The sequence below is a fragment of the Neomesorhizobium albiziae genome, from assembly GCF_900114255.1.
GTDB classification, from domain to species: domain Bacteria; phylum Pseudomonadota; class Alphaproteobacteria; order Rhizobiales; family Rhizobiaceae; genus Neomesorhizobium; species Neomesorhizobium albiziae.
In genome coordinates, this window is record NZ_FOSL01000009.1 from 112582 (window position 1) to 170058 (window position 57477).

Annotated in this window: 51 protein-coding genes, 1 pseudogene and 1 riboswitch (2 of these 53 cut by a window edge); of the genes and pseudogenes, 26 read left to right on the top strand and 26 right to left on the bottom strand. The window is 62.9% G+C overall.

The features are described from left to right. On the top strand, positions 1-221 hold the 3' portion of the coding sequence (locus tag F3H98_RS16015) for an MATE family efflux transporter (RefSeq protein ID WP_149761149.1). Its footprint begins 1207 nt before the window's first position; 221 of the gene's 1428 nt are visible here — the last part of the coding sequence; the start codon falls outside the window, past its left edge; its stop codon occupies positions 219-221. Positions 222-229: 8 nt separating this feature from the next. Here the strand turns inward: F3H98_RS16015 and F3H98_RS16020 are convergent, their stop codons facing one another. The 5 genes from F3H98_RS16020 to F3H98_RS16040 form a co-directional block, all read right to left on the bottom strand. After that, complete coding sequence (locus F3H98_RS16020; protein ID WP_244621742.1) at positions 230-1123, bottom strand: patatin-like phospholipase family protein; 894 nt, start codon at positions 1121-1123, stop codon at positions 230-232. Then, positions 1120-2487 carry a M16 family metallopeptidase gene (locus F3H98_RS16025; protein ID WP_244621743.1) on the bottom strand — a complete coding sequence of 456 codons (1368 nt, stop codon included), beginning with the start codon at positions 2485-2487 and terminating at the stop codon, positions 1120-1122. Before F3H98_RS16025 ends, F3H98_RS16020 begins: the two co-directional genes overlap by 4 nt. Before the next feature lie 11 nt (positions 2488-2498). Further along, positions 2499-3875 (bottom strand): M16 family metallopeptidase, encoded by a 1377-nt coding sequence (locus tag F3H98_RS16030; protein ID WP_149761150.1) that lies wholly within the window; start codon positions 3873-3875, stop codon positions 2499-2501. Positions 3876-3981: 106 nt separating this feature from the next. Beyond that, entirely contained in the window at positions 3982-4536 is a 555-nt protein-coding gene (gene rsmD / locus F3H98_RS16035) for a 16S rRNA (guanine(966)-N(2))-methyltransferase RsmD (RefSeq protein WP_149761151.1), read from the bottom strand. Continuing rightward, positions 4517-6406 carry a pseudouridine synthase gene (locus F3H98_RS16040; RefSeq protein ID WP_149761152.1) on the bottom strand — a complete coding sequence of 630 codons (1890 nt, stop codon included), beginning with the start codon at positions 6404-6406 and terminating at the stop codon, positions 4517-4519. Before F3H98_RS16040 ends, rsmD begins: the two co-directional genes overlap by 20 nt. 81 nt (positions 6407-6487) lie before the next feature. Between F3H98_RS16040 and F3H98_RS16045 the strand changes: the two genes are divergently transcribed. After that, entirely contained in the window at positions 6488-6940 is a 453-nt protein-coding gene (locus F3H98_RS16045; RefSeq protein WP_149761153.1) for a nucleoside deaminase, read from the top strand. Positions 6941-6949: 9 nt separating this feature from the next. Here the strand turns inward: F3H98_RS16045 and F3H98_RS16050 are convergent, their stop codons facing one another. The 3 genes and pseudogenes from F3H98_RS16050 to F3H98_RS31775 form a co-directional block, all read right to left on the bottom strand. After that, positions 6950-7645: a hypothetical protein gene (locus F3H98_RS16050; protein ID WP_149761154.1), complete on the bottom strand. Its 696-nt coding sequence runs from the start codon at positions 7643-7645 to the stop codon at positions 6950-6952. A 197-nt stretch (positions 7646-7842) separates the two neighbouring features. Beyond that, the gene (gene ileS, locus F3H98_RS16055) at positions 7843-10788 is read right to left on the bottom strand and encodes an isoleucine--tRNA ligase (protein ID WP_149761155.1); all 2946 of its coding nucleotides are present in this window, start codon (positions 10786-10788) and stop codon (positions 7843-7845) included. 238 nt (positions 10789-11026) lie between these two features. Continuing rightward, positions 11027-11197, bottom strand: a pseudogene (locus tag F3H98_RS31775) (MipA/OmpV family protein); the annotation flags it as partial. A gap of 144 nt (positions 11198-11341) precedes the next feature. On the opposite strand from F3H98_RS31775, the gene F3H98_RS16065 reads away from it, so the two are divergent. Beyond that, positions 11342-11905, top strand: a complete 564-nt coding sequence (locus F3H98_RS16065) for an HdeD family acid-resistance protein (RefSeq protein WP_149761157.1) — start codon at positions 11342-11344, stop codon at positions 11903-11905. Between the two features lie 7 nt (positions 11906-11912). Here F3H98_RS16065 and F3H98_RS16070 read toward each other — a convergent pair whose 3' ends face one another. Together F3H98_RS16070 and F3H98_RS16075 are read right to left on the bottom strand one after the other, a co-directional pair. Beyond that, entirely contained in the window at positions 11913-12905 is a 993-nt protein-coding gene (locus F3H98_RS16070) for a bifunctional riboflavin kinase/FAD synthetase (protein ID WP_188130440.1), read from the bottom strand. Between the two features lie 9 nt (positions 12906-12914). Continuing rightward, complete coding sequence (locus F3H98_RS16075) at positions 12915-13775, bottom strand: TIGR01459 family HAD-type hydrolase (RefSeq protein ID WP_149761158.1); 861 nt, start codon at positions 13773-13775, stop codon at positions 12915-12917. 347 nt (positions 13776-14122) lie between these two features. Here F3H98_RS16075 and F3H98_RS16080 point away from each other — a divergent pair, with 347 nt between their 5' ends. The 3 genes from F3H98_RS16080 to F3H98_RS16090 all read left to right on the top strand — a co-directional run bounded on the left by F3H98_RS16080 (position 14123) and on the right by F3H98_RS16090 (position 18868). Then, complete coding sequence (locus tag F3H98_RS16080; protein ID WP_342211616.1) at positions 14123-15904, top strand: VWA domain-containing protein; 1782 nt, start codon at positions 14123-14125, stop codon at positions 15902-15904. 187 nt (positions 15905-16091) lie between these two features. Then, entirely contained in the window at positions 16092-18035 is a 1944-nt protein-coding gene (locus F3H98_RS16085) for a pilus assembly protein (protein ID WP_188130441.1), read from the top strand. Between the two features lie 71 nt (positions 18036-18106). Beyond that, a riboswitch (ZMP/ZTP riboswitch) is annotated at positions 18107-18214 on the top strand. Between the two features lie 21 nt (positions 18215-18235). Beyond that, positions 18236-18868, top strand: coding sequence for a LysE family translocator (locus tag F3H98_RS16090; RefSeq protein ID WP_149761160.1), 633 nt, complete (start codon positions 18236-18238; stop codon positions 18866-18868). Between the two features lie 51 nt (positions 18869-18919). Here the strand turns inward: F3H98_RS16090 and F3H98_RS16095 are convergent, their stop codons facing one another. The 4 genes from F3H98_RS16095 to F3H98_RS16110 all read right to left on the bottom strand — a co-directional run bounded on the left by F3H98_RS16095 (position 18920) and on the right by F3H98_RS16110 (position 23883). Then, complete coding sequence (locus F3H98_RS16095; protein ID WP_149761161.1) at positions 18920-20509, bottom strand: ABC transporter substrate-binding protein; 1590 nt, start codon at positions 20507-20509, stop codon at positions 18920-18922. A 170-nt stretch (positions 20510-20679) separates the two neighbouring features. Next, positions 20680-22221 (bottom strand): DHA2 family efflux MFS transporter permease subunit, encoded by a 1542-nt coding sequence (locus tag F3H98_RS16100; RefSeq protein WP_149761162.1) that lies wholly within the window; start codon positions 22219-22221, stop codon positions 20680-20682. A gap of 22 nt (positions 22222-22243) precedes the next feature. Further along, positions 22244-23407: an HlyD family secretion protein gene (locus F3H98_RS16105; protein ID WP_149761163.1), complete on the bottom strand. Its 1164-nt coding sequence runs from the start codon at positions 23405-23407 to the stop codon at positions 22244-22246. Continuing rightward, on the bottom strand, positions 23404-23883 hold the full coding sequence (locus F3H98_RS16110; protein WP_188130447.1) for a MarR family winged helix-turn-helix transcriptional regulator: 480 nt from the start codon (positions 23881-23883) through the stop codon (positions 23404-23406). The genes F3H98_RS16105 and F3H98_RS16110 overlap by 4 nt, the downstream gene beginning before the upstream one ends. Positions 23884-24055: 172 nt before the next feature. Here F3H98_RS16110 and F3H98_RS16115 point away from each other — a divergent pair, with 172 nt between their 5' ends. Then, the gene (locus tag F3H98_RS16115; protein WP_149761165.1) at positions 24056-24766 is read left to right on the top strand and encodes a DUF6065 family protein; all 711 of its coding nucleotides are present in this window, start codon (positions 24056-24058) and stop codon (positions 24764-24766) included. A 118-nt stretch (positions 24767-24884) separates the two neighbouring features. Beyond that, entirely contained in the window at positions 24885-25307 is a 423-nt protein-coding gene (locus F3H98_RS31100; protein ID WP_188130442.1) for a hypothetical protein, read from the top strand. Here F3H98_RS31100 and F3H98_RS16125 read toward each other — a convergent pair. Together F3H98_RS16125 and F3H98_RS16130 are read right to left on the bottom strand one after the other, a co-directional pair. Then, entirely contained in the window at positions 25291-26070 is a 780-nt protein-coding gene (locus tag F3H98_RS16125; protein WP_149761166.1) for an anti-sigma factor family protein, read from the bottom strand. The two genes, F3H98_RS31100 and F3H98_RS16125, sit on opposite strands and share 17 nt — an antisense overlap. Beyond that, a complete protein-coding gene (locus F3H98_RS16130) occupies positions 26070-26612 on the bottom strand; it encodes an RNA polymerase sigma factor (protein WP_149761167.1) in 543 nt (180 codons plus the stop codon). Before F3H98_RS16130 ends, F3H98_RS16125 begins: the two co-directional genes overlap by 1 nt. 127 nt (positions 26613-26739) lie before the next feature. Here F3H98_RS16130 and F3H98_RS16135 point away from each other — a divergent pair, with 127 nt between their 5' ends. The 5 genes from F3H98_RS16135 (at position 26740) to F3H98_RS16155 (ending at position 31106) form a co-directional block, all read left to right on the top strand. Then, positions 26740-28143 carry a S8 family serine peptidase gene (locus tag F3H98_RS16135; protein ID WP_149761168.1) on the top strand — a complete coding sequence of 468 codons (1404 nt, stop codon included), beginning with the start codon at positions 26740-26742 and terminating at the stop codon, positions 28141-28143. A 172-nt stretch (positions 28144-28315) separates the two neighbouring features. Further along, entirely contained in the window at positions 28316-28612 is a 297-nt protein-coding gene (gene groES, locus F3H98_RS16140) for a co-chaperone GroES (protein WP_149761169.1), read from the top strand. 59 nt (positions 28613-28671) lie between these two features. Beyond that, the gene (groL, locus tag F3H98_RS16145; RefSeq protein ID WP_149761170.1) at positions 28672-30324 is read left to right on the top strand and encodes a chaperonin GroEL; all 1653 of its coding nucleotides are present in this window, start codon (positions 28672-28674) and stop codon (positions 30322-30324) included. A 230-nt stretch (positions 30325-30554) separates the two neighbouring features. Continuing rightward, positions 30555-30701 carry a type II toxin-antitoxin system HicA family toxin gene (locus F3H98_RS16150; RefSeq protein ID WP_342211617.1) on the top strand — a complete coding sequence of 49 codons (147 nt, stop codon included), beginning with the start codon at positions 30555-30557 and terminating at the stop codon, positions 30699-30701. Positions 30702-30704: 3 nt separating this feature from the next. Then, a complete protein-coding gene (locus F3H98_RS16155) occupies positions 30705-31106 on the top strand; it encodes a type II toxin-antitoxin system HicB family antitoxin (protein ID WP_149761172.1) in 402 nt (133 codons plus the stop codon). A 17-nt stretch (positions 31107-31123) separates the two neighbouring features. Here the strand turns inward: F3H98_RS16155 and F3H98_RS16160 are convergent, their stop codons facing one another. The 3 genes from F3H98_RS16160 to F3H98_RS16165 form a co-directional block, all read right to left on the bottom strand. After that, positions 31124-31408, bottom strand: coding sequence for a hypothetical protein (locus F3H98_RS16160; protein ID WP_342211620.1), 285 nt, complete (start codon positions 31406-31408; stop codon positions 31124-31126). Further along, positions 31366-31491, bottom strand: coding sequence for a hypothetical protein (locus F3H98_RS32415; protein ID WP_342211618.1), 126 nt, complete (start codon positions 31489-31491; stop codon positions 31366-31368). The genes F3H98_RS16160 and F3H98_RS32415 overlap by 43 nt, the downstream gene beginning before the upstream one ends. Before the next feature lie 210 nt (positions 31492-31701). Further along, positions 31702-32457: a DeoR/GlpR family DNA-binding transcription regulator gene (locus F3H98_RS16165; RefSeq protein WP_149761173.1), complete on the bottom strand. Its 756-nt coding sequence runs from the start codon at positions 32455-32457 to the stop codon at positions 31702-31704. Between the two features lie 112 nt (positions 32458-32569). Between F3H98_RS16165 and F3H98_RS16170 the strand changes: the two genes are divergently transcribed. Continuing rightward, a complete protein-coding gene (locus tag F3H98_RS16170; protein ID WP_149761259.1) occupies positions 32570-32926 on the top strand; it encodes a DUF4406 domain-containing protein in 357 nt (118 codons plus the stop codon). Positions 32927-32961: 35 nt separating this feature from the next. Here F3H98_RS16170 and F3H98_RS16175 read toward each other — a convergent pair whose 3' ends face one another. After that, positions 32962-34047 (bottom strand): citrate synthase/methylcitrate synthase, encoded by a 1086-nt coding sequence (locus F3H98_RS16175; RefSeq protein ID WP_149761174.1) that lies wholly within the window; start codon positions 34045-34047, stop codon positions 32962-32964. Between the two features lie 79 nt (positions 34048-34126). Here F3H98_RS16175 and F3H98_RS16180 point away from each other — a divergent pair, with 79 nt between their 5' ends. Both F3H98_RS16180 and F3H98_RS16185 read left to right on the top strand, forming a co-directional pair. After that, complete coding sequence (locus F3H98_RS16180; RefSeq protein WP_149761260.1) at positions 34127-35284, top strand: citrate synthase; 1158 nt, start codon at positions 34127-34129, stop codon at positions 35282-35284. 357 nt (positions 35285-35641) lie between these two features. Further along, a complete protein-coding gene (locus F3H98_RS16185) occupies positions 35642-35950 on the top strand; it encodes a DUF1236 domain-containing protein (protein WP_149761175.1) in 309 nt (102 codons plus the stop codon). Between the two features lie 97 nt (positions 35951-36047). On the opposite strand, the gene F3H98_RS16190 is transcribed toward F3H98_RS16185, so the two are convergent. After that, positions 36048-36671 carry a TetR/AcrR family transcriptional regulator gene (locus F3H98_RS16190; RefSeq protein WP_149761176.1) on the bottom strand — a complete coding sequence of 208 codons (624 nt, stop codon included), beginning with the start codon at positions 36669-36671 and terminating at the stop codon, positions 36048-36050. 116 nt (positions 36672-36787) lie between these two features. Here F3H98_RS16190 and F3H98_RS16195 point away from each other — a divergent pair, with 116 nt between their 5' ends. The 9 genes from F3H98_RS16195 (at position 36788) to F3H98_RS16235 (ending at position 50950) form a co-directional block, all read left to right on the top strand. Beyond that, a complete protein-coding gene (locus tag F3H98_RS16195; protein ID WP_149761177.1) occupies positions 36788-37561 on the top strand; it encodes an NIPSNAP family protein in 774 nt (257 codons plus the stop codon). A 151-nt stretch (positions 37562-37712) separates the two neighbouring features. Then, a complete protein-coding gene (gene fumC, locus F3H98_RS16200; protein ID WP_149761178.1) occupies positions 37713-39110 on the top strand; it encodes a class II fumarate hydratase in 1398 nt (465 codons plus the stop codon). A gap of 118 nt (positions 39111-39228) precedes the next feature. Then, the gene (locus F3H98_RS16205; protein WP_149761179.1) at positions 39229-39651 is read left to right on the top strand and encodes a DoxX family protein; all 423 of its coding nucleotides are present in this window, start codon (positions 39229-39231) and stop codon (positions 39649-39651) included. Between the two features lie 129 nt (positions 39652-39780). Beyond that, positions 39781-40170 carry a DoxX family protein gene (locus tag F3H98_RS16210; RefSeq protein WP_149761180.1) on the top strand — a complete coding sequence of 130 codons (390 nt, stop codon included), beginning with the start codon at positions 39781-39783 and terminating at the stop codon, positions 40168-40170. Between the two features lie 258 nt (positions 40171-40428). Then, the gene (locus F3H98_RS16215; RefSeq protein ID WP_149761181.1) at positions 40429-45759 is read left to right on the top strand and encodes a DUF4082 domain-containing protein; all 5331 of its coding nucleotides are present in this window, start codon (positions 40429-40431) and stop codon (positions 45757-45759) included. A 10-nt stretch (positions 45760-45769) separates the two neighbouring features. Continuing rightward, positions 45770-46999 carry a GTP-binding protein gene (locus tag F3H98_RS16220; RefSeq protein ID WP_425294850.1) on the top strand — a complete coding sequence of 410 codons (1230 nt, stop codon included), beginning with the start codon at positions 45770-45772 and terminating at the stop codon, positions 46997-46999. A 24-nt stretch (positions 47000-47023) separates the two neighbouring features. Further along, complete coding sequence (locus F3H98_RS16225) at positions 47024-47353, top strand: hypothetical protein (protein ID WP_149761182.1); 330 nt, start codon at positions 47024-47026, stop codon at positions 47351-47353. Positions 47354-47393: 40 nt separating this feature from the next. After that, the gene (locus tag F3H98_RS16230; protein ID WP_149761183.1) at positions 47394-49544 is read left to right on the top strand and encodes a peptidase domain-containing ABC transporter; all 2151 of its coding nucleotides are present in this window, start codon (positions 47394-47396) and stop codon (positions 49542-49544) included. Further along, positions 49541-50950, top strand: coding sequence for an HlyD family type I secretion periplasmic adaptor subunit (locus tag F3H98_RS16235; protein ID WP_149761184.1), 1410 nt, complete (start codon positions 49541-49543; stop codon positions 50948-50950). The genes F3H98_RS16230 and F3H98_RS16235 overlap by 4 nt, the downstream gene beginning before the upstream one ends. 59 nt (positions 50951-51009) lie before the next feature. Here the strand turns inward: F3H98_RS16235 and F3H98_RS16240 are convergent, their stop codons facing one another. The 4 genes from F3H98_RS16240 to hisS all read right to left on the bottom strand — a co-directional run bounded on the left by F3H98_RS16240 (position 51010) and on the right by hisS (position 56528). After that, positions 51010-52755 carry an AMP-binding protein gene (locus tag F3H98_RS16240; protein ID WP_149761185.1) on the bottom strand — a complete coding sequence of 582 codons (1746 nt, stop codon included), beginning with the start codon at positions 52753-52755 and terminating at the stop codon, positions 51010-51012. 109 nt (positions 52756-52864) lie between these two features. After that, positions 52865-53572: an ATP phosphoribosyltransferase gene (hisG, locus tag F3H98_RS16245; RefSeq protein ID WP_149761186.1), complete on the bottom strand. Its 708-nt coding sequence runs from the start codon at positions 53570-53572 to the stop codon at positions 52865-52867. A gap of 151 nt (positions 53573-53723) precedes the next feature. Beyond that, positions 53724-54845, bottom strand: coding sequence for an ATP phosphoribosyltransferase regulatory subunit (locus tag F3H98_RS16250; protein WP_149761187.1), 1122 nt, complete (start codon positions 54843-54845; stop codon positions 53724-53726). Between the two features lie 213 nt (positions 54846-55058). Then, complete coding sequence (hisS, locus tag F3H98_RS16260; RefSeq protein WP_149761188.1) at positions 55059-56528, bottom strand: histidine--tRNA ligase; 1470 nt, start codon at positions 56526-56528, stop codon at positions 55059-55061. A gap of 354 nt (positions 56529-56882) precedes the next feature. Between hisS and F3H98_RS16265 the strand changes: the two genes are divergently transcribed. Continuing rightward, complete coding sequence (locus F3H98_RS16265; protein ID WP_149761189.1) at positions 56883-57122, top strand: hypothetical protein; 240 nt, start codon at positions 56883-56885, stop codon at positions 57120-57122. Between the two features lie 9 nt (positions 57123-57131). On the opposite strand, the gene F3H98_RS16270 is transcribed toward F3H98_RS16265, so the two are convergent. Then, positions 57132-57477, bottom strand: the 3' portion of a protein-coding gene (locus F3H98_RS16270; protein ID WP_149761190.1) for a DNA-3-methyladenine glycosylase I. The gene runs 293 nt beyond the window's last position; 346 of the gene's 639 nt are visible here — the last part of the coding sequence; its start codon lies beyond the right edge, outside the window; it ends in the stop codon at positions 57132-57134.

A 57477-nucleotide genomic window follows, 5' to 3' on the forward strand; every position in this document is an offset into this window, starting at 1 on the left:
TCATCCCCTTCGTCTGGGCGGGCGCGCATTATTACGGCGCGCTCGGCGTCATTGCTGGCTGGGGACTGGGCGCGGTGGTATTCGGCGTCGTCTCGGTGATCGTCTGCTTCCGGGTGATCGCACGCATTGGCAAGCAGCCGCCGCCGGAAATGCCGCTTCCCCCGCCGCCGCCGTCGGCACAATCGCCGTTCTCCACTGGCAAGACGGCGACATTGCAATAGCCCTTGTCTCAGCCGGGGTTGCCGCTGCGCCTTCGCCGGGTTTCGACGGCAGCCTCGACAGCACGTTTCAGCTCGTCCTTGATTGACGCGGTCTCGGCCATCACCGCATCGATCTTCAGGAAGTCGAGCGCACGGAAACGCGACACCGGCGGCCTGAGAAAAATCTCGGGCCGCTTGCTCTTCAGCTTCATGGCGATGATCGACTGCATCATCAGTTGCGTGGCGCCAAACATCAGTTCCATGGAATTCGGCCGCCGTCTTCCGCTCTCGGATGGCGCACCGACGACATCGATGGCAATGGTTATGTCGGCGTCGCCATCGATGAGATCGAACGGCACTGGGTTGTAGATGCCGCCGTCGATCAGAAGCATGCCGTCGCGACGAACCGGCCGGAATACTGCGGGGATGGCCGCCGACGCCGCAAGCGCGGAATGGAGATCGCCCTTGTCGAAGATTGCCAGCCTGTGCCCGAAGAAATCCGTCCCCGTCACCTTCAGCGGGATTTTCAGCTCGCCGAATGTGAGTGGTATGGCGTCGGGCAGGAAGGCTTTCAGGATGCGCTCTATGTTGAACTGCGAAACGCGCAAACCACCGGTCACCATCTCACCCAGGCTGCCCGGACGGGCGCGCCACATGCGGGCGGCAACTTCAGCGCGGCGGCCAAGAATGGAACGCGAATATTCGTGAATTTCCGCTCCGCGCATCCCGGCGGCCATGCCGGCGCCCATTATGGCGCCGATCGACGAACCAGCGATCGAGATCGGACGGACGCCCAGTTCGTCGAGCGCCTCGATCACGTGGATGTGCGCCAGGCCACGCGCGCCGCCACCGCCGAAAGCTATGGAGAAGCTCGGCTCGCTGCTGCCAAGTTTCACAGCCGCGCGGGGCCGCGTGTTGCTCACCCTTTGTTCCCCTCGGTTTTTTCCGCCTCGGCCTTGGCCGGTCCGACGATCAGGATCGCCGGCTGCGCTGAAAGAAGCCGCTTCGCGGCAGTTTGCACCTGTTCCTTGGTGACTGCCTCGATCAGGCCTTTGCGGCGCTCGATATAGTCGATGCCGAGATTGTTAATCTGCAACTCGACCAGCGTTCCGGCGATGCTGCGCGACGTATCGAGATTGTTGATGGCATAAGAGCCGATCAGATATTTCTTCGCTGCGTCCAACTCTTCATCCGTTACCCCACTATCGGCCATGCGCTTCACCTCGGCGCGGATGATGTCCAGCGTTTCGGCGGAACGATCGGAGCGCGTTGCCGTCGAAATGACCAGCGCCGACGAATACTCGTTGTTCACGATCGACGAGTCGATGCCGTAGGCCAGACCGCGCTTCTCGCGCACCTGATCGAACAGCCGCGACGTGAAGGTGCCGCCGCCCAAGATGTGATTCATCAGGAACGCTGCGAAAAACTGCGGATCGGTGCGCTCGATGCCAGGATAGGCAAGTTGCAGGGAGGTTTGCGGCAGATCGTAGGGGACCCGGATCTCCTGATCGAGCTTCGGCTGGATGGCGTCGACCTTCTCCAGTGAGGGCTCAGCCGGCAGGTCGCCGAATACCTTGTCGAGGTCGCGCTTGAGCGTTTCCGCATCGATCGCGCCGACGACGCCGATGGTCAGGTTGCCACGCGAGAACAGCCGCTTGTGGAAGGCGTGGAGATCATCGGTTGTGATGCTGGCCAGTGTCTGTTGGGTGCCTTCGTCACGGCGGGAATAGGGATGCTCGCCATAGAGCGCCTTGGCCCAGGCAAGCTGTGCCGTGGTCTGCGGATCCTTGGCGTTGGCGGTGATTCCGGCCACGATCTGCGCACGGATACGGTCGATGGGCGCCTGGTCGAAGCGCGGTTTCTCGACCGCCAGCCGCAGCAATTCCAGGGCCTCATCCTTCTGGTCGGCCAGCATACGCATCGAACCGTAGAGTGAATCGCGGCCGGCGTTGAAACCCATCTCCGCGCCGGCGTCGTCGAGCCGCTCCTGAAAGGCATCGCTGTCGAGATTATCGGCGCCCTCATCGAACAGCCCGGTCATCAGATTGGCGAGGCCTTCCTTGCCCGGAGGATCCTGCGTGCTGCCACCGCCGAAGGCAAAGCGAACGGAGATGATCGGCACGGAATAGTCCTCAACGAGCCAGGCCTTGATGCCCTTTTCGGAGACGACTTCCTGAATGGTGACGGCGGCACGCGCCGCCACGATCGCCGGCAAGGTCAGGAAAACCAGCGCCAGGAACAGCGTAGCGGTAGCGGCGAGAAGTTGTGAGCGGCTTGGCATGATCATGGCCCTGTCTCTCACTTCTTCGCTTCGGCGGTCGGCAGCAGGTAACCTGCGACCGAGTGGTCGGGGTTGAGATATTTGGCTGCCACGTCCTGCACCTGCTTTGCGGTGACCGCCTTTATCCGGTCCGGCCATTTCTGGATATCTTCAACGGTGCCGCCGGTGGCGAGCGTCGAGCCATAGATGTTGGCCATCCCTGACTGGCTGTCGCGCGCAAAAATCATCGAACGGACGAAGCGATTCTTGGCCTTCTCGAGTTCCGTTTCGGTGACGCCATCCTTGATGAGACCACGGATTTCCGTATCTATGGCTTCTTCGACCGACTCAAGTCCCGCCTCGCCGCGCGGTGCGCCGTAGATCGTGAAGCTCGACGGATCGAACGAGGTGCCCTGGTAGGAGGCCCCGGCCGTCGATGCGATGCCCTGCTTGACGACCAGTTGCTGGTAAATCCGGCTGCGGGTGCCGCCGCCGAGGATTTCCGACAAAAGGTCGAGCGCTTCCGCCTCGCCGGGCTCCGAATGATTGTAGGACGGCACCACCCAGGATTTCTGGAAGCTCGGAACGCTGACGCGTGGGTCGGTTAGGGTCACCGTGCGCTTGGTGTTCTGTTCCGGTTCCTGCGGGCGCACCCGTGGTGGCAGGTCAGGTCCGCGCGGCACCTTGCCGTACGTCTTTTCGGCCAACTTCCGCACTGTTTCGACGTCGGTATCGCCGGCGACCACGAGCACCGCATTATTGGGCGCATAATAGCGGTCGTAGAAGGCCACCGCGTCGGTGCGGTTCAACTGCTCCATCTCGTGCATCCAGCCGATGACCGGAACGCGATAGGGATGGTTCTGGTAAAGTGTCGCGTCGACCTCTTCCGACAGAAGCGCGTCAGGGCTGTTTTCGATACGCGAGCGCCGCTCTTCAAGGATAACGTCGCGCTCAGGGCCGATCACTTCGTCTGTGAGGATGAGGCCGCGCATCCGGTCGGCCTCGAACGCCATCATGGTTTCCAGCGCGTCGGGCGTCACGGTCTGGAAATACGCGGTATAGTCATAAGACGTGAAGGCATTTTCGCTGCCGCCGATCTCGGCGATCCTGGCGCCGAACTCGCCGGCCTTATGCGCCTTGGTGCCCTTGAACATCAGGTGTTCGAAGAAATGCGCTATGCCGGATTTGCCGGGCGGCTCGTCGGCGCTGCCAGTCTTGTACCACACCATGTGGGTGACTATCGGCGCCCGATGGTCCGGGATGACGACGACTTCCATGCCGTTGTCGAGAAGGAAATTCTCGACCTCCGCGGAATCGCGCGGCGCTTCAGCCGCAGCGGGCGCTATCAGCACAAGGACGACGGCCAACGCAGAACCTATCCGCGCAAACCGCGCCGAGTGAAAACAAGATATCATGGGTCGCCTTTCGAAACTTGCAGCAGGTGGTTACAGGCTCCACCCCGTCAAGCAAGTGAATTGTTCGTAATCCGGCTGGCACTTCGCCCGCCAAACAAGGCCGGATTCAGGCGCTTTCGATGAAACGGATGACGGTGTCGCCGTAGCTGCGCTCGTCGGCGACCGCGAAACCCGGCCCCGCATTGAAACTTGCGGACGCAGCCTCCTCGACCACGCAGAGCGCTCCGGCGGCCAGCCACCCGCCTGCCCTGGCGCTCTGGAGCGCCCGTTCGCCGAGGCCCTTGCCGTAGGGTGGATCGGCGAAAACCAGATCGAAGGCCTGCATCGTACCGGCCTCGCCGAGGTTGGTTGCGTCACGCCGAAAGATCTTGGTGCGGCCGGTCAGGCCGAATGCTTCGACATTGCCGCGGATCAGGCCGCGTCCCTCCGCCGATTCTTCGATGAAAACGCCATAGGAAGCGCCACGCGACAGCGCCTCGAGACCGAGTGCACCAGTGCCGGCGAAAAGATCAAGCACCCGGCCACCGTCCAGCTTGTCGGCATAACGGTGCGCCAGCACGTTGAACAGCGCCTCGCGGGTGCGATCGGTGGTGGGGCGGATGGCTTCGGAGCGCGGCGCGGCCAGCGGTCTGCCGCGAAACTCACCGCCGACGATCCGCATTTCTTCCGCCCCCGCGCGGTCCCTTGGGGCCGTCGCCACGCGGGCGATCGCCGCCCTTGCCGCCGCGCGGCTTGTCGAAGTCCGGCTTTCCGCCCGGCTTGTCGAACCTCGGCTTGCGGTTCTTCCTGGCTTCGGCATCGTGCTTTTCAGCTTCCGCCCTGCCCTTGCCGATCGGCCGCGCGCCCGGCGCCATCCAGACGTTTGCCTTGCGCTGGCCGGGCGGCTCTATCGGCCGCTGTTCGCGTTCGCCCTTGCCGCCTCTTGGTTTCTTTTCACCAAAAGATGGCCTCTCGCTGCGTTCACCAAACGATCCGCGCTCCGGCTTTGGGCCGCGTTCGCCAAAACCGCCCTTTTCCGGCCGTGTCGAGAGCTTGCCCAGAGCTTCGTCACGGGTGTTTTCACGGCGCTTGCGGTTCTTGATCAGGCCGCCCTCGCCGATCCTTCCGCGTTCGCCGTCGCGCACGATTCTCGGACGTTCCGGCTGTTCTTCGCGCTCGAATTCGCGCCGGGTCGGCTTGTTGGAGAATGGCTTGACGATGTCGGCGTCGAAATTCGCACCGGACTCCTCGATTAACCGCTCGCCAAGCTGGTCGCGCAGCGTCTTGCCCTTCATTTCCCAGATATGGCCTTCCGGCAGCTCGGCGAGCTGGAACGGCCCGTAGGAGATGCGGATAAGCCGCGTCACGTCGAGGCCGAGCGCGCCGAGAATGTTCTTCACCTCCCGGTTCTTGCCTTCACGCAGTCCGATCGTCAGCCAGGCATTGGTGCCCTGGGCGCGATCCATCGTCGCTTCGATGGCGCCATAGAACACGCCTTCGACCGCAATGCCGTTCTTCAGCTCCGCCAGTGCCTTTTCGTCCGGCTTGCCGTGCACCCGCACCCGGTAGCGCCGCAACCAGCCGGTTGTCGGGAGTTCCAGCATCCGCGCCAGCCCGCCATCGTTGGTGAGAAGCAGCAAGCCTTCCGTGTTGATGTCGAGGCGTCCGATCGTCATCAGGCGCGGCAGGTCCTTCGGCAGCACATCAAAAACCGTCTTGCGGCCTTCGGGATCGCGATTGGTGGTGACGACACCGGCGGGCTTGTGGAACAGGAACAGCCGGGTGCGCTCGATCGGCGGAATGGTGGTGCCGTCCAGCTCGATCGTATCGTTGGCGGTGACGTTGACGGCAGGCGACGACAGCACCTTGCCGTTGACCCGGACACGGCCGGCCGCGATCAGTTCCTCGGCGTCGCGGCGCGAGGCGATGCCGGCGCGCGCCAGGCGCTTGGCGATCCGCTCTCCTTCGCTGGAGCCGGGAATTTCAGCCTTGCGCACGAACGGCTTGCGTTCGCCGCCAAAACCAGCGGGCTTGGCGCGGCGCTCCGGCCGGTCGCCCGCCGGGCGTTCGCTACGTTCGAAGCGGCGTTCGCCCTCGCGCGGCGGACGTTTCTCAAATGGCTTGCGCTCTGGTCGCGGACCGGCGCGGAACGGCCGGTCGGCGCGCTCCGCACGGACGCCCTCGCCAGCCGGACGGTCGTCGCGCTTGAAATTCGGACGGGGACGTTCGCCACCTGCCTGGTCGCGTTTGACAAACGGCTTGCGGTCGCCGTCCGCGCGCGGCTTTCCCGCGAATCCGGGCTTTCCCGAACGCGGGCGTTCACCATCGGTCCTCGGGCGGTCGTCGCGCCTGAATTTGGATTGGGGCCGCTCGCTGCGCGCTTCGCCAGTACTGTCGGCGGGACGCTTCCGGAATGGCTTGTTGGCTCCCTCGGCACGCGGCTTTCCCGCGAACCCGGGCTTGCCGGAACGCGCGGGACGTTCGCCGCCACGTGCTCCACCCGGGGATTTCGGACCGCCCTTGCGCGGTCCCTTCTTTCGTTCGTCGTCCATATGTGGCCTTTGCCCTTCAGCGCGGGTAGATAACAGGAACACCATCAAGGTGCGAGGGAAATGTCGGGGGATGACGGACGCGTGAAACGCCCGGACTTCATGGCGATGGCGATGGCGGAAGCCGAAGCCGCCGCGCAGCGCGGCGAAGTGCCCATCGGCGCCGTGCTAGTTCGCGGCGACCGGGTGCTGGCGCGTGCTGGCAATCGAACCCGCGAGCTCAACGATCCGACTGCTCATGCCGAGATGCTGGTGATCCGCGAGGCCGCTTCGCTCCTGTCGGCAGAGCGGCTGAACGAGACCGACCTCTACGTCACTCTGGAGCCCTGCACGATGTGCGCCGCCGCAATCGCTTTCGCCCGGTTGCGCCGCCTCTATTTCGGCGCCACCGACGAGAAGGGCGGCGCGGTCGTCAGCGGCGTGCGGTTCTTCGCTTCGCCCACCTGCCACCATGTACCGGACGTCTATGCCGGGATCGGCGAAAGCAGCGCTGCCACGCTCCTTAAGGATTTTTTTAAGGTCAGGCGCGACACCTGACCTTTTTCATCATGTGCCGGGAATGAGCTGGCGCCACGACCAGTTGCCCTTGCGGGCAGCCGCCTTGGCGCGGCGTTCCTTCTTGTACTCGTCCTCGCCGATATCACCCGACGGCGCAGTTGCCGCGGGAGCACGGTAAACCAGCGGCGGTTCGCTCAGATATTTCCGGCTGGTCTCGCTGCCCTGCTTCGTTTCGGCTAGACGTGCTTTGTAGGCCTCACGCGTGTTGGTGAACTCTGGCCGGCGAATGGATTGGTTGGAGCCCGAATCGTTGCCCTTTTCTGGCAGGCCAGCGCCGGGCGTGCTGTTTGCAGACGCGACAGCGACATCCTGAATGATCGGCGGTTCGTAATTGGGATTGTTCTGGTTGGCCGTTGCTTCAGCGCGAATACGGGCCCGGCGCGCCTCGGGCGATTCCGGCCATGCCGGGTTGGACGCGGCGGCGACACTTTGCTGTGGCGCCGGCAGGACCGCATTCGCGGCAGTGCCGGGAGCGGGCTTCACCAGTTCAGGGCGTGGCTTGTAGTCGATCGGATTGCGAGGCTTCGGGGCAATGGACAGGATTCCGGTGAGATCCGAGGCAAGCTGCGCGGTCGACGTCTTATCGGTCCCGTAGGTCGGAGACCCCATGCAGCCGCCCAGCATCAGGCTCGATGCGACGAGGGGCGCGCCAAGCCACAGCCGTGCGCGATACTTGTCTGCCATGCCCAAATTTCTCACTGCCAAGAGCCTCTCAACCAACCCGGCACATGCCGGATCCCCGTCCGAAAACCGGTTTTCACTGAAAATCCGGCGACAACAAGGCGTTCGGACCCGGCTGCGCTTTTACCTCAAGCCGGCGGCAAGGGCAACGACCACCGAATCGTCGTCCCCACCTGTGCATTGTCGACGCGCTTGTTGGATCAAAGCCTGCCGAGCGCGCGCAGTTCGTGCAGCGCCTCTGCGTCCCGCGCCGAGACATCCGGGAACTCCGGATCGGAGCCCACATCGTCGGTGTAGCGCCAGGAACGCGCGCACTTGGTGCCGGAAGCAGGCGCGAAGACCACGCCGACGCCCTTCACATCCTCGATGGCGAAAGCCCCGGAAGGCGCTGGTTTATCAGAGATCGAGATTCCGCTCGTGATGGAGATTTCGGCGAGATCCACACCGTCAAGCGCGGCGCGCAGCTCCGCATCGGCGATATGAACCGCCGGCGCTGCCTCCAATGAAGAGCCAATGGTCTTTTTGGCGCGCTCGATTTCCAGTGCGCCGGTGACCACGCGCCGAACCTGCTTGATGTTGCGCCACTTCTCGGCCAACGCATCGTTCTTCCAATCGACCGGCGTGTCCCGGAACTGTTCGAGGTGCACCGATTCCGACTGGGGATATCGCTCCAGCCAGGCTTCTTCCATTGTGAACGGCAGCATCGGCGCCAGCCAGGTCACCAAGCGGTCAAACAGGTGGCGTACCACCTGCATGGCCGCCTTGCGCCTTATGCTCGACGGCGCGTCGCAATAAAGAGCGTCCTTGCGGATGTCGAAATAGAAGGCCGACAGCTCGACCACCATGAAGTCGAGCAACGCGCGGGTGACACGCTTGAACTCGAAGGCGTCGTAACCGGTCCGGACCACCTCATCGAGCTCGGCCAGCCGGTGCAGCATCAGTTGCTCCAGTTCCGGCATCTCCTTTACCGGCACCACATCCCCTTCGTCGTGAGCAAGTGTGCCCAGCATCCAGCGGATGGTGTTGCGAAGCTTGCGGTAGGCGTCGATGTTGGTTTGCAGCACATTCTTGCCGAGGCGCTGGTCCTCCCAGTAGTCGGTCGTCACCACCCACAGGCGCAGGATGTCTGCGCCGGACTGCTTGATCACGTCCTGCGGCACCACCGTGTTGCCAAGCGACTTCGACATCTTGCGGCCTTCCTCGTCCATGGTGAAACCATGGGTGACGACCGTGTCGTAGGGCGCGCGGCCGCGGGTGCCGCAGCTTTCCAGAAGCGAGGAATGGAACCAGCCGCGATGCTGGTCGGAGCCTTCGAGATAGACGTCCGCTGGCCATTTGAGGTCGGGCCGGTCTTCCAGCGTGAAGGTGTGGGTAGAGCCCGAATCGAACCAGACGTCGAGGATGTCCATCACCTGCGTCCACGGCTCGTTGGCACGGCTGCCGAGGAAACGCTCGCGCGCACCTTCCGCGAACCAGGCATCGGCGCCCTCCTTCTCGAAGGCGTCGAGGATGCGCTGGTTGACGGCCTCGTCAAGCAGGACGGTGCCGTCAGCGTCGGCGAAGACGGCAATCGGCACCCCCCAGGCGCGCTGGCGCGACAACACCCAGTCGGGCCGCTCCTCGATCATCGAGCGCAGCCGGGTCTGGCCGGCGGCCGGCACAAAGCGGGTGTCGTCGATCGCCTTCAGCGCACGGCTGCGCAAGGTGGTGCCGTCACCCAGCTCCTTGTCCATGTAGACGAACCATTGCGGCGTATTGCGGAAGATGATCGGCTTCTTCGACCGCCACGAGTGCGGATAGGAATGCTTCAGCCGGCCGCGCGCGAACAGCGCGTTGCGCTCGATCAACTCGTCGATGACGACCTTGTTGGCATCGCCCTTCTTGCCGTTGTCATCGATGACGCGCGCCGCTCCGCCCTCGCGATCCGGCCCGAAGCCCGGCGCATCCTTGGTGTAAAATCCAGCGTCGTCGACCGGGAAGGGCAACCGCGTATCGATGCCACGCTTCTCCAGTTCGGCTACCGCGTCCATCCAGGCGTCGAAGTCCTCACGGCCATGGCTTGGCGAAGTGTGAACGAAGCCCGTGCCGGCGTCGTCGGTGACATGGTCGCCGGCGAGCATGGGAACCGGGAATTCGTAGCCCCCGCCGAGTCCTTCGAAGGGGTGGGCGAGCGTAAGGCTACCGAGCTCTTCCGCCGAAACACCGCGGAGCTTGTTCAACTTGACCTTCGCCTTCGCTTCGGACTCTTCGGCCAGTGCATCGGCAAAGATCAACTTCTCGCCCGGCTGAGGACCGAAATCGTTCTCCGCCGCCGTAACCTCATAAAGGCCGTAGCTGACACGCGGCGAGAAATTGACGGCTCGGTTACCGGGGATGGTCCAGGGCGTGGTCGTCCAGATGACAACGTGGGCGTCAAGCACGTCGCCATGAGCAACATCCTGATCCCCGGCAGATTCGACCGGAAATTTCACCCAGATCGTGTCTGACTCGTAGTCCTGGTACTCTACCTCGGCCTCGGCCAGCGCGGTGCGCTCGACCACGCTCCACATCACCGGCTTGGAGCCGCGATAGAGTTGACCGCTGGTCGCGAATTTCAGGAGCTCGCCGGCGATGCGCGACTCGGCGTGGAAGCTCATTGTCAGATAGGGATTCTTGAAGTCGCCGACGACGCCGAGCCGCTGGAATTCCTCGCCCTGAACCTTGATCCACTTTTCCGCATAGGCGCGGCACTCCTGGCGGAACGCCACCATTGCCGCCGGTTCCTTCAGATCCGGCTTGGCCTTGCCCTTGGCGCGGTAGTTCTCCTCCTCGATCTTCCATTCGATCGGCAAGCCGTGGCAATCCCAGCCCGGCACGTAATTCGAGTCGTAGCCGCGCATCTGGAAGGAGCGGGTGATGACATCCTTCAGCACCTTGTTCAGGGCGTGGCCGATATGGATGTTGCCGTTGGCGTAGGGTGGGCCGTCATGCAGCACGAACTTCTCGCGGCCGGCCGAAGTTTCGCGCAGGCGCCTGTAAAGGTCCATCTTCTGCCACCGCGCGACCGCCAGCGGCTCCTTTTCGGGCAGGCCGGCGCGCATCGGAAATTCCGTTTGCGGCAGATAGAGCGTCTTGGAATAATCGAGTTTTTCTGACGTATCGGTCATCGTCTTGCCATATCAACAGCCCGTGGGCGGGGCGCCCGGGCGTTCAACTATCATGAATTGGAAAAAGCGCGAGGTGTTGGCGCGCAAAATGTCCCGGATCTTCGGGCAGCTTCAGGCCGCCGGGAAGACCGGGCTGGTAATTCGTATCGCCAATTTGTGCGAAAAGATCGTCATGGCCGCGCCTTTTAACTGACGCAGCCCGGGGAATAAAGAGGATAATGCAAGGGTCTAAAGCTGGAAATCGAAAACGATAGGTCGCCGAGACGCCGAACAGCCACTGGTTCTTCGAGCCGCGTTCCTTCACCGGGCTGGAATCTGCCGTCGGGCCCATCAGCCGCGAATATTCGCCAAACATGCTGGTGGTGATCCGCTCGGTGGTCTTCCACGTGATGGCGCCGCCGGCGCCTACCGGCAAAAATTGATTTAATTCATAATCATGGCGTCAACGGTGGACCGATTTTGCACTTGCGGGGAAATGGACGCGTTGGTGCTTCCGCGCTATCCTGCCGGCAGGCTCGTGATCGGGTGAATGGCGAGCCCAACGGAGGCCACCATGACTGACATACCGCACTCGCCGAAAAGCCTTGGCGGATCGATCGCAGAGGTCCGTTCCAAATGGGGCTGGTTCGTCGCACTTGGCATCGCATTCCTGGTGCTTGGCGTGATCGCCTTCTACAACGTGGTCATCGCGACCGTCGCTTCAGTCTTTTTCGTCGGCTGGCTGATGCTGATCGGCGCCGTCGCGGAGATTATCCATGCTTTCGGCGTCAAGACCTGGGGAAGCTTCTTCTGGTGGCTGCTCAGCGGCATTGTCTACGCCGTTGCCGGTGTCGTTACCCTGATGAACCCGTTGCTGGCCTCCGCAGTTCTGACTTTCATCCTGGCGATCTCGCTTATTGCCGGCGGTGTGTTGCGCATATGGGTCGGCATGAAGGCTCGCCCCGACGCCAACTGGGGATGGGTCGTCGCCGGCGGCGTCATAACCTTGCTCCTCGGCGTGATCATCGCCATCGGATGGCCGGTCAACAGCCTGTGGATCCTCGGCATGTTCCTGGCGATAGACCTGATCTTCCAGGGCTGGTCGTACATCGCATTCGGGCTGGCGCTGAAACGATAGGCGTCAGTCAGCCGCCATCGAAGGCAACCTGCCGGTCTAGATCGGAGAGTGGCCGCGCGCCCGCAAGCAGCGCGCGCGCTTCCGCTTCGTCGCGTTTCATCTGTACGATGAGCGCATCCAGCCCGTCGAATTTCACTTCGCCGCGCAGGAAGCCGAAGAAAGAAACCGCGCACCGCTCTCCATAGAGGTCGCCGGAAAAGTCGAAGACGAAGGTCTCGAGCAGCGGCGCGCCGTCATCGTCGACGGTCGGGCGGCGACCGAAGCTGGCGACGCCGTCGTGCAGCGAACCGTCGGCGCGCCGCAACCGCACGGCGTAGATTCCGTACTTCAGTCCGGTCGTGGCGGGCAAAGCCATATTGGCGGTGGGGAAGCCCAGTTCGCGGCCGAGTTGTTTTCCCCGCACCACCTCGGCCTCGACCGTATAGCGGTAACCGAGCAGACCTGCCGCCTGCACGACATCGCCTTGTTCGAGAAGAGCGCGAATGCGGCTTGACGAAACCACCTCGCCTGCCTCATCGCGAAATGCATCGACAAGGGTGACGCCGAAGCCGTGTTTCTCGCCCGAGGCCATCAGGAACGCCGGTCCGCCCTGGCGATTCCTGCCGAAATGGAAGTCGAAGCCGGTGACGGCGTGACCGATGCCCAACCCCTGGTCCAGGATACGGGTGACAAATTCTTCCGCCGACTGGCTGGCAAACTCCCGCGTGAACGGCTGCTGCACGAGGCCATCGAAACCGAGCTCGGCCAGCAGCCGCGCCTTCATCGGCGGCGGCGTGATGACATAAAGCGGCACCTCCGGCTGAAACAAGGTGCGCGGATGCGGCTCGAAGCTCAGCGCCAACGCCGGCGCTTCCCTGCGATGGGCTTCGGCCAGCGCACGTTCCAGCACTGCCTGATGACCGCGATGCACGCCGTCGAAATTGCCGATCGCCACCACCCCACCGCGCAGCTCTCTGGGCAGCTCGGCAATGTCGGTGATATGGCGAAACGGCCGGCCCACGCGGAATGCCTAGCGAAGCCGGGGAATGACGGCGACCGGGTGATGGCCGCGGGTACCGAGGAAAGCCGCCAGCTTTTCCGAATCCGGGTCCTGCGGGTCGCCATACTCGCCGGCGTGGATGCCGCCGGAAACATAGAGCACATCGACGCCGTTCGATTCCGCGCCCTTGACGTCGGTCAGTACGCCGTCGCCGATTGCCAAAGTATCGTCTGCCGTAACCGGGCGTCCAAGCACGTCGGACGCTTCCTTCAGCGCGGCCTCGTAAATCGGCCGGTGCGGCTTGCCGGCAATCTCGGTGCGGCCGCCAAGCTGGCCGTAGTCGCGCGCCAGCGCGCCGGCGCAGAAGATCAGCCGGTCACCCTTCTCCACCACGATGTCGGGATTAGCGCAGATGAAAGGCAGGTTGCGGGCCCGCAGCCGCTTCAGCATGTCGGCATAATCGTCAGGCGTCTCGGTGTCGTCATCAAAGAGACCGGTGCAGACAACCGCCTGCGCCTCGAACTCCTCGACAAGTTCGACGTCGATGCCGTCATAGATCGACGTGTCGCGCTCCGGACCGAGATGGAAGACGCGCCGCGGACCGGAGCGGATGAGGTCGCGCGTGACATCGCCCGACGTGACAATGCGATCCCAGGAATCGCGTGGCACACCAAGCGCTGCAAGCTGCTCCTCGACTGGACCAAACGGACGCGGCGCATTGGTGATCAGAACGACAGCGACGCTTTTCTGCCTTGCGCGCTTCAGCGCAGCGGTGGCATCCGGGAAGCTTTCCACGCCATTATGGATGACACCCCACACGTCGCAGAATATCGCGGCGTATTCGCCGGCCAGCGCATCAAGCGAGCCGATCATCTTCGGCGAACCTGTCATCACGTCTCCTCAAATCTCATCCGGCCTGGCGGTTCGCCAAAAACCGCTCCGGAATTAACCGAACCGGCCTTCCCTGTCACCTCTCTCATTTCGGCTGGTTGCGGCGCCAGCATCGCAAGACGATTCCCCGATTTGCGGGCTGGGCACGGTGTCGATGGCCTAACCCTCAACTGGCGCAGGGCTCCTGATGGTTAATTCCCGATAAAATCCGCCTTCCTATTTCGAGGAAATTCCAGAACGGGGAATTTAACGATTGTCTGCCACACTGCGCCATTCATATGGGTCTGGCAGGGGTGCTGAGGCAGATGATCCGCAGGTTTCTTGGGGATAGACGCGGCAATTTCGCGATGCTTACGGCGATCGCGATGGTTCCCATCATGGGAGCGCTGACGCTGGCGATCGATTACGGTGAAATGTCGCGCCAGCGCCAGCTTATGCTGAATTCGCTCGACGCCGCCGGCATCGCGACGGCGCGGGAACTCGTCAGCGGCGCAACAGACGCCAAGCTGACGACCTACGCGACCGATTTCTTCCAGTCGAACCTTTCAAAAGCGATCAATCCCGCCGACACAACGCTCACCGTGGTTCTGCCGCAGAACAACACTGGCGGTGGCACGCTGAAGCTTTGTTCGAAGCTCGTCTATCACCCGTATTTCGTTCCTGTGTTCTACATGCTGATCAAGAAGGCGGAAGAGGAGATCAGCTTCAACGCCTGCACCGAAGTGCGGCTCAAGAACACGCTGGAAGTCGCCCTGGTGCTGGATAATTCGGGCTCGATGAGTGAAAAGGGCAAAGGCTCCACGAAGACCCGTCTTGAGCTTCTGAAGGACGCCTCGACCAAGCTTGTCGATACGATAGCCAAGGAAGGTGAGACACTGAAGCAGATCGACAAGCCGGTCCAGTTCGGCCTGGTGCCATTCGCGGCGTCGGTGAACGTCGGGCCGGGAAACGCCATGGATTCGGCCGGGCTCCCCAAGTCGTGGATGGATGGGTTGGGAATTTCGCCGGTGCATCACGAGAATTTTGACTGGAGAAAGGTCAGAGATGGGGAACTGGGCGCTCAAAAGAAGGTCGAGCAGAACGGCAACGGCTGGATCAAAAAAGGCACGGATTGGGGCTCAAGCAACGGCAAGCCAGCGACGCGTTTCAGCCTTTACGAGGACATCCAAACCTTGTCCGGTGAAAAGGTTGCATGGAAGGGCTGCGTCGAGGCACGGCCATCGCCTTACAACAACGACGACACTCTGCCGACCGCGAGCAATCCAGCAACATTGTTCGTGCCGATGTTCGCACCTGATGAACCCGATCGAGTGGAAGACGACGATGACTATCTCTACGGGACCTACGGCAACAGTTGGTGGCCCGACAGGCTCGCAGATACCGTGAGACATAGGCAAGAGGACGTACAGAAGTATTTCCGGAAGGCATCGAGTTTCGGCGCAAGCGGCCCGAATCAATCGTGTACGACAACCCCCATCACTTCCCTGCAGGACGTCACAAAGGGAAGCGGCAAGGATGACGTGAAAGCGGCGATTAACGCGATGCAGGCAACCGGCAACACCAACGTCCCGGAAGGCATGGCATGGGGTTGGCGCGTGGTGTCGCATGGCGAGCCGTTTACCGAGGGGCGCCCCGACAACGAAAGAGGCAATGACAAGGTGGTCATCGTGCTCACGGACGGCGAGAACACCTACGGCGATCTGAACGACTCGACCTACAATGACCCGCTCCGGAACAGATCGACCTATGCGGCCTACGCTTATGCTGGAAAGGCATACAACGGCGGCGATTCCCGCATCTTCAAAGACACCAGCGTGAGCAAGACTACGTTCACAGCGGATAACTACAACGCCGCGATGAACCAGCATTTCAAGAAGCTCTGCGACAACGCGAAGGCGCCCAAAACGCAGGGCGGCAATGACCCTCACGTCATTGTCATGACTGTCGCGCTCGATCTGAATGCCAGTGACAACTACGAAAAGAGGCAGATCGACGCGTTGCAAGATTGCGCATCCTTCTCGCGAGTCAACCCGGAGAAAAAGCTGTTCTGGAACGCCACCGGCGGCGAGCTCGAAAAGGTCTTCAAGGAAATCGCGGACGAACTCTCCAACCTGCGCATCGTTAGCTGACCGTCACCTTCCTGGCGAATTCTTCACACCCCGCCACTGGCGGGGTGTTTCGTTTCGGTCCGGCGCATCGTGTTTGGTTACGCCATCGTCAACGGACAGCCGAGAAATCGACGAGTTTTCCAAACCGGACGTTCAGGGCTTTGTGAAAGGGTAAGAGGTCAACAGCTTCGCGGCGGGGGCCGCTTCCATGATCGGCACGTTTCTCCGGGACCAGCGCGGCAATTTCGCGATGATGTTTGCGATCGCCATGGCGCCTTTGCTGGGTTGCCTGGCGCTCGCCATCGACTACACAGAGATGACGCGCCAGAAGCAGGCAACGCTCAACGCGCTCGACGCGGCTGGCATCGCAACGGCCCGCTACATGGTCTCGGGCGCCACGGATGCCGAGGTCATCGCCTATGCGAAGGACTTTTTCGAGGCCAATCTCGGCGCAATTGAAGCTGCCGACACGCAACTCGATGTCAGGTTGCCGAACAACACCGCCGGCGGCGGCACCCTGAAACTTTCAGCGAAACTGACCTACCGGCCGTATTTCCTGCCGCCGTTCAAGAGCCTCATGGGGGATACGAGCCCATCCAACTTGAGCTTCAACGCGAATTCGGAGATACGCCTGAAGAACACGCTCGAAGTGGCGCTCGTGCTCGATAATTCCGGGTCGATGAGCGAAACCGGTGCAGGTTCGGGCGAAAAACGCATCGACCTGCTCAAGACCGCGGCCAAACAGTTGGTCGACACGCTGGCCCTGCAGGCGAACCTCATCAAACAGGTGGAAAAGCCGGTCCAGTTCGCGCTGGTGCCGTTCGCGGCGTCAGTCAATATCGCCCCCGCGAATGACGCCGAGCCATGGATGGACACGATGGGGATTTCTCCCGTCCACCACGAGAATTTCGACTGGTCGAAGATGACGGCCGAAAACGACCCGAACAAATACGCGGTGTCTGTCGGCGGTGTCTGGTACAAGCGCGGCACCGGCTGGGGCGTATCCGAAAACCAGCCGCTGACGCGGTTCAGCCTGTATTCCGATATGCTTGCCGAATCCAGCCGCGAGGAGATTCCCGGTTCCTATCATCGTGTTTGCGTTCGTTATTATTCCAGCGGATCCTGCCGGACATACGAAGATCGCTGGGACTACAACTACACGACCAGCCAATTCGCAAGCTGGCAGGGTTGCGTGGAGGCACGCCCATCGCCCTACAATACCGACGACACCACACCAAGCTCGTCCGATCCGGCAACTCTTTTTGTGCCGATGTTTGCGCCGGACGAGGCCGGGCATTTGTGGCGCGATCTGAACCGCGACGGCATATATGACCTCAACGAGAACACGTTTTCCGCCAGGAACAATTGGTGGGCGGACTGGGAAGACACTTCGGCCCGTCCACGGCAAAGAGACATGCGGAAATATTTCCGGGTGAAGCCCTATGGATCAGACGCTCCAGGTTCGGGCAAGGGCCCCAATTACAGCTGCACGACAAGGCCGATCATGCCGCTGACCGACGTCAGCACCGAAGCCGGGCTCGCAGTGGTCAAGGCGGCGATCGACCAGATGGCGCCGAACGGCAACACCAATGTTCCGGAGGGCACGGCCTGGGGCTGGCGCACCGTTTCGCACGGCCAGCCATTCACCCAGGGAAGGCCGGATACGGAAAAGGGCAACGACAAGGTGGTCATCGTGCTGACCGACGGCGCAAACACCTATGGCGATCTTGGCAATAGCGACCCGGCTGGAAACAGATCTACATACGCCGCTTACGGCTATACCGGCCAAGCCTACAACAACACCTCGGAAACCCGTCTTTTCATGGGCACGAGTTCGGCGATCGGCCGCGCCAGCTACGACAGCGGCAACTACACCAACGCGCTCAACGAGCAGATGGCGACGCTGTGCAACAATGCCAAGGCCGGCAAGGTGCTGTTGATGACCGTCTCGCTCGATCTCGACACCCGCGACTACGAAGAGAACAAGGCAATCGAGGCGCTGAAGGCCTGCGCATCGGAATCGCGCTTCCGCAAGGATCCGGCCGATCCCTCCAAGCCTGCCAAGCTGTTCTGGAACGCCACCGGCAGCAACCTTGCTGAAAAATTCAAGGAAATCGCCGACGAACTATCGAACCTGCGCATCGTGAGCTGATCAATCAGTTCTGGCGCAACGGTTTGCACCCGTCAGCGGCTTGAAGTCTGGAAAATTCGCCGTAAGGGTGCCGCCGTTCGCGTGACTGGCGAGGGGGCGGGGCTGAAGCCGCCGCCCCAAGATGGAAATCCATCGGGGAGCGCGAACGTTATTCGATGCCGCGCGCCTGGGCACCTCTCTTTCGACGCTGGAGAATGCCCATGCCCGAATTCGGAAATTTCGTCGCCTTCGCGCTCGTCGCGCTCGGCATGGTGCTGACGCCGGGCCCCAACATGATCTATCTGGTGTCGCGCTCGATCTGCCAGGGCCGCTTGGCCGGCCTCATCTCGCTGGGCGGCATCGCGCTCGGCTTTCTTTTCTACGTCTTCTCCGCCGCCTTCGGCATCACGGCGCTCCTGATCGCCGTTCCCTACGCCTACGATGCCTTGCGGCTTGCCGGCGCGCTCTACCTGCTTTGGCTGGCCTGGCAGACGATCCGGCCCGGCGGGCGTTCGCCGTTCCAGGTCCGCGACCTGCCCGAGGACAGCCCGCGCAAGCTGTTCACCATGGGTTTCGTAACGGCCCTGCTCAATCCGAAGATCGCCGTTCTCTATCTCTCGCTCTTGCCGCAATTCATCGACCCGCAGCAGGGCAGCGTGCTGGCGCAGTTGCTGGTGCTCGGCGCCACGCAGATCATCATCAGCGTCACGTTCAACGCGATCTTCATCGTCATGGCCGGTTCGATCGCCGCATTCCTCGCCGGCCGGCCGTTTTGGGCCGTGGTTCAGCGCTGGCTGATGGCGACTGTGCTGACCGGCCTCGCCTTCCGCATGGCGACAGAAGCGCAACGCTGACAGAAAAGGCCGGCCCGGCAAGCGGACCGGCCTTTCCAACTTGAAGCCCGATCAGGCGACGACCCAGCATTTGGTCAGCGCGTGGCCGCCCATCAGTTCGCTGTTCGGATTGTCGACCCAGCCACCCACCTTGTCGTTGGTGGCGTCGATATAGTCGTTGAACATCGGCACGATGACACCGCCCTCGTCGCGCAGCATCACGCCTGCCGCGCGATAGAGTTCCCTGCGCTTGGCCTGGTCGAGTTCCTTGCGCGCATCGAGGATCAGCTTGTCGAAATCCGAGCGCTGGAAGCGGGTGTCGTTCCATTCGGCCTTCGACAGATAGGCGATCGAATAGACCTGGTCCTGCGTCGGCCGGCCCGTCCAGTAAGACATCGAAAAAGGCTGCTTGTTCCAGACTTCCGACCAATAGCCATCCCCTGGCTCACGCTTGACCTCAAGCGTGATGCCAGCCTTGGCCGCGCTCTGCTGGTAGAGTTGGGCGGCATCGAGCGCGCCGGGGAAAGCAACGTCGGAGGTGCGTAGCACCACCGGGCCGCTGTGGCCGGATTTCTTGTAGTGGAAGGCTGCCTTGTCTGGGTCGAACGCCCGCTGCTCTATATCTTCGGCGAACAGCGGATAGGCCTTGGTCACCGGCATGTCGTTGCCGATCGAGCCATAACCGCGCAGGATCTTGTCGACCATGTCCTGGCGGTCGACGGCATATTTCAACGCGAGCCTCAGATCGTTGTTGTCGAACGGTGCGGTGTTGCAGTGGGCAATGAACACATAGTGCCCCTTGCCCGCGACATTGCGGATGGTGACGCCCGGTACGTTCTTGATCAGGTCGACGATCTTCGGCTCGACACGGTTGATCATGCTGACCTGGCCGCTCTGCAGCGCGCCGGTGCGGGCGGTTGCATCGTTGATGACGACGATCTCGATCTGGTCGGCATGACCGCGCAGGTCCGAGCCCCAATAACCCTTCTGCAACTCGCCGACATGGCGCACGCCGGGTTCATTGATCACCATCTTGTAGGGGCCGGTGCCGATGCCGGCAGTCGGATCGTCCTTGCCGCCATTCGGCTGGATCATCAAATGGTAGTCTGCCACCACGTAAGGCAGGTCTGCATTGGATTCTTTGAGCGTGATAACGACATTGCCGCCGTCCACTTTGATGCTGTCGAACTCCTGCAGGAATGGCAGCGCGGCCGATTTGGAATTGGCGTCGGCGTGGCGTTCCAGCGTCGCCACGATATCCTGCGGCGTCAGTTCCTTGCCATTATGGAAAGTCACGCCTTTGCGGATCTTGAAGGTCCACGTCTTGGCGTCATCAGAAGCGGTGTATTCCTCGGCAAGGCGCGGCTCGATGTCGCCGGTCGGCGAGATTTCCAGCATCTGTTCGCCCCAGCAGCGGCCGAACGTATAGGGCACCTGGCTTGCCCAGGTCGCGGGGTCCAGGCTGTCGGTTGCTGCACCACCCACCATCCCGGCCTTCAGCAGGCCGCCTTTTACAGGGCCTTGCGCTCGGGCCGCACCAGAGATCAGCGTATTCGCAAACGTCGCGCTGACGCCAAGTGCCGCTGCGCGGCCGAGGAAGTCGCGGCGCGACAGGCGTCCGCTGGCGACATGATGGCTGAGATAGTCGAGTTCGTTGGACATGCTTTCTCCCATTGTTACCGGCAAAGGTCTCCTCTGTGAAAATTCTGCACCAAATTTCACGGCTTGGCCAGCATCCCTGCGCTGGTGCAATGAATAAAGAAAGCTGCCTCAGCCGTGCGCCAACCCGCATGCAGGATCGACGGTGAGATGCCCGGTCGGTGGAACCGCCCTCAGTCCATGTGCGCTGCGGGCGCGCCGCCGGCCGCCGCCATCATCCTCGGCTTGCGCAGCAGCATCGCCAGCGGGATGGCGCACAGCGTGATGATCATCATCAATTTGAAATCGTTGACGTAGGAAATCATCAGCGACTGCTGGTAGACGAGGCCGTCGATCTGCAAAAGCGCGGTGGGGTCGCCGCCTGCTGCGGCAGGCGAAGCAGCCCAAAGGTTCGGGTTGAACGGTGTCATCCCTGCCGACAGTTCGGCGTGGTTGATCTGGACGTTGCGGGTCAAAAGCACCGTCACGATCGAGATGCCTATCGAAGAGCCGAGGTTGCGGACCAGGCTGAACAGGCTTGCCGCGTCGGTCCGGAAGTGCGGCGCGAGCGTTGCAAAGGCAACAGTCGACAACGGCACGAACACCAGCCCAAGGCCCAGGCCCTGAACAATGCCGCTCTCGATGATGAGGTAGCTGTCCATCTGCGGCGTAAAACCGGTCATCACATAGAGCGAATAGGCGGTGAGCATGAGCCCCAGCACCACCAGATAGCGCGCATCGACCTTCTGGATGATGCGGCCGACGAGGATCATCGAGACCATGGTGCCGACGCCGCGCGGCGCCATGATTACGCCCGTGGTGATGGTGGGGTAATTGAAGATGCGCGACAGCATCGGCGGCAGCAGCGCCAGGCTGGCAAGCAGGATGATGCCGACGACAAAAATGAACACCAGGCCGGTAACGAAATTTCGGTCGGCGAAGATTTTCGGATCGATGAAAGGGCTTTTCGCCGTCATCGTGTGCACGACGAAGACCCAGAAGCCGGTGAGCGCGAGTCCGAGTTCGATCCAGATTTCGGCGGCCGAGAACCAGTCGACTTCAGCCCCCCGGTCGAGCATCAATTGCAGCGCGCCGACGCCGAGCGAAAGCATGGCGAAGCCGAAAAAGTCGAAACCGCGCAGTCGGGTTGCAATGCTTGGCAGGTAGGCGGCGCAGCCCAGGAACGCGACGATGCCAACCGGCAGGTTGATGAAAAACACCCAACGCCAGTTGAAGCTCTCGGTCAGCCAGCCGCCCAGCGTCGGCCCGATGATCGGACCGACCATGATGCCGGCGCCCCACAGCGCCATCGCCGAGCCGTGGCGCTCCTTGGGATTGATGTCGAGCAGGAAGGTCTGGGACAGCGGCACGATGGCCGCGCCGAACAGGCCCTGCAGCACCCGGAAGAGGACCATGCTCTCCAGGCTCCACGACACACCGCACAGCATCGACATGACGGTAAAGCCGACGACGGTGGTCAGGAACAGTTCCTTGCGGCCGAAGCGGTCGGCAAGCCAGCCGGTCACCGGCGTCATGATCGCCGCCGCGACGATATAGGAAGTCAGCACCCAGTTGATGGTGTCCGGCGACGCGCCGAGATCGCCCGTCATCGTCGGCAGCGCGACGTTGGCAATCGTGGTGTCGAGCACCTGCATGACGGTCGCCAGCATGATCGAAACAGTGATCAGGCCGCGATGCGCAACTTTATTCGGGTCGACCCCGGCTGGCTGTGCCATGGTTTCGGCTTCTCAGGTGGTGCTATTCGGCGGCGCTGGCCGTTCCGAAGATCTTCGGCCAGCCGCGGCTGACGCCCGTATCGACGGTGACCGACGCGCTCATGCCGGTACGCAGGGCGACGCTCGCATCCGGATCGTCGACCTTCAGCCGCACGGGGATGCGCTGCGTCACCTTCACCCAGTTGCCGGTGGCGTTCTGTGCCGGCAGCAGCGAAAATTCCGCGCCGGTGCCGGCGCCGATGCTTTGCACGGTCGCGTGGAAAGGTCGGCCGGGATAGGTGTCCAGCGTGATGTCGGCGCTCTGGCCAGGCTTCATGTGGGTGAGCTGGGTTTCCTTGAAATTTGCCTCGACCCAGGTGTCGCCGGTCTCGACCAGCGAGAACACGGGCGTGCCGGCGGCAACGAACTGGCCGACCTTCACCGAGGAAGCCTGCGCGACCATGCCGCCAGCAGGTGCGCGGACAGTCGTCTGCGCGAGGTCGTAGGCGGCCTTGTCGCGAGCGGCGAGCGCCTGCAGAACGGCGGGGTGCTTGTCGGTTTCGATGTCGGGATCGCCGCCAAGTGCCGCGCGTGCGCTGGCAATGCCCTGGCGGGCCGCCGTCTGTTCCTCGCGCGCCTTGTCGAGGTCGCGCCGCGCCTCGTCGAACGCCGACTGCGTGTTGATGCCCTTGCCGGCAAGATCGGTGGCGCGGTCGAACTGCGCCTGCGCATAGTCCACCTCGCCAATGGCGATGCTTTCCTGCGCAATCGCCTGGCTGTAGGCGGCGCGCAGCTGCTCGACGCTGAGACGCGCGGCGGCTAGCGATGCATCGGCCTGGGACAATGCGATGCGGTAAGGCTCGGCATCGACCGTGAACAGCACGTCACCGGCCTTCACGATCGCATTGTCGGCGACGGAAACGTCGGTGATGCGTCCCGCGGCTTCCGAGGTGATCGTCACCCTGGCCTGGCGCAGATTGGCGTTTTCGGTTTCCTGATAGCGCCCGCCGGTCACCCAGACATAGGCGCCGCCGGCGATCAGTGCGAGCGGCAGTGCTGCCATCAGCAGGAAACGCCCGCCGCGCCGCTTCTTCTTCGGCGCGGGCGGGATTTCGGGCACCTGCACCGGCGTCATCGCCAGCGGCGGCGCTTCGTCCAGAACCTTCACATCCGGCGCGCTATTGTCCATTTTCGACACGGCATTCATGCTGCGGAACCCTTCAATGCAGTCAATTCAGTCTCGGCAGCCGCTTCGGCGACCGAGAGATTTTCCACGATCGTGGCGAGACCGTGGATCGTTATCCGGCGCTCTTCCGGCGAGAGTCCTGCCATCGCCTGCTCGAACACTTCGCCGGCAACACCTTTGACCGCCTGGAACGTCTTGCGGCTCTTCTCGGTCGGAAAGATCATCCTGACCCGGCGGTCGCCGGCGTCCTGGCGCCGCTCGACCCAGCCGCTTTCTTCCATGCGGTCGAGCAGCCGCGACACGCTGATCGGCTCGATTTCGAGCAGTTCCGCGAGCCTCGCCTGCGTTTGTCCTTCTTCCTTCACCAGGCGGACCATGAGCCGCCATTGCGCCGCCGAAAGGCCATGTGCGGCTCCGAGTGTTTCGAAGCGCTTGCGCATAAGCCTTGCTGCGTCGTGGATGAGAAAGCCCAGTCGTTCGGTGCCGTCCAATTTCATGAGCGGCATATATTATAAGCGTGCTTATCATTCAAGAGCCGGACGGGCGATCACGCCCTCGTGATATCCGATATTCTGTCGCGGCTTTCGGTGGTCGAGACCGCTCCTGCGGCCTGGAATAACAGCCGCCCTGGCCCGTTCTTCCGGCAGTCCCCGCCATGGAGAGCCCCTCATGTTTCACTTCCGGAAAAGCCCTGCATTGATCCGCTTTCTCTGCCGCCCCGAAGACCGCGACGTGATCGCGCCACCGGTGCCTGCCAAGACGATCCTGCCGGACTGGTTCCGCAAATTGCCCGCGGTGGACCAAAGAGCGCTTTCAGCCACCAACAACGGCCTCACCGTCAAACGTTGCATGCCTTTCCTCGATGCAATGACCGCGGGATGGATACTGCCGCTTGCCGCTACAGTGCGTCTCGACATCAAGGATAGCGGCAGCGTCGTCGAAGCCGGATGGGAGTTCGACCGGGTGATGGTGAGCAACCACGGCCCGCACCAGGTGGCCGGCAATCCCAGGGAGCCCAGCCCGCCCTGCAAGTTCCACAATCACTGGACGATCCACACACCGCCGGGCTGGAGCTGCCTGTTCGTGCCACCGCTCAACCGGCCAGCTCAACCCTTCGAATGTGTGGCCGGCGTGGTCGATACCGATACCTATGCCGCGAACATCCACTTCCCGTTTTTCGCCACGGCGCCCGACGGCCTTCATGTCATCGAAAAGGGAACGCCGCTGGTGCAGGTCATTCCGTTCCGCCGCGACAGCCTGTCGATGAAAGCCGAGATCCGTGCCGAGGAAGACAACGAAGCGATGGAGCGCGAAACCGCGCACCGCAACACCATCGCCGGCGAAGGCTGGTACCGGAAATGGGCGCGCGTCGCTCGCTAGATCGTTTCAATCGCCGGACAAGAAACGGGGGCCATTGGCCCCCGTTTCCTTTTTGTTTGCCGAAAGTTAGCGTTTGTAGCGCCAGCCGCGCGCGCGGTCCGAGCTGTTCGAACTGGAATTGGACGAACTGTTCGACGACGAGTTCGAACTGGAGTTGCTGGACGAGTTCGAGCTGGAGTTCGACGAACTGTTCGATGACGAATTCGAGCTCGAGTTGCTGGATGAGTTGGAGCTCGAATTGCTGGACGAATTCGACGAACTGTTGCCGGCAACGATGATAGCGCCGTCACTGCGGCTGGTTGCCGTTCCGGCGGGACGCTCGACGTCGATAGATGGCGCGGTATACGGTTTGGCTTGCGCGGCAGTGCCGGCGACAGCCGCGATTCCCGCCACGAGAGCAGACGCAAACATTCTGGACTTGGTCATTGGGATTTACTCCTTTGCATCGGACCGGGGGTGGTCCGGCGGAGTAACGGGCGAGGTCCGACCTTATTCCACGCCAAAAATCGAGAACCCGGCGGCGGCTATTTCGCCGCGATAGCGCGCAGCAGCGTGGCTTCCTCGGCAGCCTCCATCGGCGCCTTGGCGTCGATGGCAGTCAGATAGGCGTCGAGCGCTTCGGTCGATGATGCTGGCGCATAGCCGGAATCGGTGCCCGGCGCGACAACGGCAAAACTGAAGCGCCATGTTTCGGCCTGGCGGCAAGCAACGGAAATCACTGTCGAACGGTCTGGCGAATCGACTTCGAACTCACGGCACACGGCGCCGGCGCTGTCGCGGAAGGTGGCGATTGCCCGGAAGCGCTGGCTGGGGGCAAGCTGCTTCTCCTGGCCGGACGCGACAGTCGCCAACGCCTGGTAAAGCGCCGCGCTGTCGACGCCTGCGACCTGCAGGCCGCTTTGTTCGCCGACTGGGGAGAGCGCCAGCCAATATCCGGTTAGGCCACCGATCACAGCAGCGATCGAGGCAGCAAGCGGTAAGGTCCAATGGCGCACGGCGACGTTCTTGGGCACGGCGGGGCGCAGCGGGATGACTTTCACGGATGGTGGAACCGCGGCCTCACGCGCCTGTTTTTCCCTGACCATGCGTTCGACGGCCGTGGCAAGCTTCTCCGGCACCGGTTCGTCGAGCAGCGGCTTCAGCGCGCTCTTGGCTTCAGCCCGCGTCTCGATGAAGAGACCGACCCGAGCGACTAGGTCGTCATCGGTCTCCATCGCCGCCTCGATCGCCGCTGCGGTCTGTGGGTCGAGTTCGCCGTCGGCGAAGCGCATCAGCATTTCGTCGGAAAAATCCGGCTTTGTCATTATGCGTTACCTTTCATGACGCCAGAACGTGCGGGTGCCGCCGATATTCCGGCCGCCGATGCCAAATTCTGCCGGGCTCGCGCCAGCCGGCTCATCACCGTACCGATGGGAATACCGAGCACTTCAGCCGTTTCGCGATAGGAAAAGTCCTCGACGCAGACCAGAAGCAGCACCTCGCGCTGTTCGTCGGGCAGATCGTCGATGGCGTCGGCGACACTTTTCAGTGTCATCCTTGCTTCGACCTCACGCTCGCCGGACACGGCGCCAGCAATGTCCTGGCGCTCGGAAATATCCTCCTCGACGCCGGCGGTCTTGCGCTTGCGCACCACGTCGATCCAGAGATTGCGCAGGATGCGGAACATCCATGCGTCGAAGCGCGTGCCCGGCTCGAACCGGTCGGCGCTGGCCAGCGCCCGCTCGCAGGCGGCCTGGACGAGATCGTCGGCGACATCGCGCGACCTGCAAAGCGAGATCGCGAACCGGCGCAGGTTCGGCAGAAAGGCGACCAGCAGGTCCTCGACGCGGTCCGTCCTATCGGTCATGCTGTTGTCCGGTTTCGGTGGCGGGAATAAAACCCCGCCCGGCCCGTTTCGCAAAAGCAATCTGTGTTGTCGAGTCGCGCTGGATACCGGCTTGGCTGACGGAAAGTCGTTGTAGGAGAGTCCAGGAATGCAACCATGGCTTTCAAGCGGCGAATCGAAGGTGCTGCGGCGGCTGCTTCTCGCCATCGCGCTGGTCGGCGGCGTTCCCGCCGGTGATGGGTTCATGTCCGAACTTGCCGGTAGCAAAGCCGCCTTCGCTGATGACGACGATGATGGCGGCTCGTCGGCAGGAAGCGGCTCGCGTGGCGGCGATCGCTCGGTGGGGCCACGGCGGGCCTTGGGCGGGAATTTCCTGCGCGGGCTGCAGAAACGCATCGCGCCGCGCCAGCAAAGGCGCGCCACCGTTCGCCGACCCGCCCCACCACCGGCATTGTCGACGCGCGCGGCCGACGAAATCGTTGCTGCCGGCCTCACCGTTGATGAGGCGGACGCGCTTCCTGCTGCAGGCTTCATTGTAATCGAGCGCGCCAGCCTGCAATTTGCCGGCTCCGAGATCGTCAAGTTGCACTTCCCGCCGGACGCAACGATCGATGCCACCCGCGACCGGATACATGCTATCGCGCCCGGCGCCGATGTGGACTTCAACCACTATTTCCGGCCTGGCCAGGATAGTGTCGATTGCGACGCCAATCATTGCGTCGCGCCAAACCTTGTCGGATGGCCGCTGGTCGGCACCGCGCCGCCTTCATGCGGCGGCGCGATGACCATCGGTCTGATCGACACCGCGATCAATCCCGACCATGCCGCTTTTGCCGGGGACCGGGTCGAGGTCATCAGGCTGAGCGGTGGCGACCTGCCCGAATCCGGCCGCCAGCATGGCACTGCCGTGGCGGCGCTGCTTGTTGGAAGCGCAGGCAGCGCCGCACCCGGGCTCCTGCCGGCGGCGAAGCTGGTCGCCGTCGACGCCTTCCACCGCGGCGCCCGCCAGGATGACCGCTCGGAGGCTTATGATCTCGTCCGCGCCATCGACCTGCTTGCCGGGCGCAAGGTCGATGTCATCAATATGAGCCTGTCGGGGCCGCCCAACACCGTACTGGAGCAGCTGGTGCGCAAGGCCGGCTCCGAAGTCGCACTGGTCGCTGCCGCTGGAAACCAGGGACCCAAGGCGGAGCCGGCCTATCCTGCCGCCTATGCCGAAGTCTTCGCCGTAACCGCGGTCGACAGCCGCAAACAGGCCTACCGCCGCGCCGGCCGCGGCGAACATATCGACCTCGCCGCGCCCGGCGTCGAGGTATGGACGGCAGCCTCGGTCAGCGGCGGCCGGCCGAAGACCGGCACATCCTTCGCCGCGCCATTCGTCACCGCTGCAGCCGCACTGGCGAAATCCTCCGGCATGAACACGGTCAGCAAGATTCACGAGGCGCTGGCAAGCGCGGCGGAAGACCTTGGCGAGCCCGGCAAGGATCCGGTATTCGGCTGGGGATTGCTCAACGCACGCGCATTGTGCGAGACACCGGCTTCACGCCCCTAGCACGCCTGTCGGCGAAATCTTTCGCGCCGTCGCCAGGCTTCTTCTTGACTCTCCAAATCCCACAGCCTATCTCACCGCCACGATTAGCACTCCTCTTAGGTGAGTGCTAATCGTTGTCCGGTCTGCCGGACGGAGGAACCTTCTCAACACGTCCCAATCGAGGATACCAAAAATGGCAAAGTCGAAGTTCCGCCCGCTTCATGACCGCGTGGTCGTTCGCCGGGTCGAATCCGAAGAGAAGACCAAAGGCGGGATCATCATCCCCGATACCGCGAAGGAAAAGCCGCAGGAAGGCGAGATCATCGCCGTCGGTTCCGGCGCCCGCGATGAAGCCGGCAAGCTCGTTCCGCTCGACGTCAAGGCAGGCGATCGCGTCCTGTTCGGCAAGTGGTCCGGTACCGAAGTGAAGCTCAATGGCGAAGACCTTCTGATCATGAAGGAATCCGACATCATGGGCATCATCGGCTGATTTCCATTTAACCCGCACCATCAATCTGAATTTCGGGCTCAACGCCCAGGAGCACAAAAATGGCTGCTAAAGACGTAAAATTCTCCCGTGATGCCCGCGAGCGCATGCTGCGCGGCGTCAACATCCTCGCCGACGCCGTGAAGGTCACGCTCGGCCCCAAGGGCCGCAATGTCGTCATCGACAAGTCGTTCGGCGCCCCGCGCATCACCAAGGACGGCGTCACCGTCGCCAAGGAAATCGAACTTGAAGACAAGTTCGAGAACATGGGCGCCCAGATGGTCCGCGAAGTCGCTTCGAAGACCAACGACATCGCCGGCGACGGCACCACGACCGCGACCGTTCTCGCTCAGTCGATCGTTCAGGAAGGCCACAAGGCCGTTGCCGCCGGCATGAACCCGATGGACCTGAAGCGCGGCATCGATCTCGCCGTGACCGAGGTCGTCGCGTTCCTCAACAAGAACACCAAGAAGATCAAGACCTCCGAGGAAGTCGCGCAGGTTGGCACGATCTCTGCCAACGGCGAGAGCGAAATCGGCGAAATGATCGCCAAGGCGATGCAGAAGGTCGGCAACGAGGGTGTCATCACCGTCGAGGAAGCCAAGACCGCTGAGACCGAGCTCGAAGTCGTCGAAGGCATGCAGTTCGACCGCGGCTACCTCAGCCCGTACTTCGTCACCAACCCCGACAAGATGGTTGCTGACCTCGAGGACGCCTACGTCCTCCTCCACGAGAAGAAGCTCTCCAACCTGCAGGCGATGCTGCCGGTGCTCGAGGCTGTCGTGCAGACCTCCAAGCCGCTCGTCATCATCTCGGAAGACGTCGAAGGCGAGGCTCTGGCCACGCTCGTCGTCAACAAGCTGCGCGGCGGCCTGAAGATTGCTGCCGTCAAGGCTCCGGGCTTCGGTGATCGCCGCAAGGCCATGCTCGAGGACATCGCGATCCTGACCGGCGGCCAGGTCATCTCGGAAGACCTCGGCATCAAGCTCGAGAACGTCGGCCTCAACATGCTCGGCCGCGCCAAGAAGGTGTCGATCTCCAAGGAGAACACCACCATCGTCGACGGCGCCGGCAAGAAGGCTGAGATCCAGGGCCGCGTCGCCCAGATCAAGCAGCAGATCGAGGAGACCACCTCGGACTACGACAAGGAGAAGCTGCAGGAGCGTCTCGCCAAGCTGGCGGGCGGCGTTGCCGTCATCCGTGTCGGCGGTGCGACTGAAGTGGAAGTCAAGGAGAAGAAGGACCGCGTCGACGACGCCCTCAACGCGACCCGCGCGGCCGTCGAGGAAGGCATTGTCGCCGGTGGCGGCGTAGCACTTCTGCGCGCTTCGCTCGCCATCAAGGCGACCGGTGCGAACTCGGACCAGCAGGCCGGCATCAACATCGTGCGCCGCGCACTGCAGGCTCCGGCCCGTCAGATCGCCGCCAACGCCGGTGCGGAAGCATCGATCGTTGCCGGCAAGATCCTCGACAACAAGGGCGTGACCTACGGCTTCAACGCCCAGACCGGTGAGTATGGCGACATGATCGCCATGGGCATCGTCGACCCGATGAAGGTCGTCCGTACGGCTCTGCAGGACGCGGCTTCGGTCGCCGGCCTGCTGGTCACCACCGAAGCCATGATCGCCGAGGCTCCGAAGAAGGAGTCGGCTGGCGGCATGCCGGGCGGTATGCCTGGCGGCGGCATGGGCGGCATGGGCGGCATGGATTTCTAATCCAGCCACGCCAGTTTCTCAGGCAAGCATACGGAAAGGGCGCCGAAAGGCGCCCTTTTTGTTTGATTCTCCAGTCACCTGGCTTGCGTCGTTAATTCGCGCTTGAAAACTGCGTGCCCCTGCTACTACACGACTTGTAGCAAGAAGACGTGTGTATTATCTTACACGGAGAACAATCTGTGGAGCGGGACAGTCGCAAACTGATCAGGGAGTTGGAAGAGGATGGGTGGGTGCATATCGGCACCACTGGTTCACATCATCACTTCAAGCATCCCACCAAGCCAGGGAAGGTGACTGTTCCCCATCCACGGAAGGACCTTCCGACCGGAACCGTAAGGGCTCTGCTCCGTCAGGCAGGGCTGCTGAATAAGAAGTAAAGCGTGCGCTACATCGCCTTCATCCACAAAGAGCCCGACAGCGTCTACGGCGTCAGTTTTCCTGACGTTCCCGGTTGCATTTCAGCAGGAGACACGATCGACGAGGCCGTGCGCAACGGAGTGGAGGCACTATCTGGTCATATCCGGATGCTCGAAGCAGACGGCGATCCGGTCCCTGCTCCGCGCGATTTCGATGCCATCATGAGTGATCCGGACCTCGCTGAGGATCGCGACAGCGCCATGACGACCGCCATCCCCTTGGTCCGCGATCGCGGATCGAATACCCGCATCAATGTTTCTCTCGACCTCGGCCTGCTTGAAGCTATCGACGCCGCCGCCCGCGAGCGCGGCCAGACGCGCTCCGCGTTCCTCGCCTCGGCGGCGCGCCGGGAAATCGTGGACTGAGGTGTCCCCCAACCTGGCTAAGCGCCCCGGATCTCCGTGACCACCGCCGATGGCACCGCCCTTGCGGCGTTTTGCGTGAAGAACGACACCAGCAGCAGGGCAACGCCGATCAGCGCCGGCGGATAGCCGCCGTCGCCCGCATTGATGTGTGCGGACGCTGCCAGAAGCAGGTGGAAGAACATGCCGGCGTAGGCGAGTTCGGCCAGCCACACCGGCCTGCGCACCAGGATCGCCAGCACGCCGAGCGGCTTCACCACAATCAGCACCCAGACGATGTAGGCGGGAAACCCGAAGCCAACGATCGCGGCCTCGGTGTGACGCTGGTGAGATAGAGCAGCGAAACCAGCACTGTGCTGGCCCAGTAGGCAATCGTCGTGATGTTCATCCGGCTCTCCGTCCGCGTGAAGAATCCTGCCCCACGCCTACAAAGCTAACGCCGGCGGCGCACCGCGGCAATTGCCCTGCCTGCCCTTACCGCCGGTGTGGAATTTCACCCCGCCCTGAGAACGTGTCCGGCCTGATGCGGGACGTCACGATCGTGCGCATCCGGCGCAAGACTGTCCAGCGGTAAACCCCATCCAAAACCGTTCGCCCGCTACGTCAGCAAAATTGTCGCACCAGCCTGCTGGAGCCTCGCGGCGGTTGCCACCGGTGCGTCCTTCAGGAGAACCAGCGTCGCCACCTCATTCGGCTTGGCGACAAGGTAGGGGGAGACCGCGCCGAGCTTGTCGTTTGTCGCCAATACCACCGTTTCCGCCGAGCGAGCGATCAAGGCGCGCTTGATTGCGGCCTCCTCCATGTCGCCGGTGGTCAACCCTTCATCTTCATGGACACCGGTGACGCCGAGGAAGAACAAATCAGCGCGGAGGCGGGAGATCGTCTCCATCGCGAGGGCGCCGACGGCGACCATCGAGTGCCGGAAAAGCTTTCCGCCAATGAGCAGCACGTCGACATGAGCGTGATGCTCGAGTTCCATTGCGATCGCCGGACTGTGCGTTATGGCGGTGAAATGCAGATCGGTGGGCAAATGGCGCACGATCTCGGCGTTCGATGTGCCCCCGTCGAAGATCACCGTCTGCCCGGGTTCGATCAACCCGGCTGCCGCCTGTCCGAGTCTGGCCTTCGCCTCGACAGCCATGCCACGACGCGCGTGCAGATCGGCAACGGTCGGCGAAGCTGGCAGTGCTCCGCCATGGACGCGCTGAAGCAACCCCTCCGCCGCCAGTTCCCGCAAATCGCGACGGATGGTGTCCTCCGAAAGCGCCAGATCCTCGCTCAATTTTTTGGCCACCACCTGTCCGTCGCGGGCCAGCACATCGAGGATAAGGCGCTTTCGTTGACTGGTGAGCATTTTTTGCCGCCTGCACGATAATTTATGATATTGCACGAATCTGCACGATAGTATAAAAATCCCGTCAATTCGTGCAACTTCGGGATATCACATGACAAAGCGTGCAAAATCAATGCTCATCCTGATCGCCGGCCCTTATCGCTCCGGCACCGGCGACGATCCCGTCAAGATGGCCGCCAATCTGGACCGACTGGAAAGCGTCAGTGTACCCTTGTTCCGCGCCGGCCACATTCCGATGATCGGCGAATGGGTCGCGCTCCCGCTCGGCAGGCAGGCCGGCTCGACCGGCGTTGCCGATCCGATCTATGACGAATTCGCCTATCCCGTGGCCGAGCGCCTGCTCCAGCACTGCGACGCCGTATTGCGGCTTGCCGGCGCCTCGAAAGGCGCCGACGAGGATGTCCGTCTGGCAAGGGAACGCGGCCTGCCGGTCTATTTCGACCTCGGCGAGGTGCCTCCCGCCGCGTGACCGGCGCTGCTAAAATCCTTCACCGTCCCTCGCGCTCACGCCACCATGTCCGGCATCGGGCCGACATAACGCGATTGCGGCCGGATCAACCGGCCCGTCGCCTGCTGCTCTCGGGCGTGTGCGATCCAGCCCGCCATGCGGCCGGCGGCGAATACGCAACTGAACGCTTCCTCTGGGAAGCCGGCTGCCTCCAGCAGAAGCGCTGTGTAGAACTCGACATTGGTCTGGATCGACCGCGAAGGCTTGGCGACCCGCAATACGTCGAGGGCGATCTTCTCGGTCTTCTCCGCGAATGCCAGCCGTGCACCCTCGCCCACGCCGCCAAGCCGGCGCACCACGGCCTTCAGAACGTCTGCCCGCGGGTCGCGCACCCGGTAGATCCGGTGCCCGAATCCCATGATGCGCTCGCCGCGGGCGATACGGTCCCGCAACCATGTGGCGGCATCCCCATGCGCCTCGATCGCGTCCAGCATCTCGATAACCGGGCCCGGCGCGCCGCCATGCAACGGTCCCTTCAGCGCGCCGAGACCCGCGAGAACCGCCGAGGTCAGCCCCGCCTGCGTCGACGCCACCACCCGGGTGGCGAAAGTCGAGGCATTGAGGCCATGGTCGCAAACGGTGACGAGATAGGTATCGAGCGCCTCCGCAAGCGACGGAGATGCCGGTGCTCCCGCCGTCATGCGCAGCAAGTCGGCAGCATGGCCGGCATCGGCGTCCGGTGCGACCGGGCTTTCGCCGCGACGCAGGCGCAGCAGCGCCGGCGTCAGCACGGCGGGAGCCGCAATCAGCCGCAGCGCATCTTCCAGGTCGCCGCCGTCCGGCATCAGCGCGACACCGGCCCGCATAGCACTATAGACGTCGCGCGTTGCCAGGGCCGGCAACAGCGGCAAGAGGCGCTCGAAAACGTCAACACGCGCCTGCCCTATCCCCGCGGCCAGTTTTTTGTCATGCGGCAACTGATCGAAGAACCCATCGAAAAGCAGCTGCACGACAGCGGGAAATGTCCAGTGTCCGGCGAGTGCCGGCAGCGCATGGCCGCGGATGGTCAGATTGCCGCCAAGTCCATCGACGTCGGAAAGAACCGTTTCCGCCGCCACCACATCATCAAGCCCGTTTGCCACGTTCTTTTCTCCTTGACCGCTATGGGAATGGAAATAATGGTGGCCGAGAAAGTCATCAATCTTGATCAAGAGAATCAATATGCCGGCATGGATCAGCCGTGACGAAGCCCTGACAAGGCTCGGCGTTCGGCCGCAGACGCTTTATGCCTATGTCAGCCGAGGCCGCATCGGCATGCAGCCCGATCCCGCCGATCCGAGGCGCAGCCTGTACCGGACCGACGATATCGCTCAGTTGATAACGCGTAGGGGTCGCGGACGCCGGGCCTCGGCAATAGCCGAAAGCGCGATGACCTGGGGCGAGCCGGCGATTGCCACCAGCATTTCGACAGTCGTCCACGGCAGGCTCGTCTATAGGGGCGAGGACGCTTGCACATTGTCCGGGCACATGACGCTCGAGGAGACCGCCGGCTTGCTGTGGGCGGATTCCGAGCCAGTGGTTTTCGCGCCGAAGCCGGGCGGTACAGCTTCCGAAGGTGGTCGGGCGGAAGCGTTTTCGGCACTTGCCTTGCTTGCCGCCAACGGCCAGCCATCTCTGGGGCGCAGCCCTGCGCGGCTGCATGCGGACGCGGCAGCGGCGATTGGCGGTCTCGCCACAAGTCTTGGCGCCCTGCCCGGTTCCCGCCCCGTGCATATGCGCCTCGCCGAAGCCTGGTCGGTGCGCAATGCAGGCGCGGATGCGATCCGCCGCGCACTTGTGTTGCTCGCCGACCACGAACTCAACACTTCCACCTTCGCCGCGCGCGTCGCCGCATCCACCGGCGCGCCGCTCGCAGCCTGCCTGCTCGCCGGGCTCTCTGCGCTTTGCGGTCCGCGCCACGGCGGCGCGGCGGAGGCGGCGGTAACGGTGTTCCTGGACGACGCCGTCCGGCTGGGCGCCGCCGACGCGGTCGCGCTCTGGCTCACCCTCGACAGGCCACTGTACGGCTTCGGCCACCCGCTCTATCCGGACGGCGACCCACGCGCCAAGGCCTTGCTCGCCGCCGTCGAGTGCGACGAAGCGGTGGCGCGCCTGCGCGACGCAGTGTTCGCCGCGACCGGCCGGCAGCCGGACATCGACTTCGCGCTGGTGGCGCTCACCCGCGCTTTCCGCCTGCCGCCCGACGCGCCGTTCCGGCTCTTTGCGCTTGGTCGCAGCGTCGGCTGGGCCGCGCATGCGATGGAGCAGGCGCTGACGGGAGGCCTCATCCGTCCGCGCGCACGTTACGAAGGTCCGCCACCGGTCGACGAGGATTCCTGAAGGGGCCTTGGAATACCTGTCTACAAAGTCAGGCAGCGCAGAATTTTGCCGGCGATAAAAAAACCGCAACTCCGACGGAACCTTTTCGCTGGCTCGACATTATTGTGGTGTTGAAAGCACTTCAGATGGAGCAATCCGAAGAAGAGCCTTCGACAAAGGCGCCTCCCGCACTCCATAAAGGTGCGAGAGGCGCTTTTTTTGTTTCCGACGCATGGGTACCGTCCCAACCCCGGACGGCGCCATCGGTACAGGCAAGCGACCCGCTTCTGCCAGGCCTCCGAACCAGTCGATGACGAGGTTTCCCGGAACATCCCGCGATGTGACGAGTTTAGAACCAGGACAGCAGAGGAGAAAGTCATGAAAATCCGTCTTTCGGCCGCTTCGGCCGGACTTGTTTTGCTTGCCGGTATAGGCACCGCCGCCGCCCAGGAAGTCTTAATCGTTCCCGAACAGGAAACTGTCATCCGCGAATACGTGGTCAAACACCCGGTCGATCCGGTTGAATTGCCGCCGGGTGTGGAAATCACCGTCGGCACGCCGCTGCCGGACGTCGTCGAACTCTACCCCATCGACGAGCCGGACGTGCAGTATCGCTATGTCATCGTTGACGGCCGCACCGTGCTGGTCGAGCCGGAAACGCGCAAGATCGTCCGCGTTCTCGAATAGCCGATCCGCACCGCGGCGGGAGGTCGCTGGCTTATCCCGCCGCAGGCCCGCCCGCCGTTAGGAGCCTGCCCGGCGTTCCGGCAAGCGGTCGGTTCAGTCAAGTCGGCGATCTCGGACGGACCTCCAGAAATCCCTCCGCACAAACCCGCAGCATGCTTGCATCCTGAGCAGTCTTTGCCATCGACATGGCGCCGGAATAGATGGCCACCGTAAGCGCCGCAAAACCATCCGGGTCGGTTGCTCCATCACTGTTTCCACCATCTCGATCGCTGCGAGCCTTGTCGGCGATGCTGTCGCGCCATCGCGCGAAAATCCGCTCCAGCGCGGCCCGGAAATCCGAATCGGCCAGCGACAATTCATGCGCCAGATTGTTGAGCGGGCAACCGCGTACGAAACCCTGTGCGTCGAGTTCATCGGCAATCATCGCGAACACATTGCGAACCCCGTCGCGGGCCGAGGATGCCGTTGAGACCGGTCGGATCCACGTTTCTTCGACCGCCGCCGCCACGCGCTCCGAAATCACGGCCAGCCCGATCGCCTTCTTGGTCGGGAAGTGGTGATGCAGCGCCCCGCCGGTGACACCCGCCGCCCTCATCAGATCGCCGAGGCTTGTGGCGTGATACCCCTTTTCCTGAAACGCCGCCTCGGCGACGTCCAGTATCTTCTGGCGCAGCCCTTCGGGGTCATTGGTGCGCGTCCTTCGGCGTGCTTCCTCCGGCATCGGTGCTCCTTTTCAGCAGAAAGGCAAATTTTCTGGCTTCCAAAATACCAGATTGACAAAACCGGGCAACCGGTCTGTTATAAAACAGGGTAACCGGTTTGTTTTGAGGAATACACATGGATCAACATCAGAAGTCACGCAAAACCACGCCGAACAGGTTTTCGCCGGTGGTGGAACTGCGCCAATACACGCTCCATCCCGGTAAGCGCGACATGCTGATCGACGTTTTCGACCGCTACCTCGTGGAGGGCCAGGAAGACACCGGCATGAACATTATCGGCCAATTCCGGGATCTCGACCGGCCCGATCATTTCGTCTGGATGCGCGGCTTCGACGACATGGAGGCGCGGCGGCAATCGCTTGAAACCTTCTACAACGGTCCGGTGTGGCGCGCGCACCGCGACGCGGCCAATGCAACGATGATCGATTCCGACGACGTGCTGCTGCTGCGCCCTGCCCGGCCAGGCACAGCCTTCGAGCTAGCCGGCTCCTCGCGTGGTCCACAGGATGCCCCAGCCGATGCACCCTCTCCTGACCGCTCGGTGCTGCTCGCCAGCACCTATCACGTCACGCCCAAGGGCGAAGATGCATTCGTTGCAGGTTTCGAAAGCAAAGCCGCACCCCTGCTTGCCCTGCTCGGTGCGGAGCCGATTGCAGCATATGTCACCGAGCATGCGGAAAACACTTTCGCGCAGCTGCCCGTGCGGGCGAACGAAAATGTCTTTATCGCATTCTCGCGGTTTGCCGACCGCACTGCCCTTGCCAGCCATCGGGCAGCCCTCGCCGCGTCACAGGAATGGAGAGCGATTTCGGAACAGCTTGGCAGGCATCTTTCGAAGCCGGCGGAAAGCTACCGCCTCGTGCCCACTGCCCGCTCGCTCCTTGCGTGACATCGCCTTGTTCGTTTTTGAAGAGGGCGAGCGTCCCACACTCTTGGATTTCCTTTGAACCGATTTGCATCCGTCTTGCCCGCAATCTCCGCTTGAAGCCCATTGTGCAACGCGATAGGCCGTTGCCTGCATTCGAACCGGAGAAGACCTCGTGAGCGCGCAAAAGACCAGAACCGAGACCGATACGTTTGGCCCGATCGAGGTCGCGGCCGACCGTTACTGGGGTGCACAGGCACAGCGTTCGCTGGGTAACTTCAAAATAGGCTGGGAAAAGCAGCCGCTTTCCGTCGTCCGGGCATTGGGCATCGTCAAGCGCGCCGCCGCCGAGGCGAACGTGGATCTCGGCCGGCTCGACCCAGCGCTTGGCAAGGCGATCGTCGCTGCCGCGCAGGAAGTCATCGACGGTAAATTGAACGACCACTTCCCGCTGGTCGTCTGGCAGACCGGTTCGGGCACGCAGTCGAACATGAACGCCAACGAGGTGATTTCCAACCGCGCCATCGAGATGTTGGGCGGCGAGATGGGTTCGAAGAAACCCGTGCACCCCAACGATCATGTCAATATGAGCCAGTCGTCGAACGACACCTATCCGACGGCCATGCATATCGCCTGCGCCGAACGCGTCGTGCACGACCTTCTGCCGGCGCTGAAGCACCTGCATGCCGCGCTCGACGTCAAGGCAAAGGCCTTCGACCATATCATCAAGATTGGCCGCACCCACACGCAGGACGCCACCCCGCTGACGCTCGGCCAGGAGTTTTCAGGTTATGCCGCGCAGGTCGCCTCGTCGATCAAGCGCATCGAACTTACGCTGCCCGGCCTGATGGAATTGGCGCAGGGCGGTACCGCCGTCGGCACCGGTCTCAACGCGCCGGTCGGTTTCGCCGAAAAGGTGGCCGGGCGTATCGCGGAGATCACCGGCCTCGCTTTCGTTTCCGCGCCGAACAAGTTCGAAGCGCTGGCAGCCCACGATTCCATGGTGTTCTCGCACGGCGCCATCAATACGGCGGCAGCCGCATTGTTCAAGATCGCCAACGACATTCGCTTGCTTGGCTCCGGCCCCCGTTCGGGCCTTGGTGAGTTGGCGCTGCCCGAAAACGAGCCGGGCTCGTCGATCATGCCGGGCAAGGTCAACCCGACCCAGTGCGAGGCGCTGACGCAGGTCTGTGTGCAGGTGTTCGGCAACCAGACCTCGATCACCGTGGCCGGCAGCCAGGGCCATTTCGAGCTCAACGTCTACAATCCCCTGATGGCCTACAATTTCCTGCAGTCGGTGCAGTTGCTCGCCGATGCGGCTGTTTCCTTCACCGACAACTGCGTCGTCGGCATCGAGGCGCGCGAGGACAACATCAAGGCTGCACTTGAGCGTTCGCTGATGTTGGTCACGGCGCTGGCGCCCACCATCGGCTACGACAATGCCGCCAAAATAGCCAAGACCGCGCACAAGAACGGCACCACGCTGAAGGAAGAAGCGCTGAAGACGGGCCTCGTCACGGAAGCCGACTATGAACGCCTCGTTCGCCCCGAGGACATGACGCATCCGGGCTGAAGTGTGGAAAACCAATCCAACTGTGAACGAACTGTCGAAAAGAAAGCGACTTTTGTAAACGTCTGATATTTTCTATTTGACGGTCACGGAAACCTTCACCCCTCCCAGGAGAGCATCAATGTCGATCAATTCTTCAACTGCTGGTGCAAACACCGCTTCCGGCGGCGCCGTTCTTATCCTTCTCGGCCGCATCCTCTTGTCCGTCATGTTCATCCTCGCCGGCTTCGGGAAGCTGACGGCGATCGGCGCGACCGCCGGCTGGTTTGGCAGCATCGGACTTCCTGCACCGACGATAGTCGCGGTGGTAGTTGGCCTTGTTGAATTGCTCGGCGGCATCGCCATCCTGATCGGCTTCCAGACGCGTATTGCCGCTCTCGTTCTTGCGGTCTTCACGCTGGCAGCGACCGCTATTGCGCACCTCGATTTCGCCGACCAGATACAGGTCCTCATGCTGCAGAAGAACCTCGGCGTCACCGGCGGCTTCCTGATCCTAGCGGCGGTCGGCGCCGGCGCGCTGTCGGTCGACGCCAAGCGCGGTTGAGTACTGGCATCTTTTTTCGAAAACGGCCCGGAGCGATCCGGGCCGTTTTTCTTTTGGTCAACACTGCCGACCGGTGACAAGCCGCGGCTATGGGCGCATCCTGCGGCTTCTCCGGAACGGGAGGGACAAATGCCCAACGCGCTCATCGTTGTTGTCGGCCGCGTCCTGCTGTCAGTCATCTTCATCCTTGGCGGCTTCCACCAACTGATGGACATCAGCGGCACAGCGGCCTATTTCGAAACCTACAACCTGCCTGCCCCCACAGTTCTCCCTGTGCTGACCGGCATCCTCGAACTGTTCGGCGGCCTTGCCGTGCTGATCGGCTTCCAGACCCGCATCGCGGCCTACGCCCTGGCGCTCTACTGCATCGCCACCGCGCTGGTCGCCCATATGGGCTGGGACGATGTGAACCAGCTGATCCACTTCCAAAAGAACCTTGCCATGGCTGGCGGGTTCCTGGTTCTGGCGGTCTTCGGCCCCGGAGCCTATTCGCTCGACTCACGCAGCGATCGGGGGTAGCGGCGGCGCCTTGCCGGCTAACGGATCGAGCCCCGGCCGCGACGGTTCGTCTGAAAAGCCGCCCCGCTTGCCCGCTGCAGATACCCTACAATCTCAAACCATAATCATATTGGCGGATGCCTCACCTGCCGCTTCAACTTTGGGCGGTAGGCGCTTATCGAACGTGTTTCTTTGCGCGCAAGGAGGAAATTGCCAGAATTCTCCCAACTGGAAGTACGGCCGGCGGAATTGCCGTGCGCACACAAGAGGGCAAAGAAAATGCTCAAGACCGACGACAACAAGGTGCAGGGATATCTGAGCGTTTTCGGCGGTACGGCCGTCATATATACTCTCGCGAGCGCCCCCAAAGCTGCCTTGGTCGGAACCGACAATGCCGGTGCGAGCGTAGCCGACGCCACGGCTCCCACGCTGCTGGCCGCCTCGCAAATGGTCACCGCGACCTATCAGTCGCCGCAGAGCGCTGGCAGCGCCCCCGCCTATGTTCAAAAGTCCCTTGGCCTTGGAACGGAGCTGCCGATCCTGGGCCAAGTGCTGCCGGAAGACGGCGCTGCCGTAGTACCGCAAGGCGTGTTTTCGTCCGGATCGGTATCTGGCGATATGTCAGGGGCTACTGCCGGATTCCAAGCGGCAACGATCTCGGCGGGTTCGGCGGGCGGCGTCACGGCTGCCTTTTCGCCGACCGGAGGCGAAACGGAATTTTCCAAGGCCGCGCCGTCCACGCTGCTGTTCGATAGTGGAACGCAGACCTCGACTGGCACGCCCTCGACTCCCACGACCGCAACTGGTTTGCTTGCTGTTCCGTCAGATAGCGGCAGCACCTCGAGCGACCCCGCTTCATCCGCGCCCGCGTCTCGTACTTCCGCGCCCGCCGCCGCAGGGCCCACCGGCCAGACAACAACTGCCGCCCTTACTTCGACGCCGAACAAGATCGTCCTCGAAAACCAGAAGCAGGGCACACCTCGCAGCGAATGGGGCATCGACGGCGACGGCGACGGCAATATCCAGGGTTTCGCCACCGAAATCAGCCGCAATGTCGGGCAGACGGTCGACTTCAAGATCGCCACCGACTCGACCCACTACAAGATCGACATCTACCGCCTTGGCTATTACGGCGGCGACGGCGCCCGCAAGATAGCGACCATCGACAAGACGCTGAGTTCGGCGCAGATCCAGCCGCACCCGATCGTCGATTCAGCGCGCGGGCTGATCGACGCCGGCAACTGGGGGGTCTCGGCAAGCTGGGCCATCCCGTCCGACGCGGTGTCCGGTGTCTACTTCGCCAGGCTTACGCGTCTCGATGGCACGGCGGGCGAAAGCATGATCCCGTTCATCGTGCGCGACGACAGTTCCACCAGCGATATCGTCTTCCAGACATCCGACACCACCTGGCAAGCCTACAACGAATGGGGCGGCGCCAGCCTCTATTTCGGCGACGTCCCCGTCGACCCCGCTCACATGATCGGCTATCTGCCGCCCAATTGCGGCTGCGGCGTCAACTCGATCGGTCGCGCGGTCGCGGTCAGCTATAACCGTCCGTTCGTCACCAACACCAGCACCCGTGGCGGCACGCACGACTTCATCTTCGGCGTCGAGCATTCGGCCATCCGCTGGCTGGAGCAGAACGGCTACGACGTCTCCTATATCTCTGGCGTCGATGCTACGCGTTCGGGCAGCCTGCTCCTCAACCACGACGCCTTCCTGTCCGTTGGCCACGACGAATACTGGTCCGCCGAACAGCGCACCAATGTCGAGGCAGCGCGCGATGCCGGCGTCAACCTCGCCTTCTGGAGCGGCAACGAGATCTACTGGAAGGTCCGCTGGGAAACCAGCATCGACGGCAACGGCACGCCGTACCGCACGATGGTCACCTACAAGGAGACCTGGGGCGGAACGCCCGACCCAAGCGACGTATCGACGGGAACATGGCGCGATCCACGCTTCCAGGATCCCGGCCAGAAGCCCGAAAACGCCCTGACCGGCACGATGTTCCAGGTGGACAGCTACCGGCTGGACACGATCACCATCCCTTACGAATACTCGAACCTGCGCTTCTGGCGCAACACGGACATCGCCAACCTGCAGCCCGGCCAGACAGCCTCTCTGGTGCAGAACCTGCTCGGATACGAGTGGGATTCCGACGTCGAAAACGGCTTCCGGCCCGCCGGCCTGATCAACATGTCGCTCTCCACCGTTTCGGTGGATACCTATCTGCGCGACTATGGAACGTCGATCGGCCCGGCTAACGCCACGCACAGCCTGACCATGTACCGCGCCGCCAGCGGCGCGCTGGTGTTTGGCGCGGGTACGGTCTTCTGGTCATGGGGTCTCGATTCCGAGCACGAAGGGGCTGCAACGCCAACCGACCCGAATGTCCAGCAGGCGATGGTCAATATGTTCGCCGACATGGGCATCCAGCCACAGACGCTGGACGCGAGCCTGATCCTGGCCACCCAGTCCACGGATTTGACCAAGCCGACCTCGACAATCACCTCGCCCGTACTGGGAGCGCACTTCGTCGAAGGACAGCGCGTCACCATCACCGGCACCGCGCAGGACAGCGGCGGCGGCATCATCGCCGGCGTCGAGGTTTCCACCGATGGCGGCCTGAGCTGGTTCAAGGCCACCGGTCGCGAGACCTGGAATTTTACCTGGATCGCCCAGGCAACCGGCACCTATACGATCAGATCGCGCGCCGTCGACGACAGCCTCAACATCGAAAATGTGACGTCGAGCGCACAGGTAACGGTAACGCTTCCTTCCACATCGAGCGTGTGGACTTTCGCCAACAAGCCCGAACTCGAGACAGCTCTCGACCGCGATCCGGTCGAACTGGGAATGAGGTTCCAGACGAGCGCCAGCGGATTCGTGGAGGGCATCCGCTTCTACAAAGGCTTCTACAATATCGGCCAACACGTCGTCAGCCTGTGGAACTCATCCGGGGCGCTGATTGCGACCGGAACGTCGGTCGGTGAAACGCTTTCGGGCTGGCAAACGGTGAAATTCTCATCGCCGGTTCAGATTTCATCCGGCACGACCTACATCGCATCCTACCACACCGGCGGCTACTATTCGGTCAACGACAACTACTTCACGTCCCCTTACACCAACGGCACGTTAACGGCCCTGGGTGGCGTCTACCGCTACACCGCCGACCCCAGCACATTCCCCACCAACTCAGCCGGCAATTCGAACTATTGGGTCGACGTCGTGTTCGTGCCGGAGCCGAACCAGGCCCCGGTCGCCGTCAATGATTCCGGTTTCAGCGTGGGACGCGGCGGCAGCCTCGTCATTTCATTCGCCTCGCTGACGGCCAACGATACCGACCCCAACGGCGACGCGCTGACAGTCACCGCAGTCAGCAATCCGTCGAACGGCACCGTGACGCTCAACGCGCAGAACGGCACCGTGATCTTCACGCCCAACGCCAACTACAGTGGTCCCGCAAGCTTCACCTATACGATCTCGGATGGGCGTGGCGGCACGTCGTCGGCAAGCGCAGCGGTGACCGTCGAGCAAGCGCCTCCCGGTGTATCGCTGTTTCAGGCGACGAGCGCGCCGACTGGCCCCGCAGCCGTCGACGGCAGGTCGCTGGAACTCGGGATGAGGTTCTCGGCTTCCGTCACCGGAGAGGTCACCGCGATCCGCTTCTACAAGATGGCGAGCGATACCGGGCCGCATACCGGCTCATTGTGGACGTCGACCGGCACCTTGCTTGGTACTGTGACCTTTACCAATGAATCGATAAGCGGTTGGCAGACGGCGAAATTCACCAGCCCTGTCCAACTGACTGCCGGCGCGAGCTACGTCGTGTCCTATCATTCCAGCGGCACCTATGCCGCGGATGCAAACTACTTCACCAACTCGGTCACCAACGGACCATTGACGGCGCCTTCGTCGGCGGGCGGCGGTGGCAACGGTCTCTATGCCTATGGCACCGGCAATCTCTTCCCGACCTCCACCTACAACGCGACGAATTACTGGGTCGATGTCGTGTTCAACCAGTCGACAGTGAACGTCGCACCGGTTGCCAACAACGACAACGGCTTCACCGTAACCCAGAATACGCCGATCTCGCTGGCCGCCGCGTCGCTGCTTTCCAATGACAACGACGCGAATGGCGACCCGCTCACCATCACCGGCGCAGACAACGCAATCAACGGCTCAGTCTCGTTCAACAGCCAGACCAACCAGGTCACGTTCACCCCCACCACCGGTTACGCCGGCTCGGCGAGCTTCAGATATACGATCTCCGACGGCCGCGGCGGCACCTCATCGGCGACCGTGAGCCTGAATGTGACGCCCCCCGACACCACGGTCAGCCTGTTTTCGACGTCCAATACGCCGAGCCAGCTTTCCGTCAACGATCCAGGCTCCGTGGAACTCGGCGTCCGCTTCACCGTTTCGGCCGCCGGCATGATCACCGGAATGCGCTACTACAAGAGCGCCCAGGATACCGGCACGCATGTGGGATCGCTGTGGACGACTTCCGGCACCCTTTTGACGTCGGCGACGTTCACCGCCGAGACCGGCAGCGGCTGGCAGACGGTGACCTTCGCACAGCCGATCGCGGTTTCCGCCGGTACCAGCTACGTCGCGAGCTATCACTCCAACGGCTTCTATGCCGCCAGCCCGAACTACTTCACGTCAAGCCACACCAACGGCCCGCTGACCGCTCCGGCCAGCGTCTCGGGAGCCGGAAACGGCCTTTACCGCTACGGCACCGGCAGCTTGTTCCCGACCTCCACCTACAACGCGACCAATTACTGGGTGGACGTCATCTTCGATCCGGCGACGCAAAACATGGTGCCGGTCGCCAACAACGACACCGGCTTCACGTCGCGCTATCAGACACCGCTTGCCATTCAGGGTTCCGCCCTCCTGGCGAACGATACCGACGCCGACGCCGATCCGCTGGTAATCACCGGTGTCACAAACGCGGTCGGCGGCACGGTTGCCTTCGACGGCCCGTCCAATGTCGTCACCTTTACGCCGGCGGCCGGCTTTTCCGGTAACGCAAGCTTCACCTACAGCGTGTCCGACGGCGAAGGCGGCACCGCTTCGGCTCAGGTATCCCTCAACATCACCCCGCCGGATGCTCCGCAGAGCCTTTTCACCGCAGCCGACACGCCGTCGACCGTCACTGTCAACGACAGCAGCCCGGTGACGCTCGGAATGAAGTTCACGACCAATGCAGCGGGCTGGATCACCGGCTTCAAATTCTACAAAGGTCCCAACAACACCGGCCCGCATCAGGCCCATTTGTGGACTTCGACCGGCACTCTGCTTGCGAACGCGACCTTTACCAACGAGACCGCCAGCGGCTGGCAGTCCGTGGATCTCGCCCAACCGGTCGCCGTCGACGCCGGCGCCACATACGTGGTGTCCTATCACACCAACGGCTTCTATTCGGCGACGAGCAATTTCTTCAACACGGCACGGTCGTCGGGCAACCTCACCGCTCCTTCGGGCGCTCTGAGCGGCGGCAACGGCGTATACGCTTACGGCGCGAGCGGGCTTTTCCCGACCAACAGCTACAACAACTCGAATTACTACGTCGACGTCGCCTTCAAACCGCAGCTCGCGGCGTAGGGGAGAGGAAATGGGGGCAAACATTTCCAGCGAGGATCGACGCCTGCCCGTGACGGTGCTTGCCGGCTTCCTCGGAGCCGGCAAGACTACGATCCTCAACCACGTTCTCAGAAATCGGGAATCGCGTCGCGTCGCCGTCATCGTCAACGACATGAGCGAGATCAACATCGACGCGGAACTCATTCGCGACGGCGGCGCCAATCTGTCGCGTACCGACGAAACGCTCGTCGAGCTCACCAATGGCTGCATCTGCTGTACGCTGCGGGAAGACCTTCTGGGCGAAGTCCGCCGCCTGGCCGCCGAAGGGCGTTTCGACTATCTCCTGATCGAAGGCACCGGCATCGCCGAGCCGCTTCCGGTGGCGGCGACCTTTTCCTTCCGCGACGAGACGGGTGCGGCGCTCTGCGATGTCGCCAGGCTCGACACCATGGTGACCGTCGTCGACGCCATCAACCTGCTCGGCGACTATTCGAGCCGCGATTTCCTGACCGATCGTGGCGAAACGCGGGACAGCGACGACAAGCGCACGCTGGTCGACCTTCTGGTCGAGCAGATCGAGTTTGCCGATGTCGTGGTGGTCAACAAGATCTCCGAGGTGCCGTCCGCGCAACGCGCTGCCGTGCGCCGCGTCATCGCCGCGCTCAATCCCGACGCGCGGGTTGTACAAGCCGACTTCGGACGTCTGCCGCTTGGCGAGATCCTCGACACCGGCCTCTTCGACGAAGCGAAGGCGGCGACCCATCCGCTTTGGCACAAGGAGCTTTTCGGGGCTGGCAATCATGTTCCCGAAACCGAGGAATACGGAATTTCCAGTTTCGTCTACCGCGCGCGTCGCCCGTTCGATCCTGCAGCCTTTCACGCATTCCTTGATCGCGATTGGGAGGGATTGATCCGCGCCAAGGGCCATTTCTGGCTCGCCACGCGTCCGGACTGGATCGGTCTGCTGTCGATTGCCGGCGTACAGCGGCGGGCGGATGCCAAGGGCCTTTGGTGGGCCGCCGTGCCGCGCAATCACTGGCCCCGCTTCCCGCAGTTCCGCAACTTCATCGGCCAGCACTGGGATTCAGCCTGGGGCGACCGCCGGCAGGAGCTTGTGTTCATAGGGTCGGATCTCCCGGAAGCGGCAATACGTGCGGCCCTCGACGCTTGCCTTGTCGGCGAGGAGACCGGCTTCGACCCCCAGCTTGGCAACAACCTCTACGACCCCTTCCCGACCTGGCAATTAAGCCATGTCGCCTGACCCAAAACGCAGCAGGAGATAATCATGAGCAACGAAATCTATGCCGACGGAATTGGCGAAATCACGGTTACCGGTTCGATTGTCAGGGTCGACCTGATGAGCCTGTCGGCGACCGAACGCGACGAAAAGAACAATCCGAAAGCGGTTTTCCGCCAAAGGATCATCATGCCCGTAGATGCCTTCGCCAACGCGGTCGACCTGATGCAGAAGGCGCTTGGCGGCCTTGTCGAGGCCGGTGCGGTACGGCGCATTTCGGACGTGCAGAAGCTGCCAGCGACTGAGGCGAGTGCGGCGCGAACCGAGGCGAAACAGGGCTCAGGGCAGCCGGTGAACGCATCTCCGAACTTCAACTGACCGGCGAAAACCCCACACACCGCGCTTACTGGACGCATCCATGAACACCGACCCGCACACCAGTCTCCAATGCCTGGCCTTCATCGCCAGGCATCACGGCATCGACCTTGCACCCGAACGGCTGATGCACGACTACGCCATAACGGACAAACCGGTCACCAACCGGCAACTGCTGCGGATGGCGAAGGATGCGGGGCTGCGTGCCCGCCAGGCCACGCTTTCATGGACGTCGCTGGTCCAGCTGGGCGAGGCGTATCCGGTGCTCGCCCAGCTCGACAACGGCAACTGGGTGGTGATCGCCAGCGCGACGGCCGGCGGGATCGGCGTCCAGCAGATGATCCGGGTTCTCGATCCGCTGGCGCATCGCCCCGAAGAGCTGCTCCTGACGGAAGAGCAATTCGCCAAATGCTGGCACGGCACCGTCATCCTCGCGAAGCGCAACTTCCGCCTCTCAGACGCCGATCAACCCTTCGGTTTTCGCTGGTTCGTGCCAGAGCTGGTGCGCCAGCGCAGCCTGTTCGTGGATGTCGCGATCGCAGCCTTCGTGCTTTATGCGCTAGGCCTGGCGATGCCGATCTTCTTCCAACTCGTCATCGACAAAGTGCTGGTCCACGAGACCTATGCGACATTGACGGTGCTCACGATCGGTATAGGCGTCGCACTGATCTTCGATGCAGCGTTCGGATTCCTGCGACGCTATCTGCTGCTCTATGCCACCAACAAGATCGACATCAGGGTGGCAACACGGACGTTCGGGCACCTTCTCAACCTGCCGATCGCGCTGTTCGAGCACGCATCCGCCGGCGTGCTGGTCAAGCACATGCAGCAAACCGGCCGCATTCGCGAATTCCTGACTGGACGCCTGTTCCTCACTCTTCTCGATGGCCTGTCGCTGCTGGTGTTTCTGCCGGTGTTGATGCTTTACAGCGTCAAGCTCACCCTCGTGGTGCTCGGCTTCGCAGCTCTCGTCGGCCTGGTCGTGATGGTGCTGGTCGGCCCGTTCCAGCGGCGGCTCCAGGCTCTTTATCAGGCAGAAGGCGAGCGGCAGGCGCTGCTCGTCGAAACCGTCCACGGCATGCCGACAGTCAAATCCCTGGCGCTTGAACCACGCCAGCGCAGCGTCTGGGACGACCGGTCCGCGGAGTCGATCTCCGTCCGTTTCCGGGTCGAGAAGATCTCCGCCGTCGCGCAATCGCTGACCGGACTGCTCGAAAAGCTGATGAGCGTCGCGATCATCGGGCTTGGCGCACTCGACGTATTCTCGGGCGCGCTCACCATCGGTGCGCTGGTGGCGTTCAACATGCTGGCCGGCCGGGTTTCGGGCCCGCTGGTCCAGATCGTGACAATGATCCACGAGTACCAGGAAGTTGCGCTTTCCGTCCGCATGTTGGGCGAAGTCATGAACCAGCGGCCCGAACAGTATGGCCGCGGGCGTGGCCTGAGGCCGGACCTGCAAGGCCGGATCGAGTTCGACAATGTCTCTTTCCGCTACAATGCCGACGGTGCGCCAGCGCTCGACGACGTGTCGTTCGCTATTGCTGCAGGGTCGGTCTTCGGTATCGTCGGCAAGAGCGGCTCCGGCAAGACGACGGTCACCCGGCTTATCCAGGGCCTCTATGAAACCCAGCAGGGCCTGGTGCGGATGGACGGCTACGACAGCCGCGAGATCGACCTCGTGCATCTGCGCAAGAGCATCGGCGTCGTGCTGCAGGACAGTTTCCTGTTCCGTGGAACGGTGCGGGAGAATATTTCCGCCGCCAAGCCGGATGCCACCATGGAGGAAATCGCGGCCGCCGCCCGCATGGCGGGTGCAGAGGAATTCATCGAACGGCTGCCGCGCGGCTTCGAGACGAAACTGGAGGAGAACGCCTCCAACCTGTCCGGCGGGCAAAAGCAACGCCTGGCCATCGCCCGCGCTCTGATCACCAATCCGCGTCTGCTCATCCTCGATGAGGCAACCAGCGCGCTCGACCCCGACAGCGAGGCGATCATTCGCCAGAATCTGCGCCAGATCGCCGAGGGCCGCACCGTCATCATCGTTTCGCATCGCCTTTCGACGCTGGCCGACGCCGACGCCATCCTGGTGATCGAGCGCGGCAAGATCGCCGATCTGGGCCGACATGACCAGTTGCTGTCGCGCTGCATGACCTACCGGCATCTCTGGAGCCAACAGATGAGGCAGGTCGCATGAGCGCGCTCCCCAAACGAAAAGACGAGACCCCGGCACTTCCGGCCCGCCGCGAGGAACGCAGCGTCGTCCCCGTGCGGCCGCTTCCGGTCATCATCTCGGAATTCCAACCGGACGCGGTGGAGCTCGAGGAACGTACTCCGCCCAGGATCGCACGACTGACGCTTTACGGCATAACCGCGCTGATTGCCGCAGCGGTCGCCTGGGCATCGCTTGCCTCGATCGACGAAATCGTCGTCGCTCCCGGCCGGCTGATCACCAAACAGCCGACCATCATCGTCCAGCCGCTGGAAACATCGATCATCCGCTCCATCGACGTTGCGGCCGGCGATGTCGTCCACGCCGGGCAGACGCTCGCAACGCTCGATCCGACCTTCAGCCAGTCCGATGTCGACCAGCAGCGCGCCAAGTACGCCGCGCTGGACGCGCAGGTGAAACGCATCGATGCCGAGCTTGCCGGCGCCGACTATTCGAAACTGGCCGGCAATAGTGCCGACGAGCAGTTGCAGGTCGCGTTGTTCGGACAGCGGCGCGCCTTCTTCATGGCCCAGCTCCAAAATCTCGACCAGCAGATCGCCGGGCAGGAATCCTCGATCACCACGGCCGCGGGCCAGGAGGTGATCCTGAAGGAGCGGCTCGCAAATCTCGGCGAGATCGAAGCCGCGCGCGAGAAACTCTACAAGCAGGAGTTCGGCTCGCGCCTCAATCTGCTGAGTTCACGCGATGCGCGCCTCGACGTCGACGCCAACCTCGCCCAGTTGCAAGGCAACGCGGTGGCGGCGGAGCATACGCTCTCCAAGCTCAATGCGGACCGGCAGGCCTTCATCGAAGATTTTCGCCGCACCTCGATGGAACGCCTCGTCGAATTGCGCAGCCAGCTCAACACCGCCGGCGAAGAGCTGAAGAAGATGGAGTTGCGCCGCAACATGGTGTCGCTGACCGCCCCCGCCGACGCGGTGGTGCTGGATCTCGCTCCACGCTCTATCGGCTCTGTCGTCCGCGAAGCGGAACGCATCGTCACGCTGGTTCCTCTCAACGTGCCCTTGGAGGCGGAGGTTTCAGTCAACGCGCGCGACATTGGCAGGGTCAAGGCCGAGGATGCGGTGCGCATCAAGTTCGACGCCTATCCGTTCCAGAAGTTCGGCACCGCCACAGGCGCCATCCGCATGATCAGCCGCGACGCCTTCACGCCCGAGCCGCAGCCCGGCGCCACCCAAACCGCCTCGCTTCCCTTCTTCAAGGCTCTCATTCCCCTTGCAGACATGCGCTTGAACCAATCCCTGGAACTGGTGCGGCTGCTTCCGGGCATGACGGTGACCGCGGAAATAAAAGTCGGGCGCAGAACGGTGATCTCCTATTTCCTCTACCCGCTGATCCGCGGGCTGGATGAGAGCATCCGCGAGCCGTAAGGCGTTGAAACATCATTGTCGATGCTGTCGCCGGGCTGAAAAAAGCCCTGCGAAAGCGACTACGCGGTTTTGGCTACGACCAGCCCGAGTTCGTCGACCATCTGGTCGCGCATGATGAATTTCTGCGGTTTGCCGGTCACCGTCATCGGCAGTTCATTGCGGAAGCGCACATAACGCGGGATCTTGTAGTGGGCGATCTGGCCCTGGCAAAACGCCTTGATCTCCTCTTCCGTGACCTGCTCGCCGGGCAACGCGACGATCCACGCACACAGTTCCTCGCCATATCTTGGATCCGGAACGCCGAAGACCTGCACCTCCTTGACCTTGGGGTGGCGGTAGAGGAACTCCTCCACCTCGCGCGGATAGACGTTCTCGCCGCCGCGGATCACCATGTCCTTGACCCGTCCGACAATGTTGCAATAGCCTTCGGCATCGATCGTCGCGAGATCGCCGGTGTGCATCCAGCCTTCAGGGTCGATTGCCTCGGCGGTCTTTTCGTCGTCCTCCCAGTAGCCCTTCATCACCGAATAGCCGCGCGTGCAGAGTTCGCCGCGCTCGCCGACCGGCACAGTCCCGCCGTCGGCGTCGACCACCTTCACCTCGACATGCGGATGGATGCGGCCGACCGTCGACACGCGTTTTTCAAGGGGATCGCCGACATCGCTCTGGAATGAGACCGGGCTCGTTTCGGTCATGCCATAGGCGATCGTTACCTCATCCATATGCATCAGCGAGACGACCTTCTTCATCACCTCGATCGGGCAAGGCGAACCGGCCATGATGCCGGTACGGAGGCTGGAAAGGTCGAACGACTTGAAGTCGGGATGATCGAGCAGGGCGACAAACATCGTTGGCACGCCGTAAAGCCCCGTGCAGCGCTCGGCCTGCACGGCGCGCAGCGTCGCGCCGGGATCGAACCCTTCGCCGGGAAAGACCATGACCGCGCCCTTCGACACGCAACCCATCGTGCCCATCGACATGCCGAAGCAGTGGTAGAGCGGCACGGGGATGCACAGCCGGTCCTGCGAGGTGAGGCGGATCGCGGCGGTGACGAGGTTGGCGTTGTTGACGATGTTGGAATGCGTCAGCGTCGCACCCTTCGGCGCGCCTGTGGTGCCTGACGTGAACTGGATGTTGACGGCATCGTCGGGGCGCAGGCCGGCGGTGATGGCGTCGAGCCGTCGCCTTTCCCCTTCTCCGCCCATCGCCAGCATATCGCCGAAATTGAACATGCCCGGCGTCTTTTCCTCGCCCATGCGGATGACCGTGCTCAGATGCGGTAGCCCGGCGGCGGACAGCTTGCCCGGCTCGGCGTTCGCCAGTTCGGGCGCCAGCGTATTCAGCATGCCGAGATAGTCGGATGTCTTGAATTTCGCGGCGGTGATGAGCCCCTTGCAGCCCACCTTGTTCAGCGCATAGTCGAGTTCGGAAAGCCGGTATGCCGGGTTGATGTTGACCAGGACGACGCCTATGCGGGCTGTGCCGAACTGGGTGACCAGCCATTCCCACCGGTTGGGCGACCAGATGCCGACGCGGTCGCCTTTTTCGAAGCCGAGCTTCAGCAGCCCCGCGGCCAGCGCGTCGACGGCCTCGCCGAGTTCGCTCCACGAAAACCGCTTGCCCTGTTCGACGAACACCGCAGCATCCCGACCGGGGTGTTTCGACGCCGTCTCGGCAAACAGTTCGGGAATGGTCTTGCGCAGAAGCGGAACGGACCGGTCGCCGGAAACATGCGACAGCCCATCACGCGGTGCAATGAAGGTTTCGGCGCCGGCGTGCCTGCTGGATTGATGACTGGTCGCCACGGCGCTCTCCTCCCATTCCGCTCGGCGGCAGGCAACTTATGACGCGCCTTGCCGCAGCCGATGAAACTATCAGCGACGCCAGGAGGCGAAAATTCCTCCAAAGTACAGGTCAGGCTGCGGAAACCGCTGCATTCACCAGCGCCGCGATCTCCTGCAGCAACGCCTCGTCAGCTGCATTGCGCTGGCGCAGGGAGGCGGCCAGGCAAGCCTGCGACTTCAGGATAACGCCGTCGTCGAGCACCTTCAGGTGATTGGCGCGCAGCGTGGAACCGGTGGTGGTGATGTCGACAATGACATCGGCAGATCCGGCGGCCGGCGCACCCTCGGTGGCACCCAGACTTTCGACGATGCGATAGACCTGGATGCCGTGCTTTTGCGAGAAGAACTGCTGGGTGAGCCGCCAGTACTTGGTGGCGATGCGCAACCGGCGGCCATGGCGCTGGCGGAAATCGGAGGCGACATCGTCGAGGTCGGCCATCGTGTCGACGTCGAGCCAGACGTCAGGCACCGCCACCACCACATCGGCGCGCCCGAAACCGAGCCGTGCCGCGATTTTTGCGCGGGCTTCCCACTCCGCCAGGTTTTCACGCAGAAGGTCTTCGCCGGTGACGCCAAGATCGACATTGCCCTGCCCGATCTCGTTGGCGATCTCGGACGCCGACAGGAACGACACCTCGATGCCGGCGCGCCCCTCGATGTGAGCGCGGTATTTGCGGTCGTCGCCGGGCAGGCTGACCGGCAGGCCGGCGCGGCCAAAAATCTCCAGCGCCTGTTCCTTCAGCCGGCCTTTCGAGGGCAGTGCGAGGGTCATTGCCATGAAACTGCCTCGCGGAAAGTTCGGCGTAAGGCACCCCCACCCCTAACCCCTCCCCACAAGGGGGAGGGGGACTTGGCGTCGACGCCCCGGTATTCCCCTCCCCCTTGTGGGGAGGGGTTAGGGGTGGGGGTCTCGAAAGGCAGCTTGGCCTTCACGACGAAGTCTCCCGCAATTCGCCGATGCGGTCGAGCCATACGGAGAAACCGACGCCTGGGATCGGCTTTTTCGCGCCAAGCAGGGTCAGCAGGCGGTCGTAGCGTCCGCCGCCGACCAGCACGCGCTCATTGCCAGCGGCGGTGATTTCGAAGACCAGGCCGGTGTAATAATCGAGCGGGCGGCCGAATGCCGCGTCGTAGTGGATCGTGTCCATGGCGATGCCATTGGCGGCGATCTTTTCGGCCCGCGCGGCAAAACGCGACAGGGCTGCCGACAGCGAAAGCCCGGCATCTCGGGCAAAGCTTTCCAGCGCTTCATGGGCGGCATCGAGCGGCACGCGGATTGCGAGGAAGCGCCTCAGCGCCTCGAGTGCGGTGTCGGCCAGCCGCACGCTGCGCAGTTCGGTCTTCTGCAGCAGCCGTCGCGCAATTTCTTCAGGCGTGCGGCCGGCGGTCGGCGACAGTCCGGCAGCTTCCATGGCCTCGGTGATGTGCGCGGCGAGCGGCGCTTCTTCGCCTGCCATCACCAGCCCGGCCACGCCGTCGTCAAGCGCGGCAAAGCTGGCGGGATTGGCGAGGTCGGCAAGGGCTGCGGTCAGTGCCGCGTGCGAGCCGAAGGCGCGGGCGAGCCGCTTCTGCCAGCCGCGCGGCAGGCCGAGTGCCGCCAGCACGGCCTCGAAGATCGACTGGTCGCCGAGCGTGACCGAGAGCGACAGGCCAGGCAGGGTCTTTTGCAGCAGCGCATGCGCATCGGCGATCGAGCGAGCGTCGGCTGCCGCCGTGTCGGTGTCACCCAGATCCTCGATGCCGGCCTGGAAGAATTCGTTGCCGCCCTCGCGGCGCTGGCGGAACACCTCGCCGAGATAGGAATAGCGACGCGGCGTGCCCGATTGCGACTGGATGTGGTCGAGACAGACGGGGATGGTGAACTCCGGCCGCAAGCAGAGCGAAGCCCCTGTTTCGCTCTCGGTCAGGAAAATGCGGCGGCGCAGATCTTCGCCCGCCATGTCGAGGAACGGGTCGGCCGGCTGGATCACCGGCACGTCGACCGCGTCGGCGCGGCGTTCGGCAAACAGCGCGAGAATGTCGGGCGCGAAGCTGGGGTAGCGCGGCTTCATGGGCGGGCGCCCAGCACGTTGATCGCGAACGTCTGCGCTCGACGTCGCCCCCCTCTGTCCTGCCGGACATCTCCCCCACAAGGGGGGAGATTGGCAGCTTCGATGATACAGCCTCCTCTTCGGGGTTGGAGGTTGGCGGGAAGCAAGCGGCCGGCTGATCTCCCCCCTTGTGGGGGAGATGTCCGGCAGGACAGAGGGGGGCGCGAAGAAATGCTACCGAACACGCTCGCGGTCCGCCTTTTGTGCCTCCAATATCTTCTTCACCTCGGCAACCAGGTCGGCCTCCGGCACGGTGATCTGGCCCGGCCGGCTCTCGCGATATTCGTCGTGGCCGGCGATACCCTGGGCAAGCCGCGCGCCCTCGATCAGGTCCTTGATCTGCACTTCGCCCTTGGCCCGCTCGTCACCGCCCTGGATGATGGCGATGGGGCTGCCGCGCCGGTCGGCATACTTCATCTGCGCCTTCATGCCGGAGCCACCGAGATACATTTCGGCACGGATTTTTTCGGCGCGCAGATCGGCGACAATCTTCTGGTAGCGGCCGAGGCTTTCCGTGTCCTTGTCCATGACCAGCACGACGACCGGTGCGATGACGTCCGACGTGTCGAGTTTCCCCAAATTCTTCAGCGCCGTCATCAGGCGCGAGACGCCGATGGAGAACCCCGTCGCCGGCACCGGCTCGCCACGGAAACGCGACACCAGCCCGTCATAACGTCCGCCGCCGCCGACCGAGCCGAAGCGCACGACTTTTCCCTCGTCATTGGGGATTTCGGCCAGAAGCTCGGCCTCGAAGACTGGGCCGGTGTAATATTCGAGGCCGCGCACGACCGAGGGATCGATCTTGATGCGGTCTTCAGCGTAGCCAGCGGCGGCGCACAGCGCCCGGATTTGCGCTAACTCCTCAACGCCTTCGTTGGCTTCTATCTCGCCGGTCTCGACATAAGCGAGCACCTTGGCAATTGCCGGCGCGTCCAGCCCGGCACCCTTCGTAAAATCGCCCTCACCTTCCTTGCCGCCGTCCCAGCGGCCGGGGCCGAGCAGCAGGCGCACGCCTTCCGACCCGAACTTGTCGAGCTTGTCGATGGCGCGCAGAACCGTCAGCCGGCGGCCGGCATTTTCTTCGCCTCCCAATCCGATCGCTTCCAGTACGCCGTCCAGCACTTTTCTGTTGTTGACGCGGATGACGTAGTCGCCGCGCGAAATGCCCAGCGCTTCCATTACGTCGGCCATCATCATCGCCATCTCGGCGTCGGCGGCCACGCCCGGCGTGCCAACCGTGTCGGCATCGAACTGCATGAACTGGCGGAAGCGGCCAGGACCGGGTTTCTCGTTACGGAACACCCATCCGGAATGGTAGATGCGGTAGGGCTTGGGCAGGCGCTCGAAGTTCTCGGCGACGTAACGCGCCATCGGCGCGGTGAGATCGTAGCGCAGCGACAACCACTGCTCGTCATCGTCGCGGAAAGAGAAGACGCCCTCGTTGGGCCGGTCCTGGTCGGGCAGGAACTTGCCCAGCGCGTCGGTGTATTCGATCAGCGGCTGGTCGCCCGGCTCGAAACCGTAAAGCTCGTAGACCTCGCGGATCTTCGCCATCATCTTTTCGACAGCGCGGATATCCTCGGCCGAGCGATCGACAAAGCCGCGCGGCAGCCGCGCCTTCATTTTTTCCGTCTTTTCGGCCATGTCGTGTCTGTCGTTTCTTGGTTGAATGTCCGCCATTGCCGGCCACCGAAACCGACAGGCGGGTCTCTAAACGATGGCGCCCGGAGCGGCAAGGGTTGTGGCGAGTGCTGCGTCGGAGGTCGGGCTGCATTTCCCGGCACAAGGGAACGCCGGGCTTCCCGACTCCAGTCTGCGAAAAGAATCTATTAACCTTATGAATATTAACGAAATTTCTTGCTTTTGCCGCAAAGCAGCCGGAAATCGGTCGACAAGCGATGTTTTTTGAGCGGCGCTGAAACACTCGTTTCGCCGAGCGACATCGACTGGGGATCGGACCAGCCGAGAGGCCCGCCACCCTTTCGGAAAGTCTGCATCGTGCGCCCGCAGGTCCGCGCCACCAACGCCAGCTACACAGATGCCACCGCCCTGCGCTCCACCGTCGCGCATGGTCCCGGCAACCGCAACCTGCCGGCGCCCGGCCCGTTCAGCGCCAACGCAGCCGGCGCTCGCGACGGCGCGCTCGGCGGCGCGCTGATGACCGGCCTGCTCGTCATGTATCCGGTGGCGGCGATCGTCGTGCTGTTCAGCCTTGCCTTGCCGGCCATCGCAGGCTGAGCCGCATCGTTAGGCTGGGCGTTTGAATCGCGCCCGGTCGGCCTCGACCTCGGCGCGGCAGAAGCAGCCTTCGAAATGATCATTGACCATGCCCATCGCCTGCATGAAGGCGTAGACGGTGGTCGGGCCGACAAAGCTCCACCCACGCTTCTTCAGTTCCTTGGAAATCAGCGTCGATGTGGGCGTCGTCGGGTTGGCGGCCACCGCGGCGCGATCGACCCTCGCCGGACGATCCTCCGGCTTCGGCTCGAACTTCCAGAACCAGGCGGCCAGCGAACCGGCTTCCTTGACCAGATCCTGTGCGCGCGCTGCGTTGTTGATTGTGGAGACGATCTTGCCGCGGTGGCGGATGATG

Excerpts from the sequence above, each read along its gene's own strand:
- F3H98_RS16025 (WP_244621743.1), bottom strand. The coding sequence starts at position 2,487 with ATGATCATGCCAAGCCGCTCACAACTTCTCGCCGCTACCGCTACGCTG.
- F3H98_RS16030 (WP_149761150.1), bottom strand. The coding sequence starts at position 3,875 with ATGATATCTTGTTTTCACTCGGCGCGGTTTGCGCGGATAGGTTCTGCG.
- rsmD (WP_149761151.1), bottom strand. The coding sequence starts at position 4,536 with ATGCGGATCGTCGGCGGTGAGTTTCGCGGCAGACCGCTGGCCGCGCCG.
- F3H98_RS16040 (WP_149761152.1), bottom strand. The coding sequence starts at position 6,406 with ATGGACGACGAACGAAAGAAGGGACCGCGCAAGGGCGGTCCGAAATCC.
- F3H98_RS16050 (WP_149761154.1), bottom strand. The coding sequence starts at position 7,645 with ATGGCAGACAAGTATCGCGCACGGCTGTGGCTTGGCGCGCCCCTCGTC.
- ileS (WP_149761155.1), bottom strand. The coding sequence starts at position 10,788 with ATGACCGATACGTCAGAAAAACTCGATTATTCCAAGACGCTCTATCTG.
- F3H98_RS16065 (WP_149761157.1), top strand. The coding sequence starts at position 11,342 with ATGACTGACATACCGCACTCGCCGAAAAGCCTTGGCGGATCGATCGCA.
- F3H98_RS16075 (WP_149761158.1), bottom strand. The coding sequence starts at position 13,775 with ATGACAGGTTCGCCGAAGATGATCGGCTCGCTTGATGCGCTGGCCGGC.
- F3H98_RS16080 (WP_342211616.1), top strand. The coding sequence starts at position 14,123 with ATGCTTACGGCGATCGCGATGGTTCCCATCATGGGAGCGCTGACGCTG.
- F3H98_RS16085 (WP_188130441.1), top strand. The coding sequence starts at position 16,092 with ATGATCGGCACGTTTCTCCGGGACCAGCGCGGCAATTTCGCGATGATG.
- F3H98_RS16090 (WP_149761160.1), top strand. The coding sequence starts at position 18,236 with ATGCCCGAATTCGGAAATTTCGTCGCCTTCGCGCTCGTCGCGCTCGGC.
- F3H98_RS16095 (WP_149761161.1), bottom strand. The coding sequence starts at position 20,509 with ATGTCCAACGAACTCGACTATCTCAGCCATCATGTCGCCAGCGGACGC.
- F3H98_RS16100 (WP_149761162.1), bottom strand. The coding sequence starts at position 22,221 with ATGGCACAGCCAGCCGGGGTCGACCCGAATAAAGTTGCGCATCGCGGC.
- F3H98_RS16105 (WP_149761163.1), bottom strand. The coding sequence starts at position 23,407 with ATGAATGCCGTGTCGAAAATGGACAATAGCGCGCCGGATGTGAAGGTT.
- F3H98_RS16110 (WP_188130447.1), bottom strand. The coding sequence starts at position 23,883 with ATGAAATTGGACGGCACCGAACGACTGGGCTTTCTCATCCACGACGCA.
- F3H98_RS16115 (WP_149761165.1), top strand. The coding sequence starts at position 24,056 with ATGTTTCACTTCCGGAAAAGCCCTGCATTGATCCGCTTTCTCTGCCGC.
- F3H98_RS16125 (WP_149761166.1), bottom strand. The coding sequence starts at position 26,070 with ATGACAAAGCCGGATTTTTCCGACGAAATGCTGATGCGCTTCGCCGAC.
- F3H98_RS16130 (WP_149761167.1), bottom strand. The coding sequence starts at position 26,612 with ATGACCGATAGGACGGACCGCGTCGAGGACCTGCTGGTCGCCTTTCTG.
- F3H98_RS16135 (WP_149761168.1), top strand. The coding sequence starts at position 26,740 with ATGCAACCATGGCTTTCAAGCGGCGAATCGAAGGTGCTGCGGCGGCTG.
- groES (WP_149761169.1), top strand. The coding sequence starts at position 28,316 with ATGGCAAAGTCGAAGTTCCGCCCGCTTCATGACCGCGTGGTCGTTCGC.
- groL (WP_149761170.1), top strand. The coding sequence starts at position 28,672 with ATGGCTGCTAAAGACGTAAAATTCTCCCGTGATGCCCGCGAGCGCATG.
- F3H98_RS32415 (WP_342211618.1), bottom strand. The coding sequence starts at position 31,491 with ATGAACATCACGACGATTGCCTACTGGGCCAGCACAGTGCTGGTTTCG.
- F3H98_RS16165 (WP_149761173.1), bottom strand. The coding sequence starts at position 32,457 with ATGCTCACCAGTCAACGAAAGCGCCTTATCCTCGATGTGCTGGCCCGC.
- F3H98_RS16170 (WP_149761259.1), top strand. The coding sequence starts at position 32,570 with ATGCTCATCCTGATCGCCGGCCCTTATCGCTCCGGCACCGGCGACGAT.
- F3H98_RS16180 (WP_149761260.1), top strand. The coding sequence starts at position 34,127 with ATGCCGGCATGGATCAGCCGTGACGAAGCCCTGACAAGGCTCGGCGTT.
- F3H98_RS16185 (WP_149761175.1), top strand. The coding sequence starts at position 35,642 with ATGAAAATCCGTCTTTCGGCCGCTTCGGCCGGACTTGTTTTGCTTGCC.
- F3H98_RS16190 (WP_149761176.1), bottom strand. The coding sequence starts at position 36,671 with ATGCCGGAGGAAGCACGCCGAAGGACGCGCACCAATGACCCCGAAGGG.
- F3H98_RS16195 (WP_149761177.1), top strand. The coding sequence starts at position 36,788 with ATGGATCAACATCAGAAGTCACGCAAAACCACGCCGAACAGGTTTTCG.
- F3H98_RS16205 (WP_149761179.1), top strand. The coding sequence starts at position 39,229 with ATGTCGATCAATTCTTCAACTGCTGGTGCAAACACCGCTTCCGGCGGC.
- F3H98_RS16210 (WP_149761180.1), top strand. The coding sequence starts at position 39,781 with ATGCCCAACGCGCTCATCGTTGTTGTCGGCCGCGTCCTGCTGTCAGTC.
- F3H98_RS16215 (WP_149761181.1), top strand. The coding sequence starts at position 40,429 with ATGCTCAAGACCGACGACAACAAGGTGCAGGGATATCTGAGCGTTTTC.
- F3H98_RS16220 (WP_425294850.1), top strand. The coding sequence starts at position 45,770 with ATGGGGGCAAACATTTCCAGCGAGGATCGACGCCTGCCCGTGACGGTG.
- F3H98_RS16225 (WP_149761182.1), top strand. The coding sequence starts at position 47,024 with ATGAGCAACGAAATCTATGCCGACGGAATTGGCGAAATCACGGTTACC.
- F3H98_RS16230 (WP_149761183.1), top strand. The coding sequence starts at position 47,394 with ATGAACACCGACCCGCACACCAGTCTCCAATGCCTGGCCTTCATCGCC.
- F3H98_RS16235 (WP_149761184.1), top strand. The coding sequence starts at position 49,541 with ATGAGCGCGCTCCCCAAACGAAAAGACGAGACCCCGGCACTTCCGGCC.
- hisG (WP_149761186.1), bottom strand. The coding sequence starts at position 53,572 with ATGGCAATGACCCTCGCACTGCCCTCGAAAGGCCGGCTGAAGGAACAG.
- F3H98_RS16250 (WP_149761187.1), bottom strand. The coding sequence starts at position 54,845 with ATGAAGCCGCGCTACCCCAGCTTCGCGCCCGACATTCTCGCGCTGTTT.
- hisS (WP_149761188.1), bottom strand. The coding sequence starts at position 56,528 with ATGGCCGAAAAGACGGAAAAAATGAAGGCGCGGCTGCCGCGCGGCTTT.